This window comes from Nocardia sp. NPDC004340, from assembly GCF_053602575.1.
The window spans coordinates 483,212-540,882 of sequence record NZ_JBSGDW010000005.1; the positions used below are offsets into that span (position 1 = coordinate 483,212).

The window sequence follows — 57,671 nt, forward strand, 5'->3', positions numbered from 1 at the left end:
AGGGCGCTCCGATCGGGCTGCGTGCGCTGGACCCGGCGGTGGACACGCACCGCACCGCCGCCCGCATCGATCTCGAAGTGCCGGAGGACGTCTCGTCGATTCTGGTCACACGGCTCGCCGGAACCTATCGATGTGGCGTCGAGGACGCCCTGCTGGCCGCCTTGACCATGGCGATCGCCCGCTGGCGCGCCGGGCGCGGTGAGACCGAGGCCGCGGGCACCGTGGTCACGGTGGAGCGGCACGGTCGTGACGAGACGGCGGTCGCGGGAGCGGACCTGTCGCGGACGGTCGGCTGGTTCACCGCCCAGGTGCCCGTCCGGCTGGGACCCGTTGCGATGAACGGTGATTCGGACCTCAGCTCGGTGGAATCGGTGCTGAAGAACGTCAAGGAGCAGCTGCGTGCCGTGCCGCGCAGTGGCCTCGGCTACGGACTGCTGCGCTATCTGAACCCCGAGACCGCGTCCGAGCTAGCCGCTATCCAGGAGCCGCAGCTCGGCTTCAACTACCTGGGCCAGATCCCCGACATCGAGATCGAGGGCGACTGGCTGCCGATCGCGGTCGGCGACCGCCTGGGCGGGCATGCCGACCCGGCCATGCCGCTGGCGGCGGTGCTGTCGGTGGATGCCGTCACCCTGGAGTCGGCGGCCGGGCCGCGGATCCGCGCGATGTGGCAGTACGCCTCCGGTGCGATCCCCGCCGAGGACGTGGAAACACTGTCCCGCGAATGGCTTTCGGCTCTCGGCGAGATCGCCGACCTGCTCCGGCGGCCCGATGCCGGTGGCCTGACCCCCGCCGACATACCCCTGCTGAAGGTCTCGCAACCCGAAATCGACACCTGGGAACGGACTCTCGGCCGTCTCGCCGACGCCTGGCCGCTGACGCCATTGCAGCGCGGCCTCCTGTTCCAGGCCCACTTGGCCGAAGGCCGCTCGGACGGCTATTCGGTGCAGGCGATCATCGACGTCGAAGCCGACCTCGATCCGGACCGGTTGCGGGCCGCCGCCGAAGCCCTGGTCCGCCGCCACGACGTGCTCTGCGCGGGGTTCATCGCCTCGGATGCCGGTGCCGTACAGGTGATTCCGGCCGAGGTGGCGGTGCCGTGCGAGTATCGCGAGGCGATCGGCGCGACCCCCGAGGAGCTCGACGCCCTCGCCGCGGCCGAACTGCGGGTCCCGTTCGCGGTGGACCGCCCGCCCCTCATCCGCTTCCTGTGCCTCGCGGCGGGTGAGCGCCGTTTCCGGCTGGTCATCACCAACCACCACCTGATCCTCGACGGCTGGTCCATGCCGCTGCTGTTCGCGGAACTCATCGGCCTCTACGAAACCTCCGGTGACGACACCGGTTTCGCGACCCCGGTCCCGTTCCGCACCCACCTCGAATGGCTGGCCGCCCGCCCCGCCGACCAGGCCCGCACCGCGTGGACCCAAGCCTTGGCGGGTCTCGACGGCCCCACCCTGATCGCACCCACCGCCCCGCGCGCCGCCGCCGCGACCGCGCCGGTCGCCCACGAGGTTCCGCTCCCCGAGGGCCTGCCCGACGCCCTGCGCCGCACCGCCGCCGCCTGCCAGGTCACCGTCAACACGCTGGTCCAGGCCGCTTGGGCGCTGCTGCTGGCCGAGCGGACGGGAGCCGCGGACATCGTCTTCGGCGCCACGGTGTCCGGCCGTCCCCCCGAGCTCCCCGGCTCCGACCGCATGGTCGGCATGCTGGTGAACACCGTCCCGGTCCGCATCACCCTGAACCCGGCCGAATCCATCGCCGACCTGCTCACCCGCGTCCAGCACGAGCAGGCCGCCCTGGCCGAACACCAGCACCTGGGCCTGGACGAGATCCACGCCGCCACCGGTCGCGGCCAGCTCTTCGACACGGCAACGGTCTTCGAGTCCTACCCGGTGGACGCGGCCACCCTGGCCGCCGCCACCCGCCACGCCGACCTCGCCGTCACCAACCTGCGCGCCCAGGACGGCACCCACTACCCGCTCTCGCTGGCCGCCTACGCCAACGACGGCCTCCGTCTCGAACTCACCCGCTCACCCCGCTATTTCGATGCCGCCCAGGCCGATTCGCTCGCGGAGTCCCTGTCCCGCCTCCTCGTCGCGCTGACCGGACCGTCGACCCACCGCGTCGCGACGCTCACCGGCGCGTGCCCGGACGCCGATGCCGCGATCCGCCACGGCCTGCCCGCGGGCGCGCCTCGCCTGCTACCGGACCTCTTGGGTTCCGGCGCGTCCCCGGACGCGATCGCGATCCTTGATGCCTCCTCACCGGCCGCCGTGGTGGACGACACCGCATCCGCCGATGCCGGAACGGATATCACCGCATCCGATTCCGTCGCAGTGGGTGCGGACCGGTCCGCGGATGCTCGGCTCGGCCGGAATGTTCGCGAACTCACCTACGGACAACTGGATGCCGCGGCGAATCGGTTGGCGCGCAGGCTGATCGCCGGGGGAGCGGGACCGGAGCGGACCGTACTGGTCGCCCTGCCGCGGTCGATCGAGTCCATGGTCGCCGTGTGGGCCATCGCCAAGACCGGCGCGGCCTTCGTCCCGGTCGACATCACCCAGCCCGCCGCCCGGACGCAGGTCGTCGCCGCGGAATGCGGTGCGGTGCTGGGCGTCACCGGCGTCGAGCAGACCGATCTGCCCGGCGAGGTCTCGTGGCTGCGGCTCGATGACGAACAGTTCGCCGCCGAGTGTGCCGCGCTGTCCGCCCAGGCCGTCACCGACGCGGATCGCACCGCGCGATTGCTCCCCGAGCACGCGGCCTATGTCGTGTTCACCTCCGGTTCCACCGGCACGCCGAAGGGCGTCGTGGTGTCGCACGCCGGTCTCGCGGACATGGTGGCCGAGACCCGGCGACGCGGCGGCATCGATCGTGACGCGCGCGTCCTGCACTGCCTGAATCCGGCTTTCGACGCCGCGATGCTGGTGTGGATGTCCACGTTCACCGCCGGGGCGACGCTGCTCGTCGCCCCGCAGGAAGCGAGCGCCGGGGCCGAACTGGCCGCGGCGATCAGGGCGGGAGTCGCCACCCATCTGGTCAGCACGCCGAGCATGCTCGGCACCCTCGACCACCACGCCGACCTGATGGGTGTCGGCACCGTCATCATGGGCGGCGAGGTCTGCCCGCCCGCCCTGGTGACCCGCTTCGGCGCCGACTGCGCGCTGGTGAACTCCTACGGCCCGGCCGAAACCACCATCGCCGCGAGCTTCGGCGACCCGATGACACCCGACACCAGGACGCTCATCGGCGCACCGGTCCCCGGCACGACCATGCAGGTCCTCGACAGCTGGCTGCGACCGGTGCCGCTCGGTGCGATCGGTGAGCTGTACGTGAGCGGACCGGGTCTGGCCCGTGGCTACGCGAGCCGCGCGGCGCTGTCCGCGAGCCGGTTCGTCGCCGATCCCTTCAACGCCGGTCGACGCATGTACCGCACCGGCGACCTGATGCGCTGCACCGCGGCGGGTTTCGAATATCTGGGTCGCACCGACTACCAGGTCAAGATCCGCGGCATCCGTGTGGAGCCGGAAGAGGTCGACGCCGTCCTGCTCACCCATCCGCGCGTCGACGCCGCGGTGACGGTGGCCCGCCGGAACCCGGCCGGGGCGATGTCGCTGTGCTCGTATGTCACCGTCGACGCTCCGATCCCGGTGCCGGACCTGCTGGCCTGGGCCTCGGATCGGCTGCCGCGCTACCTGATCCCCTCGAGCCTGCAGATCCTTCCGGAGCTACCTCGCACCCAGACCGGCAAGCTGGACCTGCGCGCCCTCCCGGAACCCGCACTGGCACAGGCGGACTACATCGAGCCCACCGGCCTGGCGCTCACTGTCGCCGAAACCTACGCCGAGGTGCTGGGCCTGGATCGTGTCGGCGCTCGCGACGACTTCTTCGCCCTCGGCGGGGATTCCCTCATCGCGACCCGCGTCGCCGCCCGCCTGGCCGCGCACCTCGACCGCACGGTCCCCGTCCGCCTGCTGTTCGAGGCCCCGATCGTCGCCGAACTGGCCGACCGCCTGACCGCCACCGAATCCGATACCGCCGCACCGGCTCCGACCCGGACCGAGCGCCCCGCCCTGGTCCCGCTCTCCCCGGCGCAGCAGCGCATGTGGTTCGTCAACCGCTTCGACCCGGCGTCCCCGGCCTACAACGTGCCGGTGGCCCTGCGGCTGACGGGCCACCTCGACCATGCCGCCCTGCGCGCCGCCCTCCGCGACGTCCTGGACCGCCACGAAACCCTGCGGACCGTCTACCCCGACATCGACGGCGTCGGCATGCAGCGCGTCGTCGACACCGACGGGGTCCCCCTCGACCTCGAGCCGATTCCGGTGACCCCGGACTCACTGCCCACGGTGGTCGCGGACACCATCGGCGACGGCTTCGACGTCACGGCCGCTGTCCCCCTGCGCGTTCGCGTCTTCCGGATCGATACGTCCGCAGGTGAAGTGAACGACCACGTCGTAGTCCTCGTCGCCCACCACATCGCGACGGACGGATTCTCGATGGCCCCGCTGACCCGGGATGTGGCCGCCGCCTACGCGACCCGCGCGGCCGGGGAGGTTCCCACCTGGGAGCCGCTACCCGTGCAGTACGCGGATTACACCCTGTGGCAGCGGGATCGGCTGGGCGACGAGGAGGATGCCCGCTCGCTCGCCGCCCGGCAGGTCGCCTACTGGTCGGACACGCTGGCCGGGGTGCCGGATCATCTGGAGCTGCCCACCGACCGCCCGCGCCCGGCTCGCGCCTCGCATCAGGCGGCCGAATGCACCGCGCGCGTGGACCGCACCGTGAGCGACGCGATCGACCGCTACGCCCGCGAGCATCGGGCGACGCCGTTCATGGTGGTGCACGCGGCCCTGGCCGTGCTGCTGGCCCGGCTCGGCGGGACCGGTGATGTCGTGGTCGGCACCCCGGTCGCGGGCCGCGGCGTGCGCGAACTCGACGACCTGGTCGGCATGTTCGTGAACACCCTGGTCCTGCGCACCGACGTGCGGTCCGCCGAGGATTTCGGGGCGCTGCTGGATCGCGTGCGCGACACCGATCTGGCGGCTTTCGAGCACGCCGACGTTCCGTTCGAGCGGCTCGTCGAGGTGCTGTCCCCGGCCCGCTCGGAGGCCCGCCATCCGTTGGTCCAGGTCATGCTGGTGTTCCAGAACCTGCCCATGCCGGAACTGCGCCTGCCCGAACTGACCGTGGCCCCGCTCGAATTGCCGCAGACCAACAGCCGATTCGACCTGAGCCTCACCGTAATCGGCGATGCCGACGGCCTGGACCTGCGCTGCTGCTACGCCACGGACCTGTTCGACGCCGCCACCATGACCGACTTCACCGACCGGTTGGTTCACCTGCTGGGTGAGATCACGGTCGAATCCCCGCGCCCGGTCGGCGATCTGGACCTGCTCACCCCCGCGGAGCAGGACCGGCTCGGCAGCGGCCGCGCCCCGGTGACACCCCCGCGCACCCTGGCCGACATCATGGCCGACGCCGTCGCCGCCAACCCGGACGGCATCGCCGTGGTCTGCGGCGACCGGAGCCTGACCTACCGCGAACTCGATGTCCGCGCCGACCAGGTGGCCCGACGGCTCGCGGCCGCAGGCGCCCGCCCGGAAACCCTGGTGGCCGTGGGCATTCCGCGCTCCATCGAATCGGTGGTGGCGGTCTGGGCCGTCGCGCGCACCGGCGCGGCCTTCGTCCCCGTGGACCCCGCCTACCCGCCCGACCGCATCGCCCGCATCATCGACGTGTCCGGCGTGCGGCTCGGCCTCACTGTCACGGACCAGCGTCACCGTCTGCCCGACACCGTGCACTGGTGGTGCTTGGACGAACCCGACGCCGACGACAACCCGCCCGATCTCACCGAAATCCACAGGAACACAGCCAATCCCGCGTACGTGATCTTCACCTCGGGATCGACGGGCGCACCCAAGGGCGTGGTGGTGTCCCACGCGGGTCTCGCGAATCTGGCTGCCGCCCAGCGGGAGCGGGACGAGATCACCCCCGACTCCCGCGTCCTGCACGTCGCCTCACCCAGTTTCGACGCCTCGGTGGTGGAGCTGCTCATGGCCGTCGGCGCGGCCGCCACCCTGGTCGTGGCACCGCCGACGGTCTTCGCCGGACTCGAACTCGGGGAACTGCTGTCCCGGGAACGCGTCTCGCACATCGCCCTCACCCCGTCGGCCCTGGCCACCGTGGACCCCACCGGCCTGGACGACCTGCGCCTGATCGTCACCGGCGGCGAGCCCTGCCCGCCCGAGCTGGTGACGGCGTGGGCCGCCGAGGGCCGCAACCACTTCAACGACTACGGCCCGACCGAGGCGACCGTGTGGGCCGTCGGCGGGTCGGTGCGCTCCGGCGAACCGATCACCATCGGTATCCCCGCGCCCGGTGTGCGGGCCCTCGTCCTGGACGAGCGGCTGCGCCCGGTCCCCGACGGCGTGGTCGGCGAGCTGTATCTGGCCGGAATCCCGCTGGCCCGAGGCTATTTCGGCCGCTACGACCTGACCGCCGTCCGCTTCGTCGCCGACCCCCACGGCGCGCCGGGGGAGCGTATGTACCGCACCGGCGACCTGGTGCGCCGCCGCGCCGGGAAGCTGGAATACCTGGGCCGCACCGACACCCAGGTCAAACTGCGTGGCCTGCGCATCGAACTCGGCGACGTCGAGGCGGCCATGACCGCCGACCCGTCGGTCGCGCGGGCGGTCGCGGTGGTGCGCGACGACGGCCACGGCGGCCTGCTGGCCGCCTACGTGGTCGCCGCGCCCGGTGCCGAGCCGGTGCCGGCCGTGTTGAAGAAGGCCGCCGCGCAACGACTCCCGTCCTACATGGTGCCCACCGCGGTCATGGTGCTACCGGAGCTGCCGCGCACCGCCAACGGCAAACTGGACCTGGACGCCCTGCCCGCCCCGCAGCAGGAGGCCCGCGCTCACCGGGAGCCCGAGGGACCCGTGGAGACCGCGGTGGCGGCGGCCTTCGCCGAGGTGCTCGGCATCGATCGGGTGTGGCGCGACGACGACTTCTTCGCGCTCGGCGGCAACTCGCTGATCGCCACCCGGGTCGTGGCCCGGATCGGCGCCGCCCTGGACGCCGCCGTGCCGGTGCGGGCGCTCTTCGACGCCCCGACCGTGGCCGAGCTGGCCGCCTTCGTGGCGGCGGGCGCCGCGTCCGACCGCCCGCGTCCCGGACCGCGCCCGCGCCCGGCGCGGATCCCGCTCTCGGCGGCACAACAGCGCATGTGGTTCCTCAATCGATACGACCCGGGCTCACCGCTCTACAACATTCCCGGCGCCTTCGAGATCGACGGCGCGCTCGATGTCTCGGCCCTGCGCGCCGCGATCGACGATGTCGTGGCCCGGCACGAGACGCTGCGCACGATCTATCCGGCCGGGCCCGACGGCCTGCCGGACCAGCGGATTCTGCCGCCGACACCGGGTTCCACGCCGATCACCGAACTCGACGTCACCGCGGACGGCATCCACGCCGCGCTGATCACCCAGCTGTCGCGGGGCTTCGACATCACCCGCGAAACCCCGCTGCGCGTGTGTGTTCTCCATGTCGGGCCGGAACGCACCGTGCTGGCGCTGGCGGTCCACCACATCGCGGCCGACGGCTGGTCGATGGCTCCCTTGGCCCGAGATGTCGTGTACGCGTTCGCCGCTCGCACCACGGGCGTCGCGCCCGCATGGACGCCGCTGCCGCTGCAGTACGCCGACTACGCCCTGTGGCAGCACGAACTGCTGGGCGCGGAGAGCGATCCCGACAGTCTCGCGAGTCGGCAGCTGGAGTTCTGGCGCACCACCCTGGCCGGTCTGCCCGAGGTCCACGCCCTGCCCACCGACCGCCCCCGCCCGACCCTGCCGTCCGGTACCGGCGATCGCATCGAATTCACCGTTCCCGCAACCGTTCAAGACCGCGTGCAGCAGCTGTCCCGCGCCCACGGCGCGACCCCGTTCATGGTGGTGCACGCCGCCCTCGCGGTGCTGCTGGCGCGGATGTCCGGTCACCCGGACATCGCCCTCGGCTCGGTGGTCGCCGGTCGTGGCGACGGCGAATTCGACGACCTCGTGGGCATGTTCGTCAATACGGTGGTGCTGCGCTCGCAGGTCGATCCCGCCGCCGGGTTCGCTGCCACCCTCGACGCGGTCCGCCGCGCCGACCTGGCTGTCTACGGCAATCTGGACCTGCCGTTCGAACGACTGGTGGAGGCGCTGGCCCCGGTCCGCTCCACCGACCGCCACCCCCTGTTCCAGGTGCTGCTGGCCTTCCAGAACGTGCAGACCGAGCGCACCGAACTGCCGGGCCTGGCGGTCCGCCCGCTCGACGCGCCCGCGCCCGGTTCCAAGTTCGATCTCGAATGGATGCTGGCCGAACAGTTCGGTACCGAGGGGGAGCCCGCGGGCATGACCGCCTCCCTCACCTTCGCCACCGACCTGTTCGACCGCTCCACCGCCGCGGCCATGGCGGACGGCTTCCTCGCGATCCTCGACGCCATGACGGCCGATCCCCTGGCAGCGGTCGGCACCATCGAGGTCGCCGGGGCCGGACTGCCGGCGCTGACGGCGACTCCCCACGCGGAGCCGAGCCACCCGGCGCCGACTCCGGTCCACCGCGGGTACCGCGCCGCGCGCACCGAGGAGGAACGCATCCTCGTCGCCGCCTTCGAAGCCGTGCTCGAGTCCCCGCGAGTCGGCGTGGACGACAACTTCTTCGATATCGGCGGCACCTCGATGGGCGCGGTCCGCGTCGTCACCCAGGTGCGGGAAGCGACCGGCATCCCGATGGCGCTGCAATGGATGTTCCTCGATCCCACCCCCGCCGCGCTGGCGCGACGACTCGGCGAAGCCGCCGCGCAACCGGGCGTGGAACAGTCGATGCGGGTCCTGCTGCCCATGCGCCCGCAGGGCGAGGGTCCCGCCCTGTTCTGTGTGCATCCGGCCATCGGATTGGCCTGGTGCTACGGCGGATTGGTCCGACACATCGACGGGGTGAACCCCATCTACGGCATCCAGTCCCCGGGTGTGACCGACGGCGGGACGGCCGACCGGACCGTGCGCGACCTGGCCGTGCGCTATGCCGAGGAGATCCTCCGCGTGCAGCCCGAGGGTCCCTACCAGCTGCTCGGCTACTCGGCGGGCGGCCCGCTGGCGCACGCCACGGCCGTCGAACTACGCCGCCGGGGCGCGGAGGTGCCGTCGCTGATCATGCTCGACTCCCGCGCCGACGTCGCCGTGCCGGACGACACCGCCATTCCGCCGCTGTCGCTGCTGCTGGCCGAATTCGGTGGCATCGACGTCCCGCCCGGACTCGACGACCTCACGGCCGACCGCGCGGCCGAACTGCTGGAGTCGGCCGGAATCAGTTTCTCCGCAACCGAACTGGAGAACGTCTACGGGGACATGTGTCATCTGCTGCGTCAGATCGCCGCGCACGAGCACGAGGTCTTCGACGGCGACCTGTTGTTCATCGCCGCCACGGGCAACCCGGAGCCCATCCCGAATGTCAGCACCTGGCGGCCCTACATCGCGGGCCGGATCGACGACCGCCCCGTCGAGTTCGGGCACAACCGGCTCACCACCCCGGAGGCATGGGAGGTGATCGGCCCCCTGGTCGCGGCGTATCTGGCCCGCTGATCCTGGCCGCGAGCGGGTCGGCTGGGGAACAATGGGCCCGGAAACCCGGTCGGCTACGGAAGGTTCGGACAAGTGTCGGAGAAGGGGACTGCGGGCAAGAAGGGGCTGCTGCACGCGGTCGCGGTGGGGGTGGGCGCGCTCGGCGCGGGCGAACTGCTCGCCGCGGCGCGCGGCGGCTCCATGCTCGACGGAATCGGTCGGCTGGCAGCGGATTACGCGCCCGTTCAGGTGGTCGAGACCATGGTGGCGCAGGCCGGGGACCACGACAAGGAGATGACCCGGCTCGGTGTCGCGCTCTGGGGCGTGGGCGCGGCCGTCGGCACGGCACTGCTCCCGCCGCGACTGCGCACCCCCGCGGCCGCCGTGTTCGGGGCCGCCACCGCGGCCGCGGCCCTGCGCAACACCGACCGCTCGGTGTCGGGCGCGCTCGGCGCGGTGGCCGCCGCGGCCGTGCTGCGCGCCGGGCTGCGCAAGCCCACCGGACACGGATTGCTGTGGGCCGCAGCGGGAACCGGCATGATCGCCGCCGCCGAGACACTGGTGCGACGCGAGGATCAGCGGCACCGGGAACGGGCTCGCCGGGTCGGCCCGATGGGCGCGCATGTCCCGGTCCCCGATGACGGCATCGGCAGCGAACCGGGCCTGACCCCGCTCATCACGCCCGCGAGCAAATTCTATGTGGCGGACGTGAATTCGCGGGCTCCGCGCATCGATCCCGCCGACTGGCGGCTGTCCATCGGCGGCCGGGTCGCCCACCAGCTGCGGCTGTCGCTGGCCGATCTGGCCGAGCAGGCCGTCGAATTCGACGCCGTCATGGTGTGCGTGCACAACACCGTCGGCTCCGGCCGCTGCGCCAATGCCCGCTGGCTCGGCGTCCCGCTGACCGCCCTGCTCGACCACGCCGTCCCCGAATCCGGTGCGACCCGCCTGGTCACCCGCGCCGTCGACGGCTACACCATCTCGCTGCCGCTGGAACCGCTGCGCACCGGCGAATGGCCCGGCTACCTGGTCATCGGCATGAACGGGGAACCGCTGCCGCCCGAACACGGCTTCCCCGCACGGGTTTTCGTGCCCGGCATCTACGGCCAGTACTCGGGCGCGAAGTGGGTCGGCGAACTCGAACTCACCGACGACAGCCACGTCGACTACTGGTGGAAGCGCGGCTGGCCCGCCGAACCACTGTGGGTGCGGCCGCAGGCCCGCATCGATGTCGCCTCCGGCGGCGGCCCGGGCGGCGGCAAGTTCACCATCGCGGGGGTCGCCTGGGCCCCGCCGCACGGGGTCGCCGGGGTGGAGATCCGGATCGGCGAAACCGATTGGCTGCCGGTGGAACTCGGCTCCGAACTGGCCCCCGCGGCCTGGCGGCGCTGGCGCACCATCGTCGACGTGCCGCCGGGCACCCACACCATTCAGGCCCGCGCCATCAGCCGCTCCGGCGAGGTCCAGGACGCCGAGGAGCGCCCGCCGTTCCCGATCGGCCCGGGCGGTCTGCACAGCGTCACCGTCACGGCCTGATCGTGGCCTCGCCCATGACATCCGTCATGGGCGGACAGTGACGAACCGAGGATGCGTGGCAGGTCGCGGCGGGTGACGGTATTCGTATGAACCTCACCGCGAGTGGCTGGTGCCGCGTTGCCCCGGGCCGGTGCCGCCGGCTGCCCCGATGCTGTCGCTGAGCGCTGCGGTGCCGCCCCGATCCGCCGGACGGCCGCGCGCTGACCGGCCACGATCGGCATGGGCTCGGGTAGCGTCCCGCGGTGTGGACGCGGAAGAGGCGGGTATCCGGCGGCGGCGACGGTTCGGGACGCTGCTCGCGGCCGTGTGGGCGGTGTACCTGTTCGACCCGCTGCGGCAGGGCTGGCAGCTCGAGGATCCGGTGGCCCGCGCGTACACGATCACGGTGATCGTCGCCTTCGGCATCGCCTATGTCGCGTCCTATTGGCTGCTGGTGCGCGGCCCGTCCGACCAGGGCTGGCCGCCGCGCCCGCCCTGGCTGGTGGTGGCCGGATCGCTGGCCGTGCAGGTGACGCTGATCGCGGCCGCGGCGGTCACGCTGCATTCGCAGATGCTCGGGCTGGGCGTCTACATGGCCTCCTACATCGCGTTCACGCTGCCGGTGCGGCGGGCGGTCCCGCTCGAACTGGCGTTGATCGTGGGGTTCGCGCTGCTGCCGCAACTGCTCACCGGGCAGCCGCCCGCGTACTCGCTGATGCAGTCGATCGTGTTGGCGGCCTTCGCGGTCGGCGGAATCCGGGTGATCCTGCAACGCAATCACGAACTGCACATCGCCCGGCAGCAGCTCGCCGAACTGGCGGTGGCGGAGGAGCGGCTGCGGGTCGGGCGCGACGTGCACGACATCCTCGGCCACTCGCTCACCGTCATCACCGTGAAAACCGAACTGGCGCAACGGCTCATCGATGTCGCCCCCGAGCGCGCGAAGACGGAGATGGCCGATGTGGAACAGCTGGCGCGGGAAGCGCTGGCCGGGGTGCGCTCCACCGTCGGTGGGCTGCGGGCGGTTTCGCTCGCCGGCGAGCTGACCAATGCCCGCACCGCGCTGAACGCCGCCGAGATCGAGGCCGTGCTCCCGGATCCCGGCGAACTGCCGTCGCGGCACAGCGTCGTGTTCGGCTGGGTACTGCGCGAGGCCGTCACCAATGTGGTGCGGCACAGCGGCGCGGCCCACTGCTGGGTGCGGGTAACCCCGAACAGCATCGAGATCGCCGATGACGGTGTGGGCCCGCGCGACTCGGCCCGCACCGGATCCGGCCTGTCCGGACTGCGTGAGCGGGTGCGGGCCACCGGCGGCGAACTCACCCTGGGCGCGCGCCCGGACGGTGGCTTCCGGGTGCTGGCAAGCTTCCCGGAGACGATCAAGGAGCCGGAATGATCAAACTACTGCTCGCCGACGACCAGGCTCTGGTCCGCGGCGCCCTCGCGGCACTGCTGAGCCTGGAACCCGACCTCGACGTCGTCGCCGAGGTCGGTCGCGGCGACGAGGTGCTCGCCGCCGTCGAGCGCACCACCCCCGACGTGGCCCTGCTGGACGTGGAAATGCCCGGCCTGGACGGCATCTCGGCCGCCGCCCAGCTGCACGCCGCCCACCCGGCCGTGCGCATCCTGATGGTCACCACGTTCGGCCGCCCCGGCTACCTGCGCCGCGCCATCGACGCCGGCGCCTCCGGCTTCGTTGTCAAGGACACCCCCGCCCGGGAACTGGCCGACGCCGTCCGCCGCGTCCACATGGGCCTGCGTGTCGTCGACCCGGCCCTGGCCACCGAAACCCTCACGGCTGGAACCTCACCCCTCACCGCCCGGGAACGCGAGGTCCTCGCCGCGGCCGCCGACGGAGCGACCGCGGGCGCCATCGCCAAACTCCTGCACCTGTCCGAGGGCACGGTCCGCAACCATTTGTCCTCCGCCATCGGCAAAACGGGCACCCGCACGCGCGCCGAAGCCGTCCGGGCGGCCGAGCGCCTCGGCTGGCTCTAGCGCCCCCGGGGCAGTAGCTGAATCATGACCGCGGGTGGCACTCAGCGGGAAATGTTCTGAAATGAGCCACTTTCTCAAGTTTGCTGGGTTAGGTTCACCGCTACACCGGACAGTCGGTGAGGAAAGCGGAAGTCGGAGGGCACCATGGGAATTCTCAGCCTGATCGCGGGGCTCGCGCAGATGGTCATCGGCACCATCGTGGCCAACACGGGTTCCGGCGGGACCGGCTCCGGCTGGTGAGTGCGCCGGGTTCGGCTCGCTTCGGTGAGCCGAACCCTCAGAACCGGCCTCCCCGGCTGATCCGCCGGGAGCCGTCGGAACCACCGAAGGAGCCGGGGCCGTAGCCGCGGCTACCGCCCCCGCCTCCGAAACCGCCGCCGAATCCGCCACCGCCGCGGCGGTATTCATTGCCCATCCCGCGCAGCATCCCGTCGATGAGGATTCCACCCAGGATGGCCCCGGTCTGGGAGCCCCCGGAAGACACGCGTTGCTGCTGCTGAGCCTGCCATTCCTGCACCGCGGCCTGCGCGGTGTGCAGCGCGCGAGCGCCGAGTTCGACGGCGCGCTGGGCGGATTGGAGAGCCTGCTCGGGATTCGAGGCGGCGAGCTGATCGGCCTGATCCAGGCTACGTTGGGCCTCCGCGAGCCGGGTGCGCGGTTCGGCGTCGACCCCGCCGCGCCGGGTGCTGATGTAGTCGGCGGCGGCATTGACCTGGCTGCGGGCCGCGGTCAGCGTCTGATCGAGACGGCGACGCAGGTCATCGGCCGCCCGCTTGCGATCACCGGCCGCGGCGATCGCCTGATCCAACGCGGCGTCGGCGGCGACGGCCTGCCGGAAGACCCCCAGCGGATTGGTGGCCCCGTCGGCCGTGGCCTGATCGAGCGCGGTGCGCGCGGCGGCCGTCGCGGCGGGCAGATCGGTGCCGCCGTGCTCCGACAGTCCGTCGGCGGTGGCCAGATCGCCGCGCAGTTCCTCGATCATGGCCGACAGCCCGGCCCGCGCCTGCTCGATATCGGTGGCGGCCGAATCGACCGCGTCCAACAGCGTGCGAGCCGCGTCCACGGCCGATTCGGCGGCGCGAATATCGGATACCGCCGCGCCCTGCTGCCCGACCGGTTTGGCGGCCGCGGCCCGCCCGTCGGCGATCGTCTTCTCCGCGAATCCGATTCGTTCGCTCGCCATGCTCACGTTGTCGTGGATGGGCGCGAGCACCGACGCGGGATGCGCGGCCACCAGCGCCGCGAGCGTGGTCCGCGAACCGGGCACCCGCGCGGTCAGCTCGATCAGGTCGCGGGTCAGCGCGTCCAGCCGCTCCCCGGCATTGATGAGCAGATTGCGCATGGCGTCGAATTCGCCGACCTTGGCATCGAGGTCCCGATTCGCGCTGCCGCAGCTGCTGACCAGGTCGATCAGCATGCGCTGCTGCTGATCCGGGGTCTCGGGGATGTCGTCGTCGAGCTGCTGGCGGATCGAGAACGCCTTGGCCAGCGCTCGTTTCGCGCCCTCCAGGGCGGCGGTGAAGGGTGCGGTGGCGGTGGCCCCGAATTCGTCGGTGGCCAGCCGCAATTCCTCGGTGCTGGTGCGAATGGCGTTGTCGGTGTCGACCAGCGTCTCCTTGGACAGGGCGTCCAGGACGACCAGCGGCAGGGACTCCAGCGCCCGGGTGTCGGTCGGATCGGTCTTGCGCGCCGACTCCATGACCGAGCGTTCCCGCCGCGTCTTGCGCCGCTTCGACCACCACCAGATGCCCAGCACCGCCAGCGCCACCAGAAGCGCGATGATCAGGATCGGGAACAGCCCGATGCCGCCGGAGCCGCTCATGGCGTCCGAGAGCCCGGTCGCCGTGGCCAGCCCGGCCCCGGCCCAGTTCCCGTCGCGCAGCTTCGGCTCCACCCGGTCGGTGAGCAGCCGGTCGAGTTCCTTGTCGCTGACCGACTGCGGCACGGTCCCGGTGAACGCGTACGCCCGATCGTCGACGGCCACCGACAGCAGCACGTCGCGATCCCCGAACCCGGACAGTTTCGCGGTCTGCTCACCCCAGGCGTGCGAGTCCATACCGCTGAAGTCGCGCACGTAGACGACCCACAGCCGCTCGTGGTCGCGCGAGTACAGCGCGTCGATGGCCTGCTGCAGCTCCGCGGTCTGCCCGCGGTCCAGCGCCCCGGCCTTGTCGGTGACATAGCCGGGCAGTCGCAGGGGCGTCTCGGCCGCGGCCGGCGCGGCGTGCCCGCCGAGCAGGGCCAGGGCCGCGAGCAGACCGGTCACGAGGAGGGACAGCTGCTTCGATGGCCGCATGCGTCGAATCTAACTGTGGAACGCGGAGGGTCGGTTTCTTCTGCACACTGTGTCGGAAGCCATGACTACGATCGGTGACGTGATCACCATCGATTCGCCCTACACGGGCCACGTCTCGCCCGGCTCCAATCCGCAGCGGCGTGAGGTTCCGGGCGCGCGCATCGTGAAGATGTCGGTCGGTGGCATGGACAACAACACCTATCTCGTGCAGTGCGCCGCCACCGGCGCGACCCTGCTGATCGACGCCGCCAACGAGGCCGAGCGGATCCTCGAGCTCATCGGCCAGGAGGCGCCGGGCCGGGTGGAGCTCATCGTCACCACCCACCAGCACCGGGACCACTGGTTCGCGCTCCCGGATGTGGTGTCGGCCACCGACGTTCCGACCGCCGCGCACGAGCTGGACGCCGCGCCGCTGCCGGTGCCCCCGGCCCGGCTGCTGGCCGACGGCGACAAGGTCCACGTCGGCGACCTCGTCCTGGAGGCCATCCACCTGCGCGGGCACACCCCCGGCTCGGTCGCGCTGGCGCTGACCGACGGCGCGGGCGGCGTCCACCTGTTCACCGGTGACTCGCTGTTCCCGGGCGGTGTGGGCCGGACCCAGTCGCCGGAGCAGTTCACCTCGCTGCTCGGCGACGTCGAGACCAAACTGTTCGACCGCTATCCGGACGACGCCGCGGTGTATCCGGGCCACGGCGACGACACCACCCTCGGCGCCGAGCGCCCGCAGCTGCCCGAATGGCGGCAACGCGGTTGGTGAGACTCCGCAACCACCGAGCCGAACCCGACTGGCCGGCACCGGACATGTCCGCATCCACCGCCTCCGAACGCGGTGGCGGCACGCTGCGCTGGGTGCGCCGGCTGCTGGTCGGCGGGGTGCTGATGGGCCTGGTCGTGGTGGGCGGCACCGCCCTGCACGTGTGGCAGGTCGCCCGCATCGACGACTACGCCCACGCCGACGCCATCGTGGTGCTGGGCGCCGCCCAGTACGACGGCACCCCGTCGTCGGTGTTCGAGGCGCGACTGGACCAGGCGCACAAGCTGTTCCGCAAGCAGGTCGCCCCCATGATCGTGACGGTGGGTGGCAAACGGGTCGGCGACAACTACACCGAGGCGGCCTCGGGCAAGACCTACCTCGAGGACCAGGGCGTGCCGGAGGACCGGATCCTGGCCGTCGAAACCGGTTCCGACACCCTGCAGAGCGTGGAAGCGGTGTCGAAAGCGCTGCTGGCGCGTGGCAAATCGTCGGTGGTGCTGGTCAGCGACCCCTGGCATTCGCTGCGCACCCGCACCATGGCGCGCGACGCCGGGCTGTCGGCCTGGACCGCGCCCACCAGAACCGGGCCCGCGGTGTACACGCGGGAATCGCAGGCGCACGGGATCTTCCGGGAGACCTTCGCATTGCTCTGGTATCAGCTGACCCATTTCTCGGCGGACTTCAAATACACGGCGGATCAGTGAGCAATGAACGCACGCATCGACTATGACCAGGTCTACACCGACGCCGACCGGGAACGCATGGTTCCCGAGACCGAGCACACGGCCGGACTGAGCTGGTCGCCGTGCCCGGCCCGGCGCAGCGAATTCGCGCGCGACCGGGCCCGGGTATTGCACTCGGCCGCGCTGCGGCGGCTCGCCGACAAGACCCAGGTCATGGGCCCGCGCGACGGCGACACCCCGCGCACCCGGCTCACCCATTCGCTGGAGGTCGCCCAGATCGGCCGCAGCATCGCCGACAGCCTGGGCTGCGATCCCGACCTGGTGGACCTGGCCGGGCTCGCCCACGACATCGGGCACCCGCCCTACGGGCACAACGGTGAAGTGGCCCTCGACCAATTCGCCGACGCGCACGGCGGTTTCGAGGGCAACGCGCAGAACCTGCGCATCCTCACCCGGCTCGAACCCAAGGTGTTCGACGATCAGGGCGTCAGTTTCGGGCTCAACCCGACCCGAGCCGCCCTGGACGCCGTCATCAAATATCCGTGGGGCAGAACGGGTCCCGGCTCCAAGTTCGGGGCCTACGGGGTGGACATGGACCGGCTGGACTGGGTCCGCAAGGACGCGCCCGAACGCCGCCAATGCCTGGAATCGCAGATCATGGACTGGTCCGACGACGTCGCCTACTCGGTGCACGACGTCGAGGACGGTGTCATCGCCGGGCGCATCGACCTGCGCGCCCTGGCCGATCCGGCCGAACAGGTGGCGCTCGCCGAACTCGGCGCGCAACGGCACAGCTCGCACAGCGTGGACGACATGGTGGCCGCGGCGCAGCGGCTCTCCGAACTGCCCGTGGTCACCGCCGCCGCTGAATACGACGGCTCCCTGGCTGCCTCGGTCGCGCTCAAACGGCTGACCAGCGATCTGGTGGGCCGCTTCGCCACCGCCGCCGTCGAGGCCACCCGCGCCGCGTGGGGCGGCCGCCAATTGTCGCGCTACGCCGCCGATCTGGAGGTGCCGCGCATCGTGGCCGCCGAGGTCGCGGTCCTCAAGACCATGGCGTTGCGGTACGTGCTCTCCGACCCCATTCACCGGGTGCGGCAGGCCGGGCAGCGCGAACGCATCCTGCTCGTCGCCGACCGGCTGCTCGCCGCCGCCCCGCACGGGCTGGACCGGCTGCTGCTGCCGTGGTGGGAGGAAGCCGCCGACGACACCGCCCGGGTGCGGGTCATCGTCGACCAGATCGCCTCCTACACCGAGAGCCGCCTGGAACGCATCGCCGCCGCGATACCCTGAGTCCGTTGAATCCGGCGGCAGGGGGCGCGCGATGACACGCGAGGTGGACGACCTGGTCGACCTCGAGCGATATCCGCTCGACCGGCGGTCCGTGACGCGGCTGCGCGAGGTCATCGAGCGGTCGCAGGCGGACTTCCTGGTCAGCGGAGTCACCGTGCTGCCCGAATTCCTGCGGCCCGCCGCGGTCACCGAGATGGCCGCCGACGTGCTCTCCGACGGACTGGGCGACGCCATGCGCTTCGAATACACCGTGGCCTGCGACCGGATCCCGGACTCCTCGCCGTTGAAGGCGCTCTACCACTGGGAACCCTTGCGGGAGTTCGTCTCCCACCTGGTGGGGGAGCAGGCCTACCGGTCCGCCGACGAACTGGGCGCGATGACGGTGCAGATCCACGAGAACGGGGACGCGCAGGACTGGCACTACGACATGTCCGATTACACGGTCATGCTGCACATCGTCGCGCCGGAGCGGGGCGGGGCGCTCGAATACATCCCGCTGCCCGGGGCGTTCATCGAGCGCGGGGGCGGGCTGCCGATGCGGCACCGGCACATGGTGAAGATGCTGCCGACCGTGCCGGGCACGCTGGTGCTGCACGCCGGGCGGCGGTCCCGGCACCGGGTGACGCCGGTGCAGGGCGAGATTCCGCGGGTGAGCGTGCACATGGCGTTCAACGCGCGGCCTGGGCAGCGGTTGAACGCGCACGTGCGGCGGCATCTGTTCGGGCGCGAGGACTGAGGACTTCGAGCGGCGACGGCCTCGGTCCGCTGGTGTGGGGGCGAGCCATGGTCCCGCGGCATTCGGCGCGGGCTCAGTCCAAGTGCATGGTCACGTAGCGCGGGATGGTCTCCGCCGGCGGGCCGTCGGCCACGACGCGGCCCTCGTCGAACACCAGCACGCGGTCGAAATCGGCGAGCAGGTCCAGGTCGTGGGAGACCACGACCAGTCGCTGCGGGAGGTCGCGCAGCATCCGGGTGATGCGGCGGGTGTTGCGCAGGTCGAGCAGGGTGGTCGGTTCGTCGAACACCACGTACTCGGGTCGGACCGACAGCACCGCGGCGATGGCGAGCAGCTGCTTCTGGCCGCCGCTGAGCAGATGCGCGGGGTGGTCGCGGAACTCGGCGAGGCCGTAGGTCGCGAGGGTCTCGGTGACCCGTTGCGGGATGTCGGATTTGGCGACGCCGTGGTGTTTGAGGCCGAAGGCGAGGTCCTCGGCGACCGTCGGCATGACGATCTGGACGTCGGGATCCTGGAAGACGAATCCGACCCGTTTGCGCACGGCCCGGCCCTGTTTGCGGGTATCGAGGCCGTCCACCCGGACCGTGCCCGAGGTCGGCACCTGCAGGCCGTTGAGCAGCCGCGCGAAGGTGGACTTGCCCGAACCGTTCGCGCCGACCACGGCGATCCGGCGTTCGCTCAAGCGCAGATCCAGGTCGCGCAGGACCTCGCGCTCGCCGAATCGGTGTGAGACGCCGTCGAGTTCGATCATGCCCGCGCCGGAATCATCGGATACGCCTTGCGCACCGCCACCGCGGCCAGCGACCCGATCACCGTCTTGACCACGTCGCCCGGCAGGAACGCGACCGAGGTCGTGATGGCCTTGCCCAGCGAGATGTGCGCGGCCGCGGCCATCCACGGAATCCCGATGGCGTACAGCACGATCGCGCCGCCGAGGAAGTTGATCAGCAGGGCCAGCGGCAGGTTGTAGTGCTTCCACACCCGTTCGGTGAGCAGGCCGATCACCAGCGCGCCGATCGGATAGGCGATCACGAAGCCACCCGTCGGGCCCATGATCACCGACAGGCCGCCGCGCCCGCCCGCCAGCACCGGCGGCCCCGCGAAGACCATGACGTCGAAGAGCAGCATGGCCAGCGCGCCGCGCTTGGCGCCCAGAATCGAGCCCGCCAGGATGACGCCCAGAGTTTGCGAGGTGAACGGTGCGAAGGCTCCCGGCAACTGGATCAGCGGAAAGAATCCCAGGACCACCATGATTGATGCGAACAGCGCGATCTGCGCCAAATCCCTACTACGCACCCGAGGCATCCTAAATGGCTGCCGGACCGACCGGTCAGTCCAGGCCGCGAGCGTCCAGGGCCTCGCCGACCCCGTCGGCCATCCGCAGTGTGCGGATCAGTAGCGGGACCAGGAAGACCGTGCTGCGCTCGATGCCACGAGCCCGCTGCGCGGCGCGCACGAGTTCGGCCTGCTCACGGATGACCGGGATGAATCGGATGGTCATGGCGACCAGCAGGCCGACCCGCTCGGGGCGGACGCCGAGCAGGCGCAGCGGGGTGAGCGCGCGCTCGATCGTGTCGACCATGGCCGAGGTGCGGGTGGTCAAGGTCACCAGATTGGCCAGCAGGACCAGGGTGAGCAGGCGTTCCCCGACCAGGACCGCCGTGCGGGCGTCGGTGAAGATCACCTGCGCGATCACGATCAACGCCAGGAACGGCAGCAGCGCGAGGACCTGCCGCGCGGTCGTCCGCCACGGGATCCGCGCGAGCGCGTACAGGCCCAGCACCACGGTGAGCGCGCCGGTCAGCACGGTGATCGACGACACGAAGAACAGCGCCGTCCCCGCGACCGCGAGCCCGGCCAGCTTCACCCCCGCGGGCACGACGTGCACCGGCGTCCGGGCGTCGTAGTAGATGCTGTGCACTGATTGATCTTCGCAGTCCGCATTGTGTGGATCGTTGCGGACTGGACAACTGGTTTCGTTGCGAGTGGGGTAACTCGCCGGGGACGTCCAGAATCGGGTCGGCACTCAACCGCCGGCCCGCACGTGGGACTGGCAACGGCTCTCTGCCGTGCGCAAAAGTCCCGGGGAGGCGGGGGAGCGCTAGACTCGCTGGCGTGGCTGGCCGACTTCCGGACCGCGATATCGCGGCGATTCGTGAACGTGTCCGGATCGAGGATGTCGTGGGGGAGTACGTCGCCCTCCGCCGGGCCGGCGCCGACTCCATGAAGGGCCTGTGCCCGTTCCACGACGAGAAGTCGCCGTCGTTCCACGTGCGGCCCAATCACGGCGTGTTCCACTGCTTCGGCTGCGGTGAAGGCGGCGACGTCTTCGCGTTCCTGCAGAAGATCGAGCACATCGGTTTCGTCGAGGCCGTCGAGCAGATGGCCGACCGGCTCAACTACAAGATCAACTACGAGGGCGGCGGCACCTCGGTCCGCGTCGACCGCGGCACCCGCGCCCGCCTGGTCGCCGCCAACGCGGCCGCCCACGAGTTCTACATCTCACAGCTCGGCGAGTCCGGGGCCGAGGCGGCCCGCAAGTACCTCACCGACCGTAATTTCGACCACAACGCCGCCCACCAGTTCGGCTGCGGCTACGCCCCCGGCGGCTGGGACACCCTCACGAAACACCTGCTGCGCAAGGGTTTCGAGTTCAAGGAGCTGGAGGCCGCGGGCCTGTCCAAGCAGGGCCAGCGCGGCCCCATGGACCGCTTCAACCGCCGTCTGCTGTGGCCGATCCGCAATCTCGGCGGCGAGGTGATCGGCTTCGGCGCGCGCCGCCTCTACGACGACGACACCATGACCGCCAAGTACATCAACACCTCGGAGACGTTGCTGTACAAGAAGTCCCAGGTGCTGTTCGGGCTCGACCACGCCAAGCGGGAGATCGCCAAGGGCCATCAGGCCGTGGTCGTGGAGGGCTACACCGACGTCATGGCCATGCACCTGGCCGGCGTCAAGACCGCGGTCGCCTCCTGCGGCACCGCCTTCGGCGACGACCACCTCGCGATCCTGCGCCGCCTGCTCATGGACGACAACTTCTGGCGCGGCGAGATCATCTACACCTTCGACGGCGACGCCGCCGGCCAGGCCGCCGCCCTCAAGGCCTTCTCCGGCGACCAGAAGCTCGCGGGCCAGACCTACATCGCCGTGGCCCCCGACGGCCTCGACCCGTGCGAACTGCGCCAGCGCAATGGCGACGGCGCGGTCCGCGACCTGGTCGCCCGCCGAGTCCCGTTGTACGAGTTCGTTATCCGCGGCCTGCTCGCCGAACACAACCTCGACACCCCCGAAGGTCAGGTCGAGTCCCTGCGCCGCGCCGTCCCCGTGGTCTCCCAGATCAAGGACTTCGCCCTCCGCAAGGCCTACGCCACCAAACTGGCCGGTTGGGTCGGCTGGGACGACATCCAGCAGGTGGTGCGCCGCGTCGGCGAGGAGGCCCGCAAGGGCGCCCGCACCGGCGCCAAGCCCGGCATCCCCGAACGCCAACCCCACCACGAGGTTTCGCCCGGCCCCGCCGCCCGTCCCAACCCCACGGACCCGGCCCTGCTGCCCCAACGCCAAACCCTCGCCGCCGCCCTGCAATACCCCGCCTTCGCGGGCGCGGTCTTCGACTCCCTCGAGCCCGAAGCCTTCACCCACCCCGCCTTCCTCGCGGTCCGCGCCGCCATCGCCGAAGCCGGCGGCACCGCCGCGGGCCTCACCGGCGCCGAATGGGTCACCGCCGTCGCCGACAACACCGACGACCTCACCCTGCGCGCCATGGTCTCCGAACTGGCCGCAGAACCCCTCCCGGTGAAGTCCGCCGACGATATCCCCCGCTTCGTCGCCGGCGTCCTGGCCCGCACCCAGGAATCCTGGGTCGGCCGTCAGATCGCCGAACTGAAGTCCAAGCTCCAGCGCATCTCCTCCACCGAACAGCCCGACGCCTACATGGCCCTGTTCGGCGACCTGGTGGCCCTGGAGCAATACCGCAAGAGCCTCCTCACCCAGGCCATGGGCAACTCAGGCGACTTCGCAGGCGTCTGACCCCACGCACCCGGCAGGCGGCGAAGCTCGCCGCCTCCGGGCAGGGGTGTGGGGGCGCAGCCCCCACCAGGGGGCAAGGGGCAAAGCCCCAATCCCTCAGCGCCGCAGCTGGTCCTGCGGCACCAGGATCGTGGTCCGCTCGTCCAGCGGCACCATCGGCTCCAGCTTCGGCTGGGTGTTCAGCTTGTCCGCGAGCTTCTGCCGCCCCATCAACACGACCTTCCGCGTGACAGGGCTCTCACTGATCGCGCGGGTCGTCTTACTGATCTGCTCATACCGAACCCGCCCGGCCTTGGCGCCCAGCACATACCCAGCCGCCACACCGATGATCAACCGCAGCATCCCGAGAAGCTCCTCCCATAGGGTCAGACACGAATGGTAATCCGTTGTCTTTTTGTCGTCCTCCGGTGGTGTCCGGAGGATCGGCAGTGGGCGTGACTCGTGCCGTCCCGTGACGCTGTCGCTGAGCGATCTCGGCGAACGTCCAGCCCCAACGGTACTGAAATCGTTCGTCGAGGGCATTCAGGACTTGTCCACGATTCCGAGACGAGTCGGAGCCCACTAGGTGAGAACGTCTCAGCAGTGTTCGGGCTCCGCCAATGTCGGCGTGGACGGTTCTCCCGCAGAACCGGCACCGGAAGCGTGCTTGGGTTCGACGGTTGCTTCTGGCGGTGTATCCGCAGCTGCCGCATTCCTGACTGGAGTACGCGGCAGGGACTTCGAGGATCTCGATGCCCAGATCCTCACGCAGGGAAGCGAGTTTGGTGTCGACCGCGGCCCGGCCCGAGAACGCGAGCAGTCGGCGCAGGCGTTTGGACAGTTTGCCGGCCTGGGCCAGACCGCGGAAGTCCAGCTTCTCCACGATGACTCGGGCGACATCGGGTGCGCCGCCCTTGTCTGGGTTCAGGATTCGGTTCAAGCACCGGTTGACCTCGTTGGTGACGAACCCGCGAATGTCTTGGACCAAAGCCCGGTAACGACGCGAATCCCGCAACCGGATGTGCTGGCGGTTCAACGCCGCGACCAGCGGTTGCAGACGGGCGTCGTAGGCGCGCAACCGGTCCAGGAAGTCGCGCCCGTGCAAGGTGCCAGCACTGGTCGCGAACAAAGTCGCCATGCCCCAGTCCACGCCCAGGTCGCGGGTCCGCCCGTCACCGGGTATCGCTTTCCTGGTTTTCACGACAAGCCGGAACTCGACCCGGCCCTCCCCGGTGATGATGACTTGGCAGTGGTTGGCCACCACCGCGCCCGGGCGCGCCAGGCGCGCCTCGAACGCCGCTTGGGTGCGCAGTGGGATCCACGCCGGCTTGTTTCTTGTCGGGGTGGAAATCCGGACCCAATAAGCGTGTGTGCCAGCGTGTTTCGGGGATTCGACGACGGCGATCTTGCCGTCCATCACCATGGTGCGGACACGCCGCAGATCCGGAGCCCCGACACGCTTGCGGACCTGGCGCATGATCGTGCGGGCCAGGGTCAAGATCTCGGCCGCGATCACACGGTGCTTCGACATCTGAATCTGCCCGGCCTGGGCCCCGTCCTGCCCGAGGCCGGGCTGCCGGTACCAGGCGTTGGCCTTGTTCACGTACAGCAGATCCTCGGCGACCTTCTCGGGCAGAGTTGAGCCGGTGACGAGGTCGCGAAACACGCGTTCGCAGCTGCCCAGCCATGACCGGTGCGTGGCCACCGCCTGCTGACCGACCGAGTCCCACTGCCGTTGCGATAAGCCGTCGTCCCAGCCTTTGGTGTCCACCCACCGGGGCAGTACACCGGTGGTGAACAACTGTCGCCGCACCGCCGATTGGGCCCGCCCGAGCCCGGCCTGCCACACCGGCAACACCGCCGCGACCCGCGCGAGTTTCGCCGCGTTCGCGCATGACGGCAGCCGGTAGGACCGGCAACTCATCGCAGCGACCTCCGCAGCGGGCTTCATGACTCCAGTCAATACATGAGGCCACCGACAACTTCAGGCCCCGAGCGCGAACAGAAGGACAGAACGGACGCGTTTCCAGCGGACCCGCGACTCTTCGCACATACCATCCCGCCTCCGGCCCTGCCCGCCCCCACCCCGCCCCTGTCGATCCGGCACCCCATCTCGCCCCCGTCCATATTCCCGCAGGTAGAGCCACGATTTGGGAACTGTACAACCGATACGCTAAAGTTTTCCCCGGCCGGTCCGGAAGGGCCAGCCAGGGAAACAATCCCCTATAGCTCAATTGGCAGAGCAGCCGACTGTTAATCGGCAGGTTTCTGGTTCGAGTCCAGATGGGGGAGCCGAAAAGCCCCTGACCCGCGGTTCACCCCCGCACGGTCAGGGGCTTTTTTCGTTTGTCTGCGCGCTAGATGCTTTCGCGCCGAACGGATTTCGTCAAGCGCAAACCCAACTTGTACCGGTTTCTGGTACCGTACAAGTGTCCCGTACCGGAATAGGATGTAGCGATGACTGAATCCGTGTCGGCAAGCGAAGCTCGGAACAAGCTGTTCCCGCTGATCGAAGAAGTCAACACCGACCACACCACGATCCACATCACCAGTAAGAAGGGCAACGCCGTTCTTATGAGTGAAGAGGACTTCAACTCGTGGCGCGAGACCATCTATCTGTACCGCTCTCCGGCGAACGCAAAGCGCCTCGCGGAAGGTATGGCTCAGGCGGAGGCCGGAGAGGTGGTGACGTTCTCCCTAGGCGAGCTGGAAGATATGGCCGCCCGAATCGAAGCGGAGGACGAATGAACATCACGTTCACCAAGAACGGTTGGGAGGACTACCAGCACTGGATCACCGCGGACCGCAAGATGTTCGCGAAGATCAACCGCCTGATCGCCGAGATCTCCCGCAACCCGTTCGAAGGCATCGGCAAGCCGGAACCCTTGCGGGCCGACAGATCCGGCTACTGGTCGCGTCGGATCACCGACGAACACCGCCTGATCTATTCGGTTGCAGGCGAGACGATCACGATCGTTCAGGCGCGATACCACTACTAGACGGGTCTGAAGGCCGTCTTGCCCTTCCTTGTTCACGCTCGTGCCCGAAACGGGAAGCCGGTAGCCTTGGCCAACTGCGTTGGGGGACAAGGCGTTGTCGGTGACGTGCGGAGGATGTGAATCGTAGGCCTGCACGGTCACGCCGACTTAGGTGAGCTGTGCGGTCCAGTAGCCGCGTCCCGCGCCGAGCTCCACCACTGTTCTGCTCCCACAGAACTCGCGCATCCACGCGATCGTCTGAGGTGAGGGAATCGCATACGCGTAGGCCGCTTGCAGGATCGTCTGCGCGTAGGCCAGGCGTCCGCTGCCGGATGAACTGCCGCCGTTCACCACGCGACGGCCGTTACACTCACTCACGGATGCCGCGACGATGTCCCAGTACGGGTTCCGGGACTCGCCGCAGGTCAGGTAATGCACCAGGCGAAGGTCGAAGGCGGCGTCCGTGGCGTCGTCGCCGGTGCCTGACAGCATCGGCGCTGTCGTCAAATATTCGGCAACCCGGGGGAATTGCGTCCGCAGTCGATGTTCGTCGGCGAGCAGGGCGGCTAGCTGGTCGCGCCGCTCCGGCGTGAGTACGAGATCGGCCATCGCACCAGTTTTCCTCGGCCGTACAGGGCGAGTAGGGGTTTCAGTGGCATCCATTCGCCGAAGCGGTATTCGGCGCCGCGGACGAGCCGCTCGGCCAGGTCCGGGCGCTGGCGGATGAGGTAGGACCGGCCTCGCTCGGCGTGGTAGGGGAGCGAGACAATTTTGATCCGGTCGACGCTCTCCAGGTAGGGGAGGGCGAAAGCGATGTTCTCCCAGGTGCTTCGGCTCTGTCGTTCGACCGTGAGGGGTCCGCGATAGCCATGGGCGGTGGCGTAGTCGGCCATCAGCAAGGCTTCGGGGGTCGGGCCGGCACAGGCGCCGCCGCACAGGACGAGCCGGCTGCTGGCTGCGGCGGGGTCGACGGACCGTAGTCCCGCCCGCACCCGCCAACGGTTCATCACATTGGCCCGGGTGCCCGCATTGCGATAGCCCAGCACGACGACCGCCTCCGTGGTGCCGGGAGCGGACCCCACGAATCTGCGTGAGGCACGCCAGTTCTCCCACTCACCCCAGAGGGCAACCGCTACGACTGCCCCGATCGACAGCCCGATCCGTCCCCTGCGGGTCGTCACGTTCATGTCCTCTCACCAGCGTTGATTCCCGTTCGAGCCTACGCTCGCCACCGTGTTAGACATTTGTTCTAGACAAACGTGTCAGACCTCGTGTAGACATATGTCTTAGACAAACGTTCTTCACCACGAACCGGGAGACACCCCATGAGCACCACCGCCAACACCCTCCGCGTCCTGGTCGCCGGCGGCGGCATTGCCGGCAATGCTGTTGCCCTGCAGTTGCTCCGGGCCGGTATCGCGGTCACCGTAGTCGAGCGGGCGGACGCGCCGCGGCCCGGCGGGCAGGCTGTCGACCTGCGTGGGCCCAGCCGGGAGGTGGCCGAGCGGATGGGGCTGATGGAGGGGATCAAGAAGAGCCTGCTGCACGAGAAGGGGATGGCCCTGGTCAAGGCGGACGGGTCGTCGGTGTACCGGATGTCGATGGAGATGTTCGACGGCAAGGGTCCGGTGGCAGACATCGAGATCAGCCGGGGCGACCTCAACAATGTGCTGCTCACCGAACTCGCCGGTGCCGCAGGCGAACTCGACTACCGCTACGGCGACTGGATCGAGACCATCGACCAGGATGCCGACGGCGCCACGGTCGGATTCGCCTCGGGCCGCGAGGAGCGCTACGACCTGGTGATCGGCGCGGACGGCGTGCACTCCCGCACCCGCAAGCTGGTGTTCGGCCCGGAGGAGGAGTTCACCACCTACCTGGGCGGCTACATGTCCTTCTACACGATCCCCACTCCGGCGGGCGTGGAGAAGGATTGGATGTCCATGCACGTGGTGCCGCGCGCCTCGCTCGGCCTGCGCCCCGATTTCGACCCGGCCACCTCGAAGGCCATCATCACCCTGCGCACCGACGCCGACCCGGCCCTGCGCCGCGATATCCCCGCCCAGCGCAAGCTGATTCGCGACATGCTGGCGGAGGCGGGCTGGCTGGTGCCCGAGGCCCTCGGGCACCTGGAGACCACCGAGGACTTCTACTTCGACGAGCTGGTCCGCGTCGACATGCCCACCCTGTCGAAGGGCCGCGTCACCCTGCTCGGCGACTCCGGTTTCTGCGGCTCTCCGATGACCGGCATGGGCACCGCCATGGCCATCGTCGGCGCCTACCTGCTGGCGGGCGAAATCGCCGCTACCCCAGCCGATATCGACGGCGCCCTGGCCCGCTACGAGGAGCAGGTCACCCCGTTCCTGGAGAAGGCCAAGGAGCTCCCCGGCGGCGGCATCCAGATGATGCTCCCCACCTCGAAGCTCGGCCTGAAGATGATGCAGCAGGTCGGAAAGCTCATGACCACCAAGCTGTTCCGCCCCATCATGATGAAAATGCTGGACCAGACCCAGGACTACGTCCTCCCGACCTACTGATCCACCGCGCCGAAAAGGCCTTCCTCGACCGATCAACCGGTCGGTGAAGGCCTTTTCGTGCGACTGGCCCGCTAACTCGAGCCGCTGGTCGCCGCGCCGAGCAGTCCCGACAGGATGCTGGATATCACCGCACCCGGCAGGTCGCTGGTGGCCGATCCTGACGCGGACCCACTGGCGGACCCTGTCAGGTATCCCCGGCCCGGCCCGGTTGTCGAGCCGAGGAAGGCGTCGCCGCCCCCATTGGCCAGCTCGTCGAGGGCGCAGGTGGCGAGTCCGCCGCCGGAGCCGCTGGTCAGAGCCGTGATGATCCCGTTCGTCAGACCTGCGGCGAGACCGGCCTCGGGGCCTGCGGCGGAACCGCCGAGGAACCCGAGCGCGGAACCCGTCACCGAGCCGGTGGCGGCCGAACTGGCCCAGCCTTTGAGGAATCCCTCGAGGCAGGTCATGCCGGGATCCAATGCGGTGGGATCGGCCTGGGCAACCCCGGGACCTTCTACTGTGGGTGGTTCGGCGGCCGCCGGCGCGGCCGCGATGGCGAGTGAAATACCGATAGAAGCGGTGATCAGAATGATGTTTCGCATCGAAGTACTGCTTTCCCCGAAAAACCTGGACGCATGACCAAATTAACCCCGCCGCCGATCACTCGCAGGCCGAACGTGAAACTTGGCGGGAATGGCTCAACGCGGACCGCTCGGTGAAAAGTCTTGGGGGAAGGCCTGACTCGAGTAGCGAATACCGGCCGGTGCCGCGCTGGGGAAGACTCGTGTACTCATGGTCAGGGGACGAGAGGGGAGTATGTGGTGAGCGGTACACGGTGGCTGTTGATCGAGACCTTCGGCGGCGGCGAGCCAACGGTGGTCGGACTCGGAAGTGCGCCAAGGAAATTCGTCCCGCTCACCCAGATGTTCCGGCAGCGAGAGACCCTCTCGGCCATTCGTGGCGCGGTGGCGGCGACCTTGGCCCGCCTCGGGTCGGTGGATCTCGTGAGCGAGGACGGGCGGCGGCGCACGGTGACGGTGCCGCTGCACATCACACCGGAACGAGTGCACGCGGTGCTGTTGTGGTCGGGCCCGGTCGAGGAGGAGTTGCCGCCGCGAGATCGCGTGGGGGCGTGGTACTTCAACCTCTCGACGTCGAAATCCACGCGGTCGGATGATCTGCTCGAGCTGTACGGGGTCGCGCCGGAGAACCGGGCTCGGGAGCATGCCATCGCGGGGGTGTTCGCCCGCGTCATCACCAATAGTGACGAATCCGATGCGCTGGCGAAGATTGTGCGGTCGGCTCCCGGGACCGAGCATCAGGCGGTGTGGACCGTGCGGCGGGATGACGGTGCGTTGCGGGCGGCGCACTTCTCCTGCCGGATCCTCGAGGAGCGCACGTCCGCCGAGGGGCCGGAGATCTTCATGCGGGGCGTTACGCATGACATCGGGGACGCGACCGAGGTGAGTTCGGCGCCGCCACCCGTCATTCTGGAGCATCGGGTGCTGGATGCGGCTGCGGCGGAAGGGGATTATCGGGCGATCGTGGATCTGCGGAATCTGCGGTTGTTGCGGTGGATGGGGCCGGCGATGCCGGGGATCGCGTGGCAGTCGTTGGCGGGGGAGCCGGAGCCGGGGATTCATCCGGAGGATCTGGGGATCGCGAAGGCCATGAGCCGGGATCTGGCGCAGTCGCGGACATCGGGGGTGTTGCGGTTGCGGACGCTGGATGGTGGGTGGAAAGTGGTGCGGGCACGGGCGGTGCTGATGGCGCTGGATCAGTACACGACGGCCGCGTTGGTGACGGTGCGGGACCCGGACCTGGTGGATTAGCCGGCCAGCAAACAAACCACCAGTAATGTTTGTTGGGTATATAACAGCGGTTGACCGCGCGTCGCGGGTTTGCGGCAGGTCAGCGTGATCAAGGGGGAAATACGCAGGTGGGCGGGGGATTTGCTCAATTGATCACCGAATGTCCGAATCGCTACACTGCCGCCAGTACGCACCCGTGCGAGCGGGAATCTTGCCGGTTCTCCCCGTGAGACCGCCTGGCGCGTCGTTGACAGGCCCTGCCCGGAAACGCTTCTGCGGCTCCGGCGGTCGTGGCTGCTCGGCGTAGGGAGGCGGCAACAGTGCTCGGACCGAACAATGCGTGGTGGCTGCGTCTTCTCACCGGCATCCGGCAGTGGTTGGCGGCTCGTATGGTGCGATCGATGGGGTTGCGCACCTATCGGGGCGTGAATGTCCGCGGGCTCGAGCCGAATCCCGCCGAGATCGTCCGAATCCCCCTGGACCGCGTGCACATCGGCGCGACGCTGCGGCAATCCGGGGAGAACGCGCGGCATGTCGCCGCGCTGTCGGAGGTCGCCGCGGCGCTGCCGCCGATCGTGGTGCACCGGCCGAGCATGACTGTCATCGACGGCGCTCATCGCGTGCGGGCCGCGCAGTGCAGCGGGTCGCAGTGGATCGACGCGGTCTACTTCGACGGCGACGACGGGCAAGCCCTGCTGCTGGCCATCCGGCTGAACACCGCGCACGGCCTGCCGCTGTCCGCCGCCGATCGCAAGGCCGCCGCCGAACAGGCGCTGATGTACTACCCGGACTGGTCGGATCGCCGGCTGGCCATGACACTCGGTCTGTCCGAGCGCGCGATCGCGGCCATCCGGCGCAGAACAGCGTTGCTCCCGGCCTGCGAACCGCGCCCGTGCCCGACCCCGGCGGCCGCGCCGGACGAGGTCCATCGCCGCCCCGAGCGCGTCCACCTCACCGATCCCCGTCCGATGCAACGCCGTTCGGACTCGGCCGCCGGTGACCGCGCCCAGCAGGCCCCCGCCTTGCGCACCCTGTGCCCGGATCCCGCGTTGCAACGCACCGAATCCGGCAGGCAGCTGCTGGCCCTGCTGGCCGCCCTCCCCGCCGATCCCGCCGCCTGGGCCGATCTCGCCTGCGAGCTCTCGCCCTGTCACGCCGCGCTGATCGCCGAGCTGGCCGCCGAACAGGCCGAGAACTGGGCGACCCTGGCCCGTGCCGCGACCGGGCACGCGGTGACGGAGGAGAACACCGCGGCGTGATCGGCGCCGCCCGCGGCGAGCCGGACGGCGTCGAAGGGCCTGGCGCGCTTCTGGGCTCGAATCGGGGCCCATGAGAAAATGGCGGGAACCGCGGTGGTGGATCGATCGGAGTGGGTGTTTTGCAGGGGGTTCGGCGGGTCGACGTCCGCGGCGGCGAGGGGGTCAAGGCGGGGCAGTTGTTCGAGCAGTGGGAGGCGGGGCTGAGCGAAGCGTATGTGCCGCTGGCGGTGTCGCCCGGCGAGCAGGAGCGCTTCGAGGGCTGGATCGTGCACGGCCGCTACAACGAGGTCGAGTTGTCGACGCTGGGCGCGAGCAAACAGCGGGTGCATCGCACCCGCACCCTGATCGCCCGCACCGATGACGAGTTCCTGCACACCAGCATTCAGATCGCGGGCCGCGGTTGGCTGCATCAGGACGGCCGGATCGCGGAGGTGGGTCCGGGCGAGATGGTGTTCTACGACAGCACCCGCCCGTACCACTGGGAGTTCGAGGGCGCGTGGGAGATGTCCGCGGTGCAGGTGCCGCTGAGCCGGCTGCGGCAGCGCTCCGGCATCGCCCCCTCCGAGATCCCGACCGCGACCACGGTGATGGAGCACAGTCCCGCCGGTGTGGTCACGACCTTCCTGCGCGAGCTGACCGAACTGCAGAACACCGACCCCGCGCAGGCCGCGGTGCTGGCCGGTTCGACGGTGGATCTGCTGTCCTCCGCGATCGCCCTGATCTCCGGCCGCTCGATGCCGGGCGAGGCGTCGGAGACCCTCACCCGCCGTCAGGTGCTGGATTTCCTCCGGAAGCACTGCCTCGACGCGAATCTCACCGTGGAGGCGATCGCGGCGGGCTGCGGGGTGTCGCGGCGGACCCTGTATCGCGTGCTCGAGGAGTTCGAAGAGGGCCCGGCGACGCTGCTGCGCCGGATGCGGGTCGAGTACGCGTGCGGATTGCTCACCGCGCGAAGGGATCTCCCGGTGGCCGCGATCGCGCACAGTTCCGGCTTCACCAATGAGCGGCAGTTCTATCGCGCGTTCCGGGTCGAGATGGGCACCACCCCGGCCGCCTACCGCGAGACCGGCTGCGACTGATCTCCGCCCGCCGATCGACGAAATCCGCCCGTTGATCCAGCCGCAACCTTCTGCTAACTTCTACGTATCTACTAAGTAGGTACGTAGAAAGCTTGGGGCGTAGACCACCTGCGACCCGGGGGCGCCGTGGGGACGGCGTCGTGGCGGCGGCGGCCTTGTACGGACCCCTCATCGCGTGCAACGCCGCCGAAACCACAAGGGGCGGGACCGCGTTCCAGCGGCCCCGCCCCGAGCGGTGGTCTTCGATATGCGCTCAGACGCGTGCGCGGATCCACTTGTAGATCGCCAGCACCACGATCGCGCCGACGATCGCGCCCAGGAAGGCGTGCTTGACCGGCGGATGCACGCTGAACTCGTGCGGCGAGAACAGCAGGCTGCCGAGCGTGCCGCCGACGTAGCCGCCGACGATGCCGAGCACCGCGGTCCAGATGATGCCGAAGTCCTCCTTGCCGGGGACGATCAGCCGGGCGATCGCGCCCGCGATCAGGCCGATGATGATCATCATGATGATGCCGCCCATGACATTCTCCTTGTCGTTGGGTTCCGCTGCGTCGACGGTAGCAGGGCGAAGGCCGGTGATGAGCGAGCCGAAACACCCCAATTCGCCCGTGGCGGACACAACCGCCCGCGCCGGAAACAGGGTCCCGGCGCGTGCGCGAGCGGTCAGACCAGGTGCAGCGGCAGCGCCGCGATGTCGTTCTGCGTCATGACCGGAAGGTTCACGATGTCCGAATCCGCGCCGGCCAGCCGCAGCGCCGGGAACCGGTCGAACAGCGCGGGCAGCGCGATGGCCGCCTCCAGCCGCGCCAGCGCCGCGCCGGGGCAGATGTGCGGGCCGTAGCCGAAGGAGATATTGCGGTGCGCGGTCGGCCGGGTGATGTCGAATTCGTCGGCGTCGTCACCGAATACGCCGGTGTCGCGTCCGATCGCGCGGTACGACATGACCACGCCCTCACCCTTCTCGATCACGGTGTCGCCGACCGTGATGTCCTCGGTGGCGAACCGCATCAGCAGGTGGGTGACCGGGCCGTCGAAGCGCAGCGACTCCTCGATGACCTGCTTCCACTCCACTTCCTCCGACCGCACCCGGGCCAGCTGCTCGGGCCGGGCCAGCAAGGCGCGCACCGTGTTCAGGATCAGGCTGACGGTGGTCTCGTGCCCGGCGGCGACCAGCGCCTTGAGGTTGCCGACCACCTCCTCCTCGGTGAGCGGCTCGCCGCCCTCGTCGGCCAGGATGAGGGCGCTGGTGAGATCGTCGGTGGGGGTGGCGGTCTTGCGGCGGACCATCGCGGTGAAGTAGACGTCCATGTCGTCGATGACCCGCAGCCGTTCGTCCTGCGGGGTCATCATGGAGAAGAACTTCTTGTACCAGTCCAGCAGCATGGGATGGTCCTCGCGGGGCACGCCCATCAGCTCGGAGATCACGCGCATGGGCAGCGGGTAGGCGAAGATCTGCTTGAGGTCGACCACCGCGCCCTCGCCGCCTGCCGCGTCGAGGTCGTCGAGCAATTCCTTGGTGAGCCGTTCGACGGTGGGGCGCAGCTCTTCCAGGCGGCGCGGGGTCAGCGCCTGGGTGGTCTTGATGCGCAGGCGGCGGTGCTCGGGGCCGTCCACGGTGAACATGGACCGCCCGGCGTCGATCATGCCGATCAGCGGCCACTGCCGGGTGATCACGCCCTCGCTGAACAGCTTCCAGGCGTTGATGTCCTTGACCAGCCGGGCGTCGGTGAGCAGCTGCCGCGCCACGGTGTGATCGGTGATGGTCCAGGCGGGCGCGCCCAGCAGGTCGATGCGGGTGATCGGCCCGGCGGCGCGCAGACGGGTGGTCTCACCGGCGAGATCGCCGACCATCGGATCGATGGCGATGGCATGCGGGCAGGGGGAACTCACTGGAAACCTCCGAGAGCACGAACAGGTGTGAAAACAACGGGCAGAGAAGTCATTCCGCACAGGAACGGGGAGGGCCGGCGCACCAGGCTCGCCGCGGGCACCGCCAGATCGATGTCGGGCAGCCGGTCCAGCAGCACCTCGATGCCGGTGCGCGCCACCGTCTCCGCGATCTGCTGTGCCGGGAACGGGCACCGGTACTCGCCGTGACTGAAGGCGAAGTGGGCGTTGTTGCCGCTGTTGATGCCGTCGCCGACCGATTGGCGCACATGCGGATCGGTGTTCGCGGCGGCCAGCCCGAGCAGCACCAGGTCACCGGCGCGAATCTGGGTGTCGGCCAGCCGGGTGTCGCGGGCGGCCCAGCGGCCGGCCAGGATCGAGTTGGGGGAGTCCTCCCACAGCACCTCGTTCATGGCCTGGTCCACGCTGCGCCGGCCACCGCCGAGCGCGGCCGCGAACCGGTCGTCGGTGAGCATCAGCCGCACCGAGTTGATGAGCCAGTCCGCGGTGGGCAGATGCCCGGCGGCGGTCACGGCCATCAGGTCGTTGACGTATTCCTCGTCGGTGAAGTGCCCCGGCTGCGCGAGCATGCGCGAGACCAGGTCGTCGCCGGGCGCGGCCTTCTTCATGGCCAGCAGGTGCTGCATGTACTGCATGAACTGCAGGTGCGCGGTCTGGGCGTCGGCGCCGCCGTCGGCCATCACCTTCATGGCGCGCGCCAGCCCGGGGCCCTCGACCTCGGGGATGCCCAGGAGTCCGGCGAGCACCAGCACCGGCAGCGGTTCGGCGAAGTCGGCGACCAGGTCGGCGGTGCCGCGCCCGCAGAAGGCGTCGATCAGCTGATCGGCCAAACCCTCGGCGACCCTGCGCAATTCGAAGTTGTCCACCGATTCCAGCGCCGGTTCCACCATGGCCAGGTGGCGGCGGTGCTCGGCGCCCGCGGTGAAGTAGATCGAGGGCATGGGTGTGCCGACCATGGGCAGCAGCGGCCAGTCCGGGGGAATGTTTTGCCACTGGTTCCACAGGCTCACGTCGCGCGGGAACAGTTCGGGCGAGCTGGTGACCTGGTGCATCTCCCGGTAGCCGAGCACCAGCCAGGCCGGGATCCCGCCGATCAGCTCGACGGCGGCGACCGGGCCGTGGTCGCGGCGGATCTCGCGGTAGAGGGAGTTGCGGTCGGTGTGGAAGCGGGGGCCACTCAGCGGAACCGCCATGGCGGCGTGGGGCACCGGGCAGCTGCCCTGCGCGGGCGAGGTCATGAGACGGTCTCCGGGTGGTAGAGGTACTCGACCAGGGTGATCAGGACGTTCTTGCACGAATCGCGCAGGCGGGCATCGCATTCGACCAGCGGGATGTGCGGGCCCAGATCCAGCGCCTCCCGCACCTCCGCCATGGTCGGTCCGGGCCCGAAGCTGTTGCAGGCCACGATGAACGGCGTGCCCTGATGTTCGAGCCGGTCGATGGCGTACCAGGAGTCGGCGATCCGGCGCTGATCCACCAGCACGATCGCGCCCAGCGCGCCCGTGAACAGCCGGTCCCACAGGAACCAGAAGCGTTCCTGGCCGGGCGCGCCGAACAGGTAGAGCACGTGCTCGTTGTCGATGGTGATGCGGCCGAAGTCGAAAGCCACCGTGGTGGTGGACTTTCCGGGTATCCCGGCCGGGTCGTCGACGTCCTGGCCGACCTGGGTCATGGTGGCCTCGGTGTCGAGCGGGCGGATCTCGCTGATCGAGCGCACCATGGTGGTCTTGCCGACGCCGAAGCCGCCGACGATGACGATCTTCAGGCCCTGACGGGCGTCGGCGGGCAGCGGAGCCTCGGCCCGGGTGGGGCGGAGGTCAGAGTTTGCGGAGTCCAACGAGCACCTTTTCCAGCGTGTCGGTAGTGGGCAGCCAATTCCATTGCCGCGACGCGTGATCCGGATGACGCACCGTGATCTTGCCCGCGTGCAGCAGGTCCGACAGGAGGATGACGGTGATGCCCACCGGCAGGCGCAGCTCGGCCGCGATCTCCACCACCGCGGTCGGCGCGCGGCACATATCGAGGATGGCGGCGTGCTCGGACTGCATGCCACGCACCGGAGCGCTCTCGCTGACCACCAGGGTGACCAGGTCGAAGGCGTCCGAATCCGGTTGGCTGCGACCGCCGGTCAGCGTGTACAGCCGATCCGGATCCTCGTCTGGCCTGGTCACGGCACGCTCGCCCCCGGTACTCGCGGTGCGGCGGCCAGATGCTCGCCGAGCTGCTCGACCAGCTCGCGCATATTGTGGCCGACCAGTCCGGCGTCGGCGTCCTCCGCGGCGACCACCGCGATGTGCGCGCCCACCCCGGCCTCCACGATGAACAGGATGCCCCCGTAGAACTCGGTCATCGACTGCCGCACGCCGCCGCGCCCGTCCCCGAACTCCACCGAGGCCCCGTGCGACAGGCTCTGGATCCCGGCCGCGATCGCCGCCAGCTGATCGGCGCTGTCCATCCCGAGCCCCGGCGTATGACAGATCTTCAAACCGTCCCCCGACAGCAGCAGCGCGTGCCGCGCCCGCGGCGTGCGCACCAGCAACTGCTCCAACAGCCAGCCCAGATGTGTGGCGGACGGTGTCATCGATCGGTCTCCCAGGGGTTCGCAGGGGCAGGGTAAGCGCCGGGGCCGGGCTCGCGACCGCTCTCGCCGTCCGGGAGCTGTGCGGTCCGGCCGGCGGAATGCGACGCCGCGGAGGCGTTGTCGCGCAGATCGATTCCGCGCCGGACCGCGTCCATCAGTGACCTCGGCAGCGGGGAGGCGTCGCTCGAACCGTCGAGGCCGAGCGGATCCGGCCGGGTCGAGACGGTGGGGATGCGGCCGCTCGAGGGCGGATCGAGGTTGGTGAGCGGCGAGGATCCCGCGTCGGCGGGGGCCTCCCGGCCGGAGACGGCGCGCTGGAAGGCGGCCATCGACGACGGAGCGGCCGGGGGGCGCGGCGGGGGCGGGGCCGCCGGAACGGCCAGGCCCTCCGGGTGGACGGCGGCCAGGGTACTGCCGCGCTGCCGCTTCGGCAGGCCACTGGAAGTCGCTGCGTGCGAGCCGGATTCGTCCTGCTGATGACCCTGGCCGCTGCCGCTCGCGGGGAACTGCGCCGGACCGGTGCGTGCCGAGTTGGTGGGATCGGCGTAGTTCACCGGGGAGGAATCGGGTGCTGCCGAGCTGGGCTCGGGTCGTTCTCCGCTCGCCGGGGCGACGGACCCGGTGCGGGCCGATCCGGCGAATTCGGCTCCACGCGCTCGGTCGGCGGCAGTGTCAGGAGTCGCGAGCTCGGGGCCGCGTCCCGGTGCGGTGGCCGAGCCCGCCCACGCGGGTTCGGCGACCGAGTCCTCCGATCGCGCTGGGGCGCGGGCGATCTGGGGTTCGACGGTGCCGGCGGCCGCCACCGGGGTGAGGCGGGACAGGGTGCCGGACTGGCGTTCCAGGCGGGTGGTCAGCTCGCGGGGGATGACCACCACCACGGCGGTGCCGCCGATGGCGGAGGGCCGATAGCTGACGGTCAGGTCGTGCTTGCGGGCCAGGTGCCCGACCACGGCCAGACCCAGCCGGGTGCCGGAGAGGGAGGAGAGGTCGGTGTCGGCGCGCGGGCCCGCCACCGCGGATTCGGCTCTGCGGAGGGCGGATTCGCTCATGACGAGGCCGCTGTCCTCGATGGTGATCACCACACCCGCCGGAACCTCGGCGGCGTAGACGTGCACCTCGGTGGTGGGCGGGGAGAAGTTGCAGGCGTTGTCGAGCAGCTCGGCCAGCGCGTGCATGACGCCCTCGGCGGCGTGGCCCGCGACGGCGATCTCGGTGACCGCGCGCAGCCGCACCCGCTGGTATCCGGCGACGCGGCCCATGGCCCCGCGCAGGATCGACTCCATGGCAATGGGTTTCGCCCAGCGACGGCCGGACCGGGCGCCGCTGAGCACCGCGATGCTGTCGGCGAGCCGTCCGGCCTGGGCGGTGCGGTGGTCGAGTTCGAGCAGGTCGGCCAGCACCTTGGGGTCGGCGTGGCGGTGTTCCATCTCGCGCAGCTCGGCCAGCATGGAGGTGCTCATGGCCTGCATGCGGCCCGCGGCCCCGGCGAAGGCGGCCATGGCCGCGGCCCGGCGGTGCTCGTTGTCCTTGGCGGCGCGGGCCTGTTCGGCGGCGTGTTCACGGATGTCGTGCGCCCGGGCCTCGGACTCGGTGATGCGCGCCTGGGCGGCCGACATGGTCGCGGCCACATGGGCATCGGCCTGCGCGGTGTAGGCCAGGGCCTCGCGGCGCACCGCGTGCACCCGGTCCCGGTAGTAGGCGGCCGCGGTGAGCGCGCCGGTCAGCAACAACGCCGCCACACTCGCCCCGATGGCCAGCGGTATCCGGAATTCGTTGGGGGACAGCAGGACCGCGACCGCGACCACGATCGCGGTGGCTACCAGTGAGACGGCCGTCGTGACATACGGCGGGCGCTGACTCCGAACGGTGTGCTGTTCCCCGTTCGGCGGATTGACTGATTCCGACACGCTCCGCACTTCCGAACTACGTCCACCAGGGCGGACGCCCCGATGCCCCCGACCGCGCCCGCCTCGCGAAATACCGTGCCAAATGCCCGGACCGCCAAGCGGATTCGGTTCTGCCGGACGCAGCATAAGCGCCCCCGGTCAGCGGCGCTACCCGAGCGCGTACCCACGGGCAAACATCCGTCCCATCCGCTGGGACAGCGGGTCGACGGCGCAGGTCAGACGTCGAGGTCGTCGAATTCCTGTCGGCGCAGCCGGGCGCCGGCGAGGAGCGATCCCAGGGCGAATCCGAAGATGGGAATACTGACCATCGGCGACCACGAATGCACCTGCGGCCCGGCCGGACGCACCAGCGTGATCACCCGCAGCAGCGCCAGCGCCGCACCGCTCAGCCCGCCGAACATGAACAGCCACAACGGCAGCCGGAACGCCTCGGGTGCGACGCGCTGGCTGCGCGCCACCGCGGCCACCACCGCCGCGTTCACCACGACGCCCGACAGGGCCAGGATCCACTTGTGCGTCTCGATGGTCATGTACGACGGGTGCAGCGGGTCGTAGGTGAACAGCAGCGCCGCCGCGAGCGCGCCGAGCCCGACGTAGAACGCGCGCTTCAACAGCGCCCGCCCCCACAGGTCGGCCACCGTCACCCCGATCAGCGCGCCCGCGCCGACCAGCGCCAGATCCGCGACCAGTCCGGGGAAGCCCTCGAAATGCCCGCTCGGCAGCGCCAATTCGTCGGCCGAGCTGTTGACGGCGGGCGCGCGCAGCGGTGCCCACAGTGCGAGCAACGCCAAAGCGATGGTGAACGGCCGGGATTCGGCGGAACGCCAGCGCGGTAGCCGGGCGATCGCCGCCACGAGCGCGCACACGGCGGCCAGCAGCGGTACGAGATTTCCCGCCGCGGCGATACCGCTCGCCGCTGTCTCGCTCACCGACCCGGCGATCCTCATCGACGCGATAGCGCTCACCCGAACAGCCTGGCCCGGACATGCCGCGAGTGTGTTTTGTTCCGCGGCGTGTCTCCGGGTTCATTTTCCCGGCGCAGCAGTTCGCCGAGCAGTTGCGGCGCAGGTCAGGGCTCGCTGCCTGTCTCGAAAGCAGAACCTCCGTGTTCGCCCGGAGTGAACGTTCGCCGCCCGGCCTTGACCTCAACATATGTCGAGGTTCGATGCTGGGTGCAGCGACGGCCGGTCGAAGCGGTCGTCGGAAGCGAGAGGGAGGCAACGAGATGCGTGCAGTGCAGGTCGAAGAGTTCGGCGGGCCCGAGGTGCTGAAGGTCGGCGAGGTGCCCGACCCCGTCGCCGGACCCGGCGAAGTGGTGGTGCGGGTCGCCGCCGCCGACGTCATGTTCCTGGACACGATGCTGCGCAGCGGCGTAGCGCGTGAGTACTTCCCGGCCGAACCGCCGTTCGTCCCCGGCGGCGCGGTCACCGGCACCGTCGAATCCGTCGGCCCCGATGTCGACGCCGCGTGGGTGGGCAAGCGGGTGGCCACCCCCACCGCGGCCAGCGGCGTCGGCGGCGGCCTGCCCATCGGCGGCTACGCCGAACTGGCCCTGGCCAAGGCCGACACTCTCGCGGCCATCCCCGCCGAGTTGAGTTTCGAGCAGGCCGCCGCCCTGGTCCACGACGGCCGCACCGTGCTCGCCATCGCGGACCGGGCCGCCATCGAACCGGGGCAGTGGGTGCTGGTCACCGCTGCCGCGGGCGGATTGGGCACGCTGCTGGTCCAATTGGCGCGCACCGCCGGAGCCCGGGTGATCGCCGCCGCCCGCGGTGAGGCGAAACTCGCGCTGGCGCAACGTCTCGGCGCGCACGAGGTGATCGACTACTCCGAGCCCGGCTGGGCCGAGCGGGTGCGCGAACGCACCGGCGGCGTCGGGGTGGTCCTCGACGGCGCGGGCGGCGAGATCGGTCGCGACGCACTGGCCGCCGTCGCGCCGGGCGGTCTGCTCATCGCCTACGGCAATGCCGCCGGTGGCTTCGCCGCGGTGGACGCGGAAGCCGCTGCGGCCCAGCAGGTCACCGTCGTGACGCTGTTCGAGCTCACCACCCCCGACACCGACTGGCTCGCGCTGCACCAGCGCGCGCACGCCGAAGTCGCCGCCGGGCGCCTGGAAGTCGTGATCGGCCAGACCTTCCCGCTCGACCAGGCAGCGGCGGCGCACACCGCCATCGGATCGCGCGCCGCGCTGGGCCGCACCCTGCTCACGGTCTGACCGTCATCGGCGTGTCGTGAGCATCCGCCCAGCTCCGCGGAGCAAGGTGACACCGGGTACAACGCGACGCGGAGGTGGGCGATGGGCAGGCGGGCAGGTGTGGTCGAGACCGTGGCGACCGGAGTCGGACTGGCACTGGGCGTCTGCGCCGGCGGAGCCGCGAGCGCGCAACCCGCGCTCGACCCCGGCGCCTTCGACCCGTCCCGCGTCCCGCCCCGCACCTCGCTCTCGGTGCGCACCCTGGTCCCCGGCGCGGGCTGGGGCACCGCCAACCAGCACGAGGAACGCGCGGCCCTGTCCCTCGCCAAGCTCTACCTCGCCGACTACGCCCTCAAACACGGCGACGGCTCCGCCGAGGACCGCGACCTGAGCGAACGCATGATCCGCAAATCCGACGACGGCGCCGCCGACCGGATCGAAGCCAAATACCCCTACGCCATCGCCGCCGAGGCCGCCGAGTACCACCTCCGCTCCACCCACAGCCAGGGCGACTGGGAATTCTCGACTACCAGCACCGCCGACGTGGCCGACTTCCTCGCCGCGAAGATCCGCGCCGACCCCGACAGCCCCATCCTGGCGTGGATGGAACAGCCCGCCGACCGCGCTGCCGACGGCACCCGCCAGGACTGGGGCACCGCTCGACTACCGCAGGTGTACGGAACCAAATGGGGCTGGGCCGATGTCGGCGACCCGGAGGTGTCGTCGGTCTCCTTCGGCCCCGGTTTCACCGTCGCCGCCCACACCTACGGCACCCCGGACCAGCAGACCGAGGACGTGCTCGCGGCGTGGTCGGCCCTGCTGCCCGAGGTGTCGCCCAAACACTGACAAGCGGAGTCGGTGTTACTGCCCGCGCAGCTTTCCGGCCATGATCGCCAGGCGTTCCGACAGGGGAGCGGTGATCTCGTCCGGGGTCATGGCCGTGGGGTCGTCGCACCAGACGAAGATGCCGGAGCCGATCAGTTGGGATCGGGTTGCGGCGGGCAGTGTGCTGAGGTCGACGAAGATGCTGGGATTCCACAGTTTCAGCAGGGCGGGCGGGGTGTTCAGGCCCGCGGCGGGCCCACCGGTGACGAAGTAGGTGGGGGTGAAACCGGCATTGACCAAGCGGTTTCCATTGGCGGCGAGTTCGGCGGGGCCGCGGCCGGTGCGGATCCAGGGCGCGGTGCCCGCGGACCAGTAGTCGATGATGATCGACGGGTCCAGGCCGAGGGCGCCGGGCCAGTTGAGGCCGTCGTTCCAGACGATCGGCGTCTTGCCCGTCTCGGCCAGAATGGTTGAGGCCCAGGCGATGTAGTCGCGCACCGCGTACGGACTCAACTGGGGATAGCGATTGAAGTCGGTGACGTATTCGTCCGCGCCGAGATGCCAGTACGGGCCGGGGAACAGCGGGAGGAACTCGCGCAGGAGGTCGCCCATGAGTTGATACGACGCCGGATTCGACAGGTCGATCTTGGTCTCCGGTCCGCCGAGCAGCGAATCCTGCTGGGCCTCGGCCGGTGTGGTGTGCGCGGGGACCAGCTGGAGTTCCGGGTGGTGGGCGAGGATCTGTCCCATGTGGCTGGGCATGTCGATCTCCGGCACCACCGTGATGCCGTAGCCCTCGGCGTAGGACACCAGCGCGCGGATCTCGTTCTTGGAATAGGTCTGCGCCGAGTTCACCTCCGGATGGGTGTCGCTGCGCAGCCGGAAGCCCTGGTTGTCGGACAGGTGCAGGTGCAGAGTGTTCATTCCCAGCGCCGACAGCTCCCGCACCCGCGCCTCGAGCCAGTCGATCGGGAAGTACTCGCGCCCGGTGTCGACCATGAGCTGACGCCACGGGTACTCGGTCGCCGCGGCGGGCGCGGGCTGCGCCGCGGCCGGCGACGCGGTGACCAGTCCGGCGGTGAGCAGCGTAGCGATGACCAACCGTCGCTTCACGTTTCCCGTCATGGGTGTCGAGTGTCCTCTCGGTGCGGGTGATCGGGGTGTGATCGGGGCCACTGCGGGGGACCTTGCGTCCGGAACAGTTGTGAACACACAATGGTTGTGTGCTTACAACTGTTGAGGAGCTCGACGCGCGGCGTAAGAAGATCATCCTGGTCACCTGCTGCCTGAGCCTGCTGATCTCGTCCATGGACGCGACGATCGTGAACGTCGCCATCCCGACCATCCGCGACGATCTCGGCGCGCCGCTGACGCGGCTGCAATGGATCGTCGACGTCTACACGCTGACACTGGCCAGCCTGCTCATGCTCTCCGGCGCGGCCGCGGACCGGTTCGGGCGCAAGCGGGTGTTCCGGATCGGGCTGCTCACCTTCGCGGCCGGATCGCTGCTGTGCAGCCTGGCGCCCAGCATCGAGGTCCTCATCGGCGCGCGGTTCGTGCAGGCCGTCGGCGGGTCCATGCTGAATCCCGTTGCCATGTCGATCATTACGACCACCTTCACGGGGCGGGTGGAGCGGGCGCGGGCGGTCGGGGTGTGGGGCGCGGTGGTCGGCATCTCGACCGCGCTCGGGCCCATGGTCGGCGGCGTGCTCATCGACAGCCTGGGCTGGCAGTCGGTGTTCTGGATCAATCTGCCGATCGTGGCGGTGGCGTTCGCGCTCACCACGATCTTCGTGCCCGAGTCGAAGTCGGCCAATCCGCGCGGCATGGATCCGATCGGGCAGGTGCTCGCGATCGCCGTGCTGTTCACCCTGGTGTTCGGGCTGATCGAGGGCAAGCCCGCGGTATTCGTGATCGCGGCGGTGGCCCTGGCCGGATTCCTGTGGCACGAGTCGCGGCACCGGTCGCCGTTCATCGACCTGCGCTTCTTCCGCAGCTTCCCGTTCTCCTCGGCCACCGTGATCGCGGTCTGCTCGTTCGCCGCGCTGGGCGCGTTCCTGTTCAGCATGTCGATGTATCTGCAAGGGACGCGGCACTTCTCGGCCGTGCACACCGGCCTGCTGTACCTGCCGATGGCGCTGGGCATGCTGTTCTTCTCGCCGCTGTCGGGACGACTGGTGGGCCGCTACGGCACCCGGCCGTCACTGCTGGCCTCCGGATCCCTGATGGGCGTGGCCGCGGTCCTGCTCACCCTGCTGCGCGCCGACACCCCGATCTGGCAGCTGGTCGTCACATTCACGCTGTTCGGCATCGGATTCGGCATGGTCAACGCGCCCATCACAACCACCGCGGTCAGCGGGATGCCGCTCGATCGGGCCGGCGCGGCCGCGGCGGTGGCCTCCACCAGCCGCCAGGTCGGCGTGAGTCTCGGTGTGGCACTGTGTGGTGCGCTCACCGGCGCGGGATTGTGGTGGACCATCAGCGGATTCGCCGTGGCCGTCACCGCGCTCGGCGTCGCCGCCAATACCGACTGGGCGTACCGTTCGCGAGATCGGATCGCGCCCCTGCTGGAACAGAAGGTCCCCGTTCATGCCGGATGACACGCCCACCACCGACCAGGTCTGGCGGCAGCTCACTCACCTGGTGATGGACACCCGCGACGGCTGGAAGCGCGCGGTGACCGAGCGAACCGGCATGCCCTTCAGCCGGATCCGGGTGCTGCGGCGGCTGCGGCCCGGACCGCTCAGCGCCAAGGACCTGGCCCGCGCGGCCGCCATGGACGCGCCCGCCACCACGGTCGTGGTCAACGACCTCGAGGAACGCGGACTGGTGACCCGCGAGATCGATCCGACCAACCGGCGCAGCAAGCTGATCTCGCTCACCGACGCCGGCGAGCGGGTGGTGGCCGACGCGCTCGCCACACCCGACCCCGCGCCCGCGGAATTGGCCGGCCTCACCCCGGCCGACCTGCGCACTCTCCACGAGATCCTGCGCAAACTCGAACACTGACTTACGGGTTCGTGATTCAACCGTTATCGTCGAAGCGTGCGACACCGACACTGGAAGTCCATGGCGGCACTCTGCGGCGCGCTGTTGGTCGCGGGCTGCGTGCAGAGCCAAGCCGTCCCGGTCTCGCAGTCGCGCCCGGCGCAGGACGCCCCCGCGAAAGCGGATCTGCCTGCCCTCCCGATCTTTCCGATCGCCAACCGGACCGTGGTGATCGACCCCGGCCACAATGGCGGCGGCGCGGTCCACGCCGACGTGATCAATGCCAAGGTGCCCGACGGGCGCGGCGGCATGAAGCCCTGCAACACCACCGGCACCAGCGGTGACGACGGCTACACCGAGCACGAATTCAATTGGGCGGTGGCCCAGCTGGTGCGCGATCAGCTCACCGCCCGCGGCTTCCAGGTGATCATGAGCCGCGACAGCGACACCGGCGTCGGCCCGTGCGTGAACGACCGCGGCACCCTCGGCAATCGGGTCGGGGCGGCGGCCGTGGTATCGATCCACGCCGACGGCGCGCCCGCCGGGGCGCACGGCTTCCATGTCGCCTACTCCTCGCCCGCGCTCAACGACGCCCAGTCCGGGCCGTCGGTGCAGCTGGCCACCCGGCTGCGCGACACCCTGTCCGGGGCGGGCTTCACGCCCTCGACCTACGTCGGCTCCGACGGCATGAACCCGCGGCCCGACCTGGCGGGGCTGAACTTCTCCGAGCGGCCGACCGCCCTCGTCGAATGCGGCAACATGCGAGATCCCGGCGATGCCGCCCTGATCGAATCCCCGGACGGCCGTGCCCGATTCGCGCGGGCCATCGCCGACGCCATCGCGGCCTATCTCGGCTAGCACATTCCCCTGATCGACTCACGGCGCGGGCTCTGACCGTGCCCGGTTTGCCGTGAGTACATTCATCACGTCATTTCGGAAGATTTACGGGAAACCGGACCGCAGCGATCTGGGGAGGACTCCTTGACCACGACCGATGTACGGCCGCGCTCGCGCTTCGCGAATTGGCTATTGGAAGACGCGGGGGAGCACCACTCGCAGATTCCGGGCCCGATGGCGAAGAAGCCGCCCAAGGAGCATCAGCACTCCTGGTGGAAGGTGATGTGCCTGACCGGTGTCGACTACTTCTCGACACTCGGATATCAGCCGGGCATCGCGGCGCTGGCCGCGGGCGTGCTGTCCCCGCTCGCGACCATCGTGCTGGTCGCGCTCACCCTGCTGGGCGCGCTGCCGGTGTACCGGCGGGTCGCCAAGGAGAGTTTCGACGGCGGCGGCTCGATCGCCATGTTCGCCAAGTTCATGCCCAACTGGTGGGGCAAGATCTTCATCCTGGTGCTGCTGGGCTTCGCGGCCACCGACTTCACCATCACCATGACGCTCTCGGCCGCCGACGGCGCGGCCCACATCGTCGAGAACCCGTACGTGCCGGAGTGGCTGGCCGACCAGAACATGACCATCACGCTGGTCCTGCTGGCATTGCTGGCGGCGGTGTTCCTCAAGGGCTTCAGCGAGGCCATCGGCATCGCGGTCGGACTGGTCGGCGTGTATCTGTCGCTGAACCTGGTGGTGGCCGTGGTCGGCATCGTCAAGGTGCTGGAGGCCCCGCATCTGGTGACCGACTGGTCGCATCTGCTGACGGCCAAGCACGGCAATATCTTCGCGATGATCGGCGTCGCGCTGCTGGTGTTCCCCAAGCTGGCGCTGGGCCTGTCCGGCTTCGAGACCGGCGTCGCGGTCATGCCGCAGATCAAGGGCAATCCGGCCGACCCCAAGGACTTTCCGCGCACCCGCATCATTGGCACCCGCAAGCTGCTGACCACGGCCGCGGTCATCATGAGCGGGTTCCTCATCGTCACCAGCTTCATCACCACCATCCTGATTCCGGAGAAGGAGTTCCAGGAGGGCGGGCAGGCCAATGGGCGGGCGCTCGCGTATCTGGCGCACGAGCATCTGGGCAACGCGTTCGGCACCGTCTACGACATCAGCACCATCGCGATCCTGTGGTTCGCGGGCGCGTCGGCCATGGCGGGCCTGCTGAACCTGGTCCCGCGCTACCTCCCGCGCTTCGGTATGGCTCCCGAGTGGGCGCGTCAGATCCGGCCGCTGACCCTGGTTTTCGCGCTCATCGCCTTCGGGATCACCTGGTACTTCGACGCCAGCGTGGACCAGCAGGGCGCGGCGTACGCGACCGGTGTGCTCGTGCTGATCACCTCCGCGGCGGTGGCGGTGACCATTTCGGCGTGGCGCAAGCAGCAGTACTCGCGAGTGCTGGGCTTCGGGGTGGTGTCGCTGATCTTCGTGTACACCACCATCGACAACATCATCGAGAAGCCGGAAGGTCTGCACCTCGCCATCCTGTTCGTGCTGGCGACCCTGGTGGTGTCGTTCGCCTCGCGCATCCGCCGGGCGTTCGAGCTGCGGGCCGTCGAGGTGATCTTCGACGAGAAGGCCTGCGCGGTGATCGACCAGCTGGCCGAGCGCGGCGAGATCCGCATCGTCACCCACGACATCACCGACGGGCGCTCGCCCGAGGAGTACCGGGAGAAGGAGGCCGACCAGCGCCGGGAGAGCCACATTCCCGACAGCGAGCCCATCCTCTTCCTCGAGGTCATCGTGAAGGACCCCTCGGAGTTCAGCACCACGTTGCACGTGACCGAGGTGGACGTGGAGGACTACCACATCCTGACCGTCGAGGCCGCGGCCGTGCCGAACTGCATCGCGTCCATCCTGATCGCCATCCGGGACCGGACCGGGGAGTGTCCGCACGTCTACTTCGAATGGACCGAGGGGAACCCGCTCGCCAATCTGGTGCGGTTCGTGTTCTTCGGTGAGGGCGAGGTCGCACCGGTGACCCGGGAGATCCTGCGCCGGGCCATCCCGCGGCGGTCGCAGCGCCCGCACGTGCACGTCGATAGCTGATCGGGGCGAAAAAATCTAGGTGTAACTCCTGGTTTCATACATAGGTAGAATGTTGCTACGCTCACGCAGCAAATCGCTACGAGACCAGGAGTACCGATGAAGCTACTTCCGAAGCTGGGCCGCCGAGAGGTGACCGAACCCGGAGAGGTAGCCCTGCACGCCCGCAATGTCCGGTTCGATTGGTCGAAGACCGAACCGGTCTGGATGAAGCAGGAACCGATCGCCTCGCACGTCCTCAATGCCCTGAGCATGCTGCTGCCCGAAGGCGAGCGCATGTTCCTGGTGACCTTCGGCGAAGCCCTCGAACTGGTCAAGGACGAGAAGCTGCGCGAGGCCATGATCGGGTTCATCGGCCAGGAGTCCATGCACGCCGAGAGCCACCACGGGGCGCTCGAGGAGGTGCTGGCCGCGCACGGCATCGATGTCGAGCCGTACGTGCGGCAGGCCGAGTTCCTGTTCCGCAAGACCCTGGGTCCGCGGGAACTGGGCACCACGGCCGCCCAGCAGCAGCAACTCGTCGAACGGCTCGGTGTGATCGCCGCGCTCGAGCACTTCTTCGCCTTCCTCGGCGACTGGGTGATCAACGCCGACCTCGAGCAGTTCGACGCCGACCCGCAGATGCTGGACCTGTTCCGCTGGCACGGCGCCGAAGAGGTCGAGCACCGCATGGTCGCCCACGACGTCGCCGAGTACTTCGAGATCGGCTACGTGCGCCGGGGCGCGCTCATGCTGATGGTCTTCCCGATCTTCATCGCGCTGCTGCTGCGCGGCACCAAGTTCCTGGTGCACGCCGACCCCGCGCTGCCCAACCACCGCTATCCCATGCTGGTCGCCCGGATCTTCGCGGCCATGTGGCGCGGCTCGGTGCCCGGCATCCCGTCGCTGCTGATCAGCGCGCTGTCCACGTTCAAGCCCGGCTACAGCCCCGAAGGCGTGGGGTCCACCGCGCAGGCCGTGGCCTACCTGGCGCAATCCCCGGCCGCGCGCGTGATGGCGTCGTGAACGAGCGGAGCGAGCGAACCATGGACACAGCGCGCTTCGCGCACGCCGGAGCCGAGCGCAGCGAGGTGCAGGCGTGAGCGCCGCGATCCGGCCCGTTCCCGTCACACCGCCGCAGGATCTGTTCGGCAAGGGGCGTGCCGACCGCACCACCCGGGTCCTGGACTTCATCGCCGAGAGTCGTTTGCGCTGGAGCACTTTCGTCAACCGATACGAGCCCGATGTGCGGGTCGACTCGTGGCGGATTTCGCTGGTGGTCGTCGAACGCCGCGTCGAGGCGCACGACACCGACGTGATCAGCCTGCTGATGACCGCCCCCGACGGGCGCGAACTGCCCGCCTGGCGGCCCGGCGCGCACCTGGATCTGGAACTGCCCTCGGGCAAGGTCCGCCAGTACTCGCTGTGCGGTGACCCGGCTGATCGGCACGCGTATCGCGTTGCGGTGCGACGCATTCCGGACGGAAACGGCGGCTCGCTCGAGGTGCACGACGAGGTGCGGGTCGGCACCACGATCACCGTGCGCGGGCCGCGCAACGCCTTCCCGTTCGTGCTGCCCGGCTACGGATCATCCGCCGCGCGCGTGCATTTCGTGGCGGGTGGCATCGGGATCACGCCGATCCTGCCGATGATCCGGATGGCCGATCGGCTCGGCGTCGACTGGACCATGGTGTATGCCGGGCGGTCCCGCGACACCATTCCGTTCCTGTCCGAGGTGGAGTCGTTCGGGTCGCGGGTCACCGTGCGCACCGACGACGAGCACGGCGTCCCCACCGCCGCGGACCTGCTGCCCGGCGTCGGGCCCGACACCTCCGTCTACTGCTGCGGTCCGGTCGTCATGACCCAGGTCATCGCCGACACCGTGCGCACAATGACATTCAACGGCATGCCTGGCGTGGAACTGTATTCCGAGCGGTTCTCGCCGCCGCCGGTGGTGAACGGCACCGCCTTCCAGGTGGAGCTGGCCCGCACCGGCGAGGTGCTCGACGTGCCCGCCGACAAGTCGGTGCTCGAGGAAGTGCTGAAAGCCCGTCCGGACAGCTCGTATTCGTGCCGTCAGGGCTTCTGCCGCACCTGCGTGGTGCGGGTGCGTTCCGGCGAGGTCGACCACCGCGACACCGTGCTCACCGACGCCGAGCGCGCGGCCGGCGACATGCTCATCTGTGTATCCCGTTGCGGCGGGGACCGTTTGGTGCTGGACCTCTAGCACCGTCTCAACGAGGAGAAGATCGTGACCGAAGCCACCGTCATCCCCGCCGCCGAGCGCCGGGTGCGCTCGGGCGAATTCGATATCGCCGTCTACGAATACGGCGAGCCGTCCGCCGAAACCGTTGTGCTGGTTCATGGTTGGCCCGACGACAACCACCTGTGGGACCGGGTCGTGCCGCTGCTCGCCGACCGCTTCCACGTCGTCACCTACGACACCCGCGGTCACGGCCGCTCCACCCGCACCGACCGCACCGAGGACTTCCGGCTCGAGCACTTCGCGGCCGACTTCTTCGCCGTCGCCGACGCGGTGAGTCCCGATGCGCCCGTGCACATCCTGGCCCACGACTGGGGTTCGGTGCAGATGTGGGAGGCCGTGTGCGAGCCGCAGGCCATCGGCCGGGTCGTGTCCTTCACCTCGGTGTCCGGACCCAACCTCGACCACCTGGGCGCGTGGGTGCGCTCGCGCATGTCGCAGGGCAAGGTGTGGGGGCCGTTCACCCAGCTGCTGTCCTCGCTGTACACCGGTCTGTTCATGACGCCGGGCGTGCCGCGGGTGGTGCTCAAGCCGCTGGGCACCGAGAAGATGTGGTCGCGCTTCGTCGGCCTGATGAACGAGACCTCGCCGGAGAACATCAAGCTGGGACCGGAGTTCCGGCGCGACTTCTTCGACGGCATGCGCATCTACCGCGCCAATATCCTGCAGCGCCTGGGTGATCCGCGCGAACGCCGCACCGAGGTGCCGGTTCAGCTGGTCATCGCGCGCCGGGATGTGGCGGTGCGGCCCGCCGGCTACGCCGACACCAAGGAGTACGCGCCCAACCTGTACCGCCGCGAGGTCGGCGGCGGGCACTGGCTGCCGTTCTCGCACCCGGAGCTGCTGGCCACCTCCACCATCGAGCTCATCGACTCGCTCCGCACCGGGGACACCCCGCGCACCCTGCGCCGGGCCGAGGTCGGTTCGGAGCAGCGGCCTTTCGATCACCAGCTGCTGGTGATCACCGGCGGCGGCAGCGGCATCGGCCGTGAGACCGCTCTGGCCTTCGCCCGCAAGGGCGCCGAGGTCGTGCTGTCCGACATCAACCTGGACTCCGCCAAGGAGACCGCGGACCTCATCGCGGGGATCGGCGGTGTCGCGCACGCCTACCAGCTCGACGTGTCCGACGCCGAGGCCGTCGCCGAGCACGCGAACGCGGTCATCGGCGCGCACGGTGTGCCCGACATCCTGATCAACAATGCCGGCATCGGCGCCGCGGGCGACTTCTTCGACACCTCCGCGGCGGAATTCAACCGGGTTCTCGATATCAACCTGCACGGTGTCATCAACGGCTGCCGCGCGTTCGGCAAGGCCATGGCCGACCGCGGCCTCGGCGGCAATATCGTCAACCTCTCGTCGATGGCCGCCTACACCCCGCAGCGTGGTTTCGCCGCGTACTCCACCTCCAAGTCCGCAGTCTTCATGTTCTCCGATTGCCTGCGCGCCGAACTGGCGGGCCAGGGGATCGGTGTGCAGACCATCTGCCCAGGAATCGTGCATACGAATATCGTTGCCAACACACGGTTCTCGGGCGTTTCCGCCGAGGAGGAAGCCGCCAAGCAGCAGCGCTACGACAAGCTGTACGCGGCCCGCCGCTACGGCCCGGAGAAGGTCGCCGACCAGATCGTCAAGGCCGTCGAGAACGGTCGCGACGTGGTGCCGGTGACCCCGGAGGCGTGGCTGCAGTATCGCTTCAACCGCTTCGCCCCGGCCGTCGCCCGCTTCTTCGCGGCGCGGGTCAAACTGACGTAGGGAATACCCATTCTTCGAGGGGCTCACACCGGTGCTGAGCCCCTCGAAGAATGCGCTTGTCGCACCCGCCCTCCCCGCGTAGCTTTCGGCTCAGCCTCGTAGCCACAGGGGCTGCGAGACGGGGGAGGAGGCCGACGATGTTCGCGATCGGATTCGTCGTAGTCATCATCGTTTTCACGCTGGTCACCGTGGCGGTGATCACCAACCGGGCTGACCGCGATCCAGCGCGGGGCAGGCGCAGCAGGAGCTGGGACTCCGGCTCCGGCGGCGACTCGGGCGACAGCGGCGGCGGCCACCACGGTTGCGGGGGCGGGCACAGCGGGTGCGGCGGTGGCAGCAGCTGCGGCGGCGGCGGTTGCGGCGGAGGCGGCGGGAACTAGCCCGCCCGCAAAGCCGCCTCGATCGAGTGGACCCGCTCGGTGGGGATACCCCACGGATGGTCCACTCCCACAACGCTGTCCAGGTTCCACAGCACGCATTCCTCGCCCGGTCGTGCCACGAACGACCAGGCGACCACGGTGCGTCCCAACTGCTCCGCCATCGGGTCCCCGGATCCCGAGCCCTCCCCGTCCGGGAAGTGGTGCAGGAATCGCCCGTACGCGTCATCACACAGGCGCGCATACCGTTTCGTGCACAGGATGAGTCCGTGCCAGGCCTCGTCCACCGCATGCGACGGCATCCCGATCACTCGATCGTCGCGCATGGCCGCTCCGCAGCATCGCAACCACTGCCGTAAACCGGTCTCCACCAGTTCCCGTGGCTGCCACGGGCAGGTCTTGAACACCGCCTCCGGAATCTCCAGCGCGTCGACCACCCGATTGACCTGTTCGATGCTCGGACGCCGAGAACGGTTCAGCAACATGGCTACACGCTACGTCGAATACCGCGACTGGGCAGGGCCCGATAAATAGGTTGGTCGAAGCGATTCTCCCGGCGTATTTTTCGGCTGTATCTCGCGGTCACGGCTGCCGCGAGACGGGGGAGGAGGCCGGCGATGATCGGCACCATAATTTCCGTGATCCTGTGTATCGGCTTCGTGAGCACGCTGAGTTACGGGCTCATCGAGGGCATCCGGTCCGATCTCGAGGTGAAGCGCCGAAGGGAGCGATGGCGGGCCGGGGGAGGCTGGGCCGGTGGCTCGGCCTACAGCGGCGGTTCGGTGAACAGCAGCGGCGGTGTGATCAACTGCGGCGGGGCGGGCGGTGATCCCGGTGGCAGCAGTGGCTGCGGCGGCGGGCACAGCGGGTGCGGCGGTGGCAGCGGCTGCGGTGGCGGAGGCTGCGGCGGTGGTGGAGGCGGAGGGGGTTGCGGCGGTGGCGGCGGCGGGTGCGGTGGCGGCGGCGGTTAGCCGCGCGTCCACCGCCCGATCGACTGGATCGAGCGGTGGACGCGGGAACCGGTTCAGCGGCATCGGGTTACGCCGCGGTGGCTCACCGCGGGTCGGCTACGGGTTCGTTCTCCTCGCCGCGGGTGGAGTAGATGCTGGTGAGGGTGACGGTCGTCAGCACCACCACGATCACCACCAGGGAGGCGGCGGTGGGGATGGTCGGGACGCCGCTCCAGATGCCGTGGGCCCAGTGCAGGACCAGCTTCACGCCGATGAAGGCAAGGATGGCGGCCAGGCCGTACGCCAGGTGCACCAGGCGGGACAGGGCGGCGTGCAGGACGAAATACAGTGCGCGCAGGCCCAGTAGCGCGAAGGCGTTGGTGGCGAAGACCAGGAACGGGTCGCCGGTGACGCCGTACACCGCGGGGACCGAGTCGACGGCGAAGACGATGTCGGTGGCCATGACCGCGGCCACGACCAGGGCGAGCGGGGTCAGGACGCGGCGGAACTTGCCGGGCTTGTCCGGGTCGGCTTCCTTCACCGTCATCTTGGTGCCGCGGTAGTCGTCGGTGACCGGCCAGATGCGGCGCAGCAGCTGCACCGACTTCATGTTGGCGACGTCGAGTTCCTGCTCGTGTCCGCCGGCCGCGTCGGCCAGCAGCTTCAGCGCGGTGACCAGCAGGATCAGCCCGAACAGCAGGAACGCCCAGTCCAGAGTGGCCAGGGCGGCCGCGCCCAGGGCGATGAAGATGCCGCGCAGCACCAGCGCGCCCGCGATGCCGTACAGCAGCACCCGCTGCGCCAGCGCCGCCGGGACCGCGAACGCCGACAGCAGCAGCATGAAGATGAACAGGTTGTCCACCGACAGCGACTTCTCCAGCAGATAGCCGGTGAAGAACTCCACCGCCGGGGTGCCGCCGTTGTTGAACCACAGGAACACGCCGAACGCGACCGGCAGGGCGATGTAGAAGACCGTCCAGCCGATGGCCTCCCGCATGGAGACCTCGTGCGGGCGGCGGGTGAGCGTGAAATCGAGAACCAGCAGCGCCAGCACCGCGGCGATCGTTCCACCCCACAACCAGGGGGTTCCGATGCTGTCGATGACGGGGGTAGCGGCTAGAAGAGTGGGGGTAGCACTCATGGGACCTCCTCGGACATGGCAAACCAGCCGAGGTCTCCTTCACCCGCGGATACCGCGGGCAACCACCCGGGGGACGCGACGGCGCGGCCCGTACTGACCGGAATGGCTCGTGGGAAGTACTCCCCTCTAGCCAGCAGGGTAGCCGACCCTTAGTCGCCGGTTCAACCCCAACGCGTGGGTCACCGGGGTGTGAGCACCACCACCGCGATCGGCCGCGACGTCATCGTCTGATACTGCGTATAGCGGCCCTTGTTCACTTTGTCGGCCAGCTGGAACCGGCGCGCGTAGTCCGGATCATTCGGATAAGTCGCGGTGGCCGTGACCGGAATCCGCTGGGTTCCGATCTGGATCACGCACTGCGGCCGGGCCTTCACATTCGCCAGCCAACCCGGCGGCCGCGGCGACCCGCCGTTGGAGGCCGTCACCAAGTAGTTCTTGCCGTCCTTGGCGTAGGTCAGCGCATTCGTGCGCTGCTGACCGGTCTTCCGCCCCAGTGTCCGCAGCAGCAGCGTCGGATTCCCGAACAACAACTTGTGCCCGATCACCCCGTGGCTGTTCTCATACATCCACTGATGCGCCTTCAACACGTTCCCGAACAGACTCGACATCCTGTGCCTCCCTGCCGTTGGTGGTCGCCTCAGATTAACGCTTCACGATCAGGTCACGATCTTGTGGATACGTTTCGGCAGCCGGTTCCCGCCGGGACACGAAAATCGCACCACAACAAAAGGATTCACCCCATGACCACAGCCCTCGCCACACCGATCAAACCCCGCAACCCCGTGCTGGTGTGGCTGGTCTGGCCGCTGTTGACCCTCGGCATCTACTTCCTGGTCTGGTACTACAAGATCCACAAGGAGATGGCCGAACTCCGCCGCGACCCCGAAGCCCCCGTCGCCGGCCCCCTCCTGGTCATGATCCTGCTCTCCTGGACCGGCATCGCCGCCCTGATCAGCTTCTGGCGCACCGGCACCCGCATCAGCCAGTCCCAGCAAGCCGCAGGCCTCGAACCCACCTGCAACCCCCTCTACGGCTTCCTCCTCAACTTCGTCTTCGGCCTCGGCATCCTCTACTACCAGCTCGAACTCAACAAGATCGCCGACGGCCCCGCCGCCTGATAGGTCCGACTGGGCATCGCCCCCACCGAAGCGGTAGCATCTCGCGCAGCCCGCGGTGATCTCCAGCGGTCTGGGGCGGTAGCTCAGTCGGTTAGAGCCGTGGACTCATAATCCATTGGTCGCGGGTTCGAGCCCCGCCCGCCCCACAAACCCCTCTGACCAGGGGTTTTGTCGTTTCCGGAGAGGTCTTCGCGACCGAGCTGAAGCGAAGGAACCGAGCCCAGAAGTCGATCCAGGTGTACCTGGTGCACATCGGCCACTTCGCCGATTACCTTCTCTCCGAGGCACTTCCGATCGAAGCACCCGAAATCACCCGCGACCACATCGACGGATACATCGAGACGTGGCTGTCGCGAACGAACCGGCGGACCGTTGAAGGACGACTTCGCGACCGAGCCGAGGCGGAAGAACCGAGTCTGTCGCGAAAGACTATCCCGACGAACAGGTCTGGCTGGTCAGTCGAAACGCCTGAACGCCCGGCACGCTAGTTGTGCGTTGGAAGCCTATACCGGACTCTGCTGCGAGCACGGCTACCAGCGTCGATGGGCGTGGATTCTTGCCCATGTGGTTCGGTTCGAGCCGTAGGAGTCCGCTGTCGGCACCGCCGGATCGACTGTTCTGACCTTTACGGCGGGTATCGGCTCGTCGGCAGGAATTCCCTGGTCGACACGCCTTATCGCCGCATTGCTCCTCAGCCTGATATCTCCGATAGGCTCTATTGCCAGCCAACAGCGGCTGTTCCTGTGATATCGGACTCTGGAAGAAGCGCTAGCGCACATCTTCGAGAAAGGATCCAGGTTTGCGGCGTCTACTAATCGTCGCCGCGGCGGGCACGGCCGTGGCAACCCTGGGCGTGTGGGTCTGGGGTACCAACCTGGGCCGAGCCCAGCCGCCCGGCTCGGAGGTAACCGGTTCGGGAGTTCATCTGACGGCATCCGTCGACAGCGTCGGGGTGAATCTGCCTGGTAACCGGACTCCGAATTTCCTCATGACGTTCGCGCATGCCGCGCAGATGTCCGGCGATTACTCGGTCACTGTGGAGGGTGGCCCGATCACGTCCGGTCAAGCCGTCGCAGGGCTCATCCTCGGCTGCGGGATCAGTGTGGCCGGCGGCTTCACCGTCGGAATCGAGCCCAATCAAGGCTTGGTCGGCGCCCTTGCCCCGACCGTGAGCCCTGCGAGCCCTGTCAGCGCGCCGATTGCGACGGCCACTCCCGTGCCGACTACGTCCGTCGCCTCCGTCATCACCCCCAGCACCATCACGCCCGGTACCCGCCCGGTCGGCTTCGCCATAACCACTACCGGCCCGGCCGCTGCCCCAACCACCCCGACGACCCCGACGACCACGACAACCACGACGACCACGACGACCACGACGACCACGACAACTACGACAACCCCAACCGCTACCACCCCAACCAGTACCAGTCCACCCAGCATCGACCTCGGACCCAGTGTCGGTGGAGTACTGGGCCTGCTAGAGGTCTTGACGGCCACGTTGGGGCCCGGCCAGGTCACCGTCGCGACAACGGCGACGTCGGCCCTGGACGACACCACCGTGTTCCCGTACCGGATCTCTTTCGACAGCGCCGCGTTGAATGTCGCCCAATGCGCCTCGCCGGTGTCGGCCGTCCCCTTCGTTACGGCCACGGTGAGTACCGCGCGGGGGGTTGTACAGACCACCGCCTACGGCGATCAGTTCACCTTCTGAGGCCCGGAGCCGCTTCGAGAAGGGTTGGGGGTCAGCGAATCCGGAACACCGGTCCGCGGGGGCGGAACGGCAGCGCAGCGCCCGCAGGGATGCAGACACAGCATCGGCCTGCCCATCCCCTCGCCCCCACCGCAGCGGCCATGACATTGACGAGATCGGCATCCCCCAGCGACAGCAAGACCCGTGAATGGCCAAGCTGAGTGAGGCACTCGATCAACGTCTCCGGTCAATACACCTAGTCGTGGCTCCACGCCGTTGGATGGTCTTCGATGGACGCCAATAGATTATGGAAAAACGCTCGATGACGTGCAGGTAATTTGCTGGTCCGCACAGAGCCGACAGCGATTGATCTCATAATCCATTGGTCGCGGGTTCGAGCCCCGCCCGCCCCACAGCACTCCTTCACCAGCAGACAATCTCCCCCGAAACCGAAGGACGACTTCGCAATCGATCTGCGGTCTCAGATGCCGAACGAGCGGTTGTCTCCGTGCTGGGCGGCCCAGGCGGCAATCTGT

General features: G+C 69.3%; 49 protein-coding genes and 2 tRNA genes (2 of these 51 running past the window's edge). 29 read left to right on the top strand and 22 right to left on the bottom strand.

The genetic code is table 11. From position 1 onward, the window contains the following. From ACWEOI_RS23285 to ACWEOI_RS23300, 4 genes are all read left to right on the top strand, one after another. A protein-coding gene (locus tag ACWEOI_RS23285; protein ID WP_452360973.1) for an amino acid adenylation domain-containing protein crosses the window boundary here: on the top strand, positions 1-9,623 show its 3' portion. The gene continues 3,910 nt to the left of window position 1, outside the view; 9,623 of the gene's 13,533 nt are visible here — the last part of the coding sequence; its start codon lies beyond the left edge, outside the window; its stop codon occupies positions 9,621-9,623. A gap of 72 nt (positions 9,624-9,695) precedes the next feature. After that, positions 9,696-11,138: a molybdopterin-dependent oxidoreductase gene (locus tag ACWEOI_RS23290; RefSeq protein ID WP_452360974.1), complete on the top strand. Its 1,443-nt coding sequence runs from the start codon at positions 9,696-9,698 to the stop codon at positions 11,136-11,138. 244 nt (positions 11,139-11,382) lie between these two features. Next, on the top strand, positions 11,383-12,513 hold the full coding sequence (locus ACWEOI_RS23295; RefSeq protein WP_452360975.1) for a histidine kinase: 1,131 nt from the start codon (positions 11,383-11,385) through the stop codon (positions 12,511-12,513). Next, positions 12,510-13,115, top strand: coding sequence for a response regulator (locus ACWEOI_RS23300; RefSeq protein WP_387306796.1), 606 nt, complete (start codon positions 12,510-12,512; stop codon positions 13,113-13,115). The genes ACWEOI_RS23295 and ACWEOI_RS23300 overlap by 4 nt, the downstream gene beginning before the upstream one ends. A gap of 277 nt (positions 13,116-13,392) precedes the next feature. Here ACWEOI_RS23300 and ACWEOI_RS23305 read toward each other — a convergent pair whose 3' ends face one another. Further along, positions 13,393-15,411 (bottom strand): TPM domain-containing protein, encoded by a 2,019-nt coding sequence (locus ACWEOI_RS23305; RefSeq protein WP_452360976.1) that lies wholly within the window; start codon positions 15,409-15,411, stop codon positions 13,393-13,395. Between the two features lie 61 nt (positions 15,412-15,472). Between ACWEOI_RS23305 and ACWEOI_RS23310 the strand changes: the two genes are divergently transcribed. Genes ACWEOI_RS23310 through ACWEOI_RS23325 form a run of 4 tightly spaced genes read left to right on the top strand, consistent with a single transcriptional unit; the run spans position 15,473 to position 18,877 of the window. Then, on the top strand, positions 15,473-16,168 hold the full coding sequence (locus tag ACWEOI_RS23310) for an MBL fold metallo-hydrolase (RefSeq protein WP_452360977.1): 696 nt from the start codon (positions 15,473-15,475) through the stop codon (positions 16,166-16,168). A 44-nt stretch (positions 16,169-16,212) separates the two neighbouring features. After that, positions 16,213-16,869, top strand: coding sequence for a YdcF family protein (locus ACWEOI_RS23315; protein WP_452360978.1), 657 nt, complete (start codon positions 16,213-16,215; stop codon positions 16,867-16,869). Positions 16,870-16,872: 3 nt separating this feature from the next. Then, positions 16,873-18,141, top strand: coding sequence for a deoxyguanosinetriphosphate triphosphohydrolase (locus ACWEOI_RS23320; protein ID WP_452360979.1), 1,269 nt, complete (start codon positions 16,873-16,875; stop codon positions 18,139-18,141). A 31-nt stretch (positions 18,142-18,172) separates the two neighbouring features. Then, positions 18,173-18,877, top strand: coding sequence for a HalD/BesD family halogenase (locus ACWEOI_RS23325; protein WP_357086195.1), 705 nt, complete (start codon positions 18,173-18,175; stop codon positions 18,875-18,877). Positions 18,878-18,950: 73 nt separating this feature from the next. On the opposite strand, the gene ACWEOI_RS23330 is transcribed toward ACWEOI_RS23325, so the two are convergent. From ACWEOI_RS23330 to ACWEOI_RS23340, 3 genes are read right to left on the bottom strand one after another with little or no spacing between them, the layout of a single operon-like run. Continuing rightward, entirely contained in the window at positions 18,951-19,628 is a 678-nt protein-coding gene (locus tag ACWEOI_RS23330) for an energy-coupling factor ABC transporter ATP-binding protein (RefSeq protein WP_452360980.1), read from the bottom strand. Beyond that, entirely contained in the window at positions 19,625-20,173 is a 549-nt protein-coding gene (locus ACWEOI_RS23335) for a biotin transporter BioY (protein ID WP_452360981.1), read from the bottom strand. The genes ACWEOI_RS23330 and ACWEOI_RS23335 overlap by 4 nt, the downstream gene beginning before the upstream one ends. Positions 20,174-20,207: 34 nt before the next feature. Continuing rightward, positions 20,208-20,798: an energy-coupling factor transporter transmembrane component T family protein gene (locus ACWEOI_RS23340; RefSeq protein ID WP_452360982.1), complete on the bottom strand. Its 591-nt coding sequence runs from the start codon at positions 20,796-20,798 to the stop codon at positions 20,208-20,210. Between the two features lie 194 nt (positions 20,799-20,992). Between ACWEOI_RS23340 and dnaG the strand changes: the two genes are divergently transcribed. After that, positions 20,993-22,906, top strand: a complete 1,914-nt coding sequence (gene dnaG, locus ACWEOI_RS23345; RefSeq protein ID WP_452360983.1) for a DNA primase — start codon at positions 20,993-20,995, stop codon at positions 22,904-22,906. A gap of 96 nt (positions 22,907-23,002) precedes the next feature. Here dnaG and ACWEOI_RS23350 read toward each other — a convergent pair whose 3' ends face one another. Both ACWEOI_RS23350 and ACWEOI_RS23355 read right to left on the bottom strand, forming a co-directional pair. Then, entirely contained in the window at positions 23,003-23,248 is a 246-nt protein-coding gene (locus ACWEOI_RS23350; RefSeq protein WP_213560124.1) for a hypothetical protein, read from the bottom strand. Further along, positions 23,178-24,836: a zinc ribbon domain-containing protein gene (locus tag ACWEOI_RS23355; protein WP_452360984.1), complete on the bottom strand. Its 1,659-nt coding sequence runs from the start codon at positions 24,834-24,836 to the stop codon at positions 23,178-23,180. The genes ACWEOI_RS23350 and ACWEOI_RS23355 overlap by 71 nt, the downstream gene beginning before the upstream one ends. Positions 24,837-25,104: 268 nt before the next feature. On the opposite strand from ACWEOI_RS23355, the gene ACWEOI_RS23360 reads away from it, so the two are divergent. The 3 genes from ACWEOI_RS23360 (at position 25,105) to ACWEOI_RS23370 (ending at position 25,884) form a co-directional block, all read left to right on the top strand. Then, positions 25,105-25,177: transfer RNA gene (locus tag ACWEOI_RS23360), tRNA-Asn, on the top strand. A gap of 165 nt (positions 25,178-25,342) precedes the next feature. Then, positions 25,343-25,633 carry a type II toxin-antitoxin system prevent-host-death family antitoxin gene (locus tag ACWEOI_RS23365; RefSeq protein ID WP_433667108.1) on the top strand — a complete coding sequence of 97 codons (291 nt, stop codon included), beginning with the start codon at positions 25,343-25,345 and terminating at the stop codon, positions 25,631-25,633. Then, positions 25,630-25,884 carry a Txe/YoeB family addiction module toxin gene (locus ACWEOI_RS23370; protein WP_433667107.1) on the top strand — a complete coding sequence of 85 codons (255 nt, stop codon included), beginning with the start codon at positions 25,630-25,632 and terminating at the stop codon, positions 25,882-25,884. The genes ACWEOI_RS23365 and ACWEOI_RS23370 overlap by 4 nt, the downstream gene beginning before the upstream one ends. Before the next feature lie 147 nt (positions 25,885-26,031). Here ACWEOI_RS23370 and ACWEOI_RS23375 read toward each other — a convergent pair whose 3' ends face one another. Together ACWEOI_RS23375 and ACWEOI_RS23380 are read right to left on the bottom strand one after the other, a co-directional pair. Continuing rightward, entirely contained in the window at positions 26,032-26,472 is a 441-nt protein-coding gene (locus ACWEOI_RS23375) for a hypothetical protein (protein WP_452360985.1), read from the bottom strand. Next, positions 26,430-27,050 (bottom strand): YdcF family protein, encoded by a 621-nt coding sequence (locus ACWEOI_RS23380; protein ID WP_452360986.1) that lies wholly within the window; start codon positions 27,048-27,050, stop codon positions 26,430-26,432. The genes ACWEOI_RS23375 and ACWEOI_RS23380 overlap by 43 nt, the downstream gene beginning before the upstream one ends. A gap of 138 nt (positions 27,051-27,188) precedes the next feature. Between ACWEOI_RS23380 and ACWEOI_RS23385 the strand changes: the two genes are divergently transcribed. Then, positions 27,189-28,400: an FAD-dependent monooxygenase gene (locus ACWEOI_RS23385; protein WP_452360987.1), complete on the top strand. Its 1,212-nt coding sequence runs from the start codon at positions 27,189-27,191 to the stop codon at positions 28,398-28,400. Between the two features lie 71 nt (positions 28,401-28,471). Here the strand turns inward: ACWEOI_RS23385 and ACWEOI_RS23390 are convergent, their stop codons facing one another. Then, positions 28,472-28,981, bottom strand: coding sequence for a hypothetical protein (locus tag ACWEOI_RS23390; protein WP_452360988.1), 510 nt, complete (start codon positions 28,979-28,981; stop codon positions 28,472-28,474). 219 nt (positions 28,982-29,200) lie between these two features. Between ACWEOI_RS23390 and ACWEOI_RS23395 the strand changes: the two genes are divergently transcribed. The 3 genes from ACWEOI_RS23395 (at position 29,201) to ACWEOI_RS23405 (ending at position 32,528) form a co-directional block, all read left to right on the top strand. Continuing rightward, complete coding sequence (locus ACWEOI_RS23395; RefSeq protein WP_452360989.1) at positions 29,201-30,211, top strand: GAF domain-containing protein; 1,011 nt, start codon at positions 29,201-29,203, stop codon at positions 30,209-30,211. 380 nt (positions 30,212-30,591) lie between these two features. After that, on the top strand, positions 30,592-31,449 hold the full coding sequence (locus ACWEOI_RS23400) for a hypothetical protein (protein WP_452360990.1): 858 nt from the start codon (positions 30,592-30,594) through the stop codon (positions 31,447-31,449). Positions 31,450-31,559: 110 nt separating this feature from the next. Continuing rightward, the gene (locus ACWEOI_RS23405; RefSeq protein WP_433667101.1) at positions 31,560-32,528 is read left to right on the top strand and encodes an AraC-like ligand-binding domain-containing protein; all 969 of its coding nucleotides are present in this window, start codon (positions 31,560-31,562) and stop codon (positions 32,526-32,528) included. A 253-nt stretch (positions 32,529-32,781) separates the two neighbouring features. Here the strand turns inward: ACWEOI_RS23405 and ACWEOI_RS23410 are convergent, their stop codons facing one another. The 8 genes from ACWEOI_RS23410 to ACWEOI_RS23445 form a co-directional block, all read right to left on the bottom strand. Then, positions 32,782-33,048, bottom strand: a complete 267-nt coding sequence (locus ACWEOI_RS23410; protein WP_433667100.1) for a GlsB/YeaQ/YmgE family stress response membrane protein — start codon at positions 33,046-33,048, stop codon at positions 32,782-32,784. Positions 33,049-33,191: 143 nt separating this feature from the next. Then, positions 33,192-34,418, bottom strand: a complete 1,227-nt coding sequence (locus tag ACWEOI_RS23415; protein WP_452360991.1) for a cytochrome P450 family protein — start codon at positions 34,416-34,418, stop codon at positions 33,192-33,194. Then, a complete protein-coding gene (locus ACWEOI_RS23420; protein WP_452360992.1) occupies positions 34,415-35,674 on the bottom strand; it encodes a cytochrome P450 in 1,260 nt (419 codons plus the stop codon). The genes ACWEOI_RS23415 and ACWEOI_RS23420 overlap by 4 nt, the downstream gene beginning before the upstream one ends. Beyond that, a complete protein-coding gene (locus tag ACWEOI_RS23425) occupies positions 35,671-36,273 on the bottom strand; it encodes an ATP/GTP-binding protein (protein WP_433667097.1) in 603 nt (200 codons plus the stop codon). The genes ACWEOI_RS23420 and ACWEOI_RS23425 overlap by 4 nt, the downstream gene beginning before the upstream one ends. Then, positions 36,254-36,607: a DUF742 domain-containing protein gene (locus ACWEOI_RS23430; protein WP_357086153.1), complete on the bottom strand. Its 354-nt coding sequence runs from the start codon at positions 36,605-36,607 to the stop codon at positions 36,254-36,256. The genes ACWEOI_RS23425 and ACWEOI_RS23430 overlap by 20 nt, the downstream gene beginning before the upstream one ends. Further along, the gene (locus ACWEOI_RS23435) at positions 36,604-37,017 is read right to left on the bottom strand and encodes a roadblock/LC7 domain-containing protein (protein ID WP_433667096.1); all 414 of its coding nucleotides are present in this window, start codon (positions 37,015-37,017) and stop codon (positions 36,604-36,606) included. Before ACWEOI_RS23435 ends, ACWEOI_RS23430 begins: the two co-directional genes overlap by 4 nt. Further along, complete coding sequence (locus tag ACWEOI_RS23440; RefSeq protein ID WP_452360993.1) at positions 37,014-38,924, bottom strand: ATP-binding protein; 1,911 nt, start codon at positions 38,922-38,924, stop codon at positions 37,014-37,016. Before ACWEOI_RS23440 ends, ACWEOI_RS23435 begins: the two co-directional genes overlap by 4 nt. A 215-nt stretch (positions 38,925-39,139) precedes the next feature. After that, on the bottom strand, positions 39,140-39,853 hold the full coding sequence (locus tag ACWEOI_RS23445; RefSeq protein WP_452360994.1) for a hypothetical protein: 714 nt from the start codon (positions 39,851-39,853) through the stop codon (positions 39,140-39,142). Positions 39,854-40,149: 296 nt separating this feature from the next. Between ACWEOI_RS23445 and ACWEOI_RS23450 the strand changes: the two genes are divergently transcribed. After that, positions 40,150-41,139, top strand: a complete 990-nt coding sequence (locus tag ACWEOI_RS23450; RefSeq protein ID WP_452360995.1) for a zinc-binding dehydrogenase — start codon at positions 40,150-40,152, stop codon at positions 41,137-41,139. A gap of 81 nt (positions 41,140-41,220) precedes the next feature. Then, entirely contained in the window at positions 41,221-41,964 is a 744-nt protein-coding gene (locus ACWEOI_RS23455) for a hypothetical protein (protein WP_433667092.1), read from the top strand. Positions 41,965-41,979: 15 nt separating this feature from the next. Here ACWEOI_RS23455 and ACWEOI_RS23460 read toward each other — a convergent pair whose 3' ends face one another. Continuing rightward, positions 41,980-43,068: a family 20 glycosylhydrolase gene (locus tag ACWEOI_RS23460; RefSeq protein WP_452360996.1), complete on the bottom strand. Its 1,089-nt coding sequence runs from the start codon at positions 43,066-43,068 to the stop codon at positions 41,980-41,982. A gap of 98 nt (positions 43,069-43,166) precedes the next feature. Between ACWEOI_RS23460 and ACWEOI_RS23465 the strand changes: the two genes are divergently transcribed. The 8 genes from ACWEOI_RS23465 to ACWEOI_RS23500 all read left to right on the top strand — a co-directional run bounded on the left by ACWEOI_RS23465 (position 43,167) and on the right by ACWEOI_RS23500 (position 52,239). After that, positions 43,167-44,543 carry an MFS transporter gene (locus ACWEOI_RS23465; protein ID WP_452360997.1) on the top strand — a complete coding sequence of 459 codons (1,377 nt, stop codon included), beginning with the start codon at positions 43,167-43,169 and terminating at the stop codon, positions 44,541-44,543. Next, the gene (locus ACWEOI_RS23470) at positions 44,533-44,952 is read left to right on the top strand and encodes a MarR family winged helix-turn-helix transcriptional regulator (RefSeq protein ID WP_379276687.1); all 420 of its coding nucleotides are present in this window, start codon (positions 44,533-44,535) and stop codon (positions 44,950-44,952) included. Before ACWEOI_RS23465 ends, ACWEOI_RS23470 begins: the two co-directional genes overlap by 11 nt. 36 nt (positions 44,953-44,988) lie before the next feature. Further along, positions 44,989-45,789 (top strand): N-acetylmuramoyl-L-alanine amidase, encoded by an 801-nt coding sequence (locus ACWEOI_RS23475; protein WP_452360998.1) that lies wholly within the window; start codon positions 44,989-44,991, stop codon positions 45,787-45,789. Between the two features lie 123 nt (positions 45,790-45,912). Further along, positions 45,913-47,868, top strand: coding sequence for an amino acid transporter (locus ACWEOI_RS23480; protein WP_452360999.1), 1,956 nt, complete (start codon positions 45,913-45,915; stop codon positions 47,866-47,868). A gap of 96 nt (positions 47,869-47,964) precedes the next feature. Further along, the gene (locus ACWEOI_RS23485; protein WP_404204261.1) at positions 47,965-48,870 is read left to right on the top strand and encodes a metal-dependent hydrolase; all 906 of its coding nucleotides are present in this window, start codon (positions 47,965-47,967) and stop codon (positions 48,868-48,870) included. A 73-nt stretch (positions 48,871-48,943) separates the two neighbouring features. Continuing rightward, positions 48,944-50,071 (top strand): PDR/VanB family oxidoreductase, encoded by a 1,128-nt coding sequence (locus ACWEOI_RS23490; protein ID WP_452361000.1) that lies wholly within the window; start codon positions 48,944-48,946, stop codon positions 50,069-50,071. 24 nt (positions 50,072-50,095) lie between these two features. Next, complete coding sequence (locus ACWEOI_RS23495) at positions 50,096-51,859, top strand: SDR family oxidoreductase (protein ID WP_452361001.1); 1,764 nt, start codon at positions 50,096-50,098, stop codon at positions 51,857-51,859. 137 nt (positions 51,860-51,996) lie between these two features. Next, entirely contained in the window at positions 51,997-52,239 is a 243-nt protein-coding gene (locus ACWEOI_RS23500; protein ID WP_452361002.1) for a hypothetical protein, read from the top strand. On the opposite strand, the gene ACWEOI_RS23505 is transcribed toward ACWEOI_RS23500, so the two are convergent. From ACWEOI_RS23505 to ACWEOI_RS23515, 3 genes are all read right to left on the bottom strand, one after another. Continuing rightward, entirely contained in the window at positions 52,236-52,721 is a 486-nt protein-coding gene (locus tag ACWEOI_RS23505) for a hypothetical protein (protein ID WP_452361003.1), read from the bottom strand. The genes ACWEOI_RS23500 and ACWEOI_RS23505 overlap by 4 nt on opposite strands. Before the next feature lie 568 nt (positions 52,722-53,289). Next, on the bottom strand, positions 53,290-54,327 hold the full coding sequence (locus ACWEOI_RS23510) for a TerC/Alx family metal homeostasis membrane protein (RefSeq protein WP_433667077.1): 1,038 nt from the start codon (positions 54,325-54,327) through the stop codon (positions 53,290-53,292). 179 nt (positions 54,328-54,506) lie between these two features. Then, positions 54,507-54,935, bottom strand: a complete 429-nt coding sequence (locus ACWEOI_RS23515) for a nitroreductase/quinone reductase family protein (RefSeq protein WP_433667076.1) — start codon at positions 54,933-54,935, stop codon at positions 54,507-54,509. Between the two features lie 132 nt (positions 54,936-55,067). Here ACWEOI_RS23515 and ACWEOI_RS23520 point away from each other — a divergent pair, with 132 nt between their 5' ends. The 3 genes from ACWEOI_RS23520 to ACWEOI_RS23530 all read left to right on the top strand — a co-directional run bounded on the left by ACWEOI_RS23520 (position 55,068) and on the right by ACWEOI_RS23530 (position 57,156). Then, positions 55,068-55,445, top strand: coding sequence for a DUF4234 domain-containing protein (locus tag ACWEOI_RS23520; protein ID WP_452361004.1), 378 nt, complete (start codon positions 55,068-55,070; stop codon positions 55,443-55,445). Between the two features lie 72 nt (positions 55,446-55,517). Beyond that, positions 55,518-55,591: transfer RNA gene (locus ACWEOI_RS23525), tRNA-Ile, on the top strand. 866 nt (positions 55,592-56,457) lie between these two features. Beyond that, on the top strand, positions 56,458-57,156 hold the full coding sequence (locus ACWEOI_RS23530) for an MspA family porin (RefSeq protein WP_452361068.1): 699 nt from the start codon (positions 56,458-56,460) through the stop codon (positions 57,154-57,156). 460 nt (positions 57,157-57,616) lie between these two features. Here ACWEOI_RS23530 and ACWEOI_RS23535 read toward each other — a convergent pair whose 3' ends face one another. Next, positions 57,617-57,671, bottom strand: the 3' portion of a protein-coding gene (locus ACWEOI_RS23535) for a protein kinase domain-containing protein (RefSeq protein ID WP_452361005.1). 3,191 nt of this gene lie beyond the right edge of the window; only the last 55 of its 3,246 coding nucleotides appear in the window; the start codon falls outside the window, past its right edge; its stop codon occupies positions 57,617-57,619.

Bases quoted from the DNA above. Each gene is read 5' to 3' on its own strand.
- ACWEOI_RS23515 (WP_433667076.1), bottom strand. From the start codon at position 54,935: ATGTCGAGTCTGTTCGGGAACGTGTTGAAGGCGCATCAGTGGATGTAT.
- ACWEOI_RS23420 (WP_452360992.1), bottom strand. From the start codon at position 35,674: ATGACCTCGCCCGCGCAGGGCAGCTGCCCGGTGCCCCACGCCGCCATG.
- ACWEOI_RS23330 (WP_452360980.1), bottom strand. From the start codon at position 19,628: ATGATCGAACTCGACGGCGTCTCACACCGATTCGGCGAGCGCGAGGTC.
- ACWEOI_RS23380 (WP_452360986.1), bottom strand. From the start codon at position 27,050: ATGAACGTGACGACCCGCAGGGGACGGATCGGGCTGTCGATCGGGGCA.
- ACWEOI_RS23315 (WP_452360978.1), top strand. From the start codon at position 16,213: ATGTCCGCATCCACCGCCTCCGAACGCGGTGGCGGCACGCTGCGCTGG.
- ACWEOI_RS23500 (WP_452361002.1), top strand. From the start codon at position 51,997: ATGTTCGCGATCGGATTCGTCGTAGTCATCATCGTTTTCACGCTGGTC.
- ACWEOI_RS23325 (WP_357086195.1), top strand. From the start codon at position 18,173: ATGACACGCGAGGTGGACGACCTGGTCGACCTCGAGCGATATCCGCTC.
- ACWEOI_RS23305 (WP_452360976.1), bottom strand. From the start codon at position 15,411: ATGCGGCCATCGAAGCAGCTGTCCCTCCTCGTGACCGGTCTGCTCGCG.
- ACWEOI_RS23505 (WP_452361003.1), bottom strand. From the start codon at position 52,721: ATGTTGCTGAACCGTTCTCGGCGTCCGAGCATCGAACAGGTCAATCGG.
- ACWEOI_RS23450 (WP_452360995.1), top strand. From the start codon at position 40,150: ATGCGTGCAGTGCAGGTCGAAGAGTTCGGCGGGCCCGAGGTGCTGAAG.
- ACWEOI_RS23400 (WP_452360990.1), top strand. From the start codon at position 30,592: ATGGGGTTGCGCACCTATCGGGGCGTGAATGTCCGCGGGCTCGAGCCG.
- ACWEOI_RS23320 (WP_452360979.1), top strand. From the start codon at position 16,873: ATGAACGCACGCATCGACTATGACCAGGTCTACACCGACGCCGACCGG.
- ACWEOI_RS23370 (WP_433667107.1), top strand. From the start codon at position 25,630: ATGAACATCACGTTCACCAAGAACGGTTGGGAGGACTACCAGCACTGG.
- ACWEOI_RS23455 (WP_433667092.1), top strand. From the start codon at position 41,221: ATGGGCAGGCGGGCAGGTGTGGTCGAGACCGTGGCGACCGGAGTCGGA.
- ACWEOI_RS23530 (WP_452361068.1), top strand. From the start codon at position 56,458: ATGTCCGGCGATTACTCGGTCACTGTGGAGGGTGGCCCGATCACGTCC.
- ACWEOI_RS23300 (WP_387306796.1), top strand. From the start codon at position 12,510: ATGATCAAACTACTGCTCGCCGACGACCAGGCTCTGGTCCGCGGCGCC.
- ACWEOI_RS23410 (WP_433667100.1), bottom strand. From the start codon at position 33,048: ATGGGCGGCATCATCATGATGATCATCATCGGCCTGATCGCGGGCGCG.
- ACWEOI_RS23390 (WP_452360988.1), bottom strand. From the start codon at position 28,981: ATGCGAAACATCATTCTGATCACCGCTTCTATCGGTATTTCACTCGCC.
- ACWEOI_RS23365 (WP_433667108.1), top strand. From the start codon at position 25,343: ATGACTGAATCCGTGTCGGCAAGCGAAGCTCGGAACAAGCTGTTCCCG.
- ACWEOI_RS23375 (WP_452360985.1), bottom strand. From the start codon at position 26,472: ATGGCCGATCTCGTACTCACGCCGGAGCGGCGCGACCAGCTAGCCGCC.
- ACWEOI_RS23355 (WP_452360984.1), bottom strand. From the start codon at position 24,836: ATGAAGCCCGCTGCGGAGGTCGCTGCGATGAGTTGCCGGTCCTACCGG.
- ACWEOI_RS23470 (WP_379276687.1), top strand. From the start codon at position 44,533: ATGCCGGATGACACGCCCACCACCGACCAGGTCTGGCGGCAGCTCACT.
- ACWEOI_RS23310 (WP_452360977.1), top strand. From the start codon at position 15,473: ATGACTACGATCGGTGACGTGATCACCATCGATTCGCCCTACACGGGC.
- ACWEOI_RS23485 (WP_404204261.1), top strand. From the start codon at position 47,965: ATGAAGCTACTTCCGAAGCTGGGCCGCCGAGAGGTGACCGAACCCGGA.
- ACWEOI_RS23460 (WP_452360996.1), bottom strand. From the start codon at position 43,068: ATGACGGGAAACGTGAAGCGACGGTTGGTCATCGCTACGCTGCTCACC.
- ACWEOI_RS23435 (WP_433667096.1), bottom strand. From the start codon at position 37,017: ATGACACCGTCCGCCACACATCTGGGCTGGCTGTTGGAGCAGTTGCTG.
- ACWEOI_RS23385 (WP_452360987.1), top strand. From the start codon at position 27,189: ATGAGCACCACCGCCAACACCCTCCGCGTCCTGGTCGCCGGCGGCGGC.
- ACWEOI_RS23520 (WP_452361004.1), top strand. From the start codon at position 55,068: ATGACCACAGCCCTCGCCACACCGATCAAACCCCGCAACCCCGTGCTG.
- ACWEOI_RS23510 (WP_433667077.1), bottom strand. From the start codon at position 54,327: ATGAGTGCTACCCCCACTCTTCTAGCCGCTACCCCCGTCATCGACAGC.
- ACWEOI_RS23350 (WP_213560124.1), bottom strand. From the start codon at position 23,248: ATGCTGCGGTTGATCATCGGTGTGGCGGCTGGGTATGTGCTGGGCGCC.